Raw genomic sequence first — 55,620 nt, 5'->3', positions numbered from 1 at the left:
GCGTTCGGCGCCGCCCTGCTGGACACCCAGCGCGCGGAGCGGCCGCTGGGCCCGCTGGTCAACTCCGCGGGCCCCGGGCTGGGCCTCTCCCTCGGCGCGGTGGGCGCGGGCCTGGCCGTGCAGTTCGTGCCGGAGCCCACCGACTGGGTGTTCGGGGTGCTCACCGTGCTCTGCCTGGCCGCCGCGGCCTGGGTGCTGCTGCTGCCCGAGACCTCGCCCCGGCGGCCGGGGCTGGCGGCCTCCCTGGTGCCGAGCGTGCACGTGCCCGCGCCGCAGCGGCGAGCGTTCCTGCTGGTGCTGCCGTGCCTGATCGCCACCTGGTCGCTGGGTGGGCTCTACGCCTCCCTCAGCCCGTCGCTGGCCGCCACCGTCTTCGGGGTCACCGACCACGTCACCGGCGCGCTGCCGATCCTGGCGCTGAACGGCACCGGGGTGATCGGGTCGCTGACCATGCGGTCGATGGCCCCCACCCGGGGGATGACCGTGGGCGCCCTGGTGTTCGCCACCGGCGTCGCCGGCACGATCGCCGCCCTGTGGACCGGGTCGCTGGCCCTCTTCTTCGCAGCCGCGGTGGTCTCCGGGTTCGGGTTCGGCGGCGCCTTCCTCGGGGCGATGGCCACGGTGACCGCCGGCGTCGACCCGGGCCAGCGGGCGGCGCTGATCTCGGCGGTCTTCACCGTCAGCTACCTGGCGTTCAGCCTGCCGGCGATCGCCGCCGGGACCGTCGCGAACTCCGTGGGCCTGGAGGCCACCGCCGAGGTCTACGGCGCGGTGGTCATCGTCCTCGCGCTGACCGCGATCGCCGGGCTCGCGCTGCACCGCCGTCGGCCCGCGATCACGCCGGCATCGGTGGGGCAGCCGCGGCCGGAACCGGTCCACGACAGATGACGGTTGTCCCGGCCGGCGCCCGTCCGTAACTTTCGGCGCGTGCCTGCCACGACCGCGATCAGCCTCGGATCGGTGAACGTCGAGGCCACCTCACCGCGGGCACTGGCGGGCTTCTGGGCGGAGCTGCTCGGTGGCACCGTGGTCGGCGACCACGAGGGCCGGGTGTTCGTGTCCGCCCGGGAGCCCGACGGTTTCGCCATGTTCTTCCGGCCGCGCTCCGGCCCCCGGCCCGAGCGGCCGGGGCAGCACCTCGACCTCACCGTGCCGTGGGGGTGCCGCGAGGAGGAGGTCGCCCGGGCGGTCGCGCTGGGCGCCACCCACCAGTGGGACGTGCTCGACGAGGTGCCCTGGGTGCAGTGGTCGACGCTGGCCGACCCGGAGGGCAACCCGTTCTGCCTCGCCGAGCACCCGCCGTCCCGCCTGACGACGCCCGGCTGACTCCCCCCCTCCTCGCTTTCCGCGCGGAAAGCGAGGGAGTCCGCCCCGCTTTCTGCGCGGAAAGCGAGGAGGGGTCAGTCGGCTCCGGCGCGGCCGACGGCGGCGCAGAACCGGTCGTGGTCGGCGCGGGCCTCCCCCAGCGGCTCGAGCACCTCCGCGTCGGCCACCTCGGCCACCCGGTCGAGCAGCCGGCGGCGCGCCTGCCGGCCCCGCCGTCGCGCCCCGGCGCGCACCAGCGGGCGGGCCACCAGCGCGAGCAGCAGCCCCGCCAGCAGCCCGCCGGCCAGGAGCAGCGTGGGCAGCGGGATGCCCTCCACCCGGGGCAGCGGCACCACGTCGTCCAGCTGCAGCAGCCCCAGCCCGACGAGGCCGAGCAGCCACAGCGCCCCGGCCAGCGCGACCAGCGCGAGCACCCACTGGAGCCCGCCGACGGCCCGCTGCCACAGCGGGGTGCGCTGCGGCCCCAGGTCGGTGCCGGCCACGGCCCGGTCCAGCCGGTCGGCCAGCCGCTCCTGGGACACCTCCGCGGTACGCCGGAGCTCGTCGCGCCACGCCTGCGGCAGCCCGTGGCCGGCCTCGTCGCGGGCCCGGCGCAGCGCCGCACCGAGCGCCGCCTGCTGCACCGCTCCGGCCGGGGGCAGGGACGTGCGGGCGGCCTCGGAGCCCAGGTGCAGCCGGCGCAGCGGGTCGCTGCGGAGCTTCGACGTCCAGCGCAGCACCGGCCAGCCGGTGTGCTCGGCGCCGCGGCGGCGGGCCGACTGCTCGACCGCCGTGGCCACCGCGGGCACGCCGGCGGCATCGGCCAGCGCTCCGACCAGCCCCTCCCGCTCGCTCCGGTCCCGGCTGCGGTCGGGTCCGGCGTCGGGCGCGCAGTGCGCGGCGAGCCCGGCGGCGGCACTCCGGGCGTCGGCGGCCAGCCGGTCGGTCGCGGCCCGGCGGGCGCCGACCCGGCGGGCCAGCTCCGCGCGCAGCTCGGGCAGCCCGGCGCCGGTGCGGGCGGCGGTGGCCAGCAGCGGCGTGCCGGCCAGCCCCTCGGCGCCCAGCAGGCGGCGCAGGTCGGCCAGGCAGGCACGGGCGGCGGCCTCGTCCAGCCGGTCGACCTGGTTGAGGACGACGACGAGCACCCCGGCGTGCCCGGCCAGCGGCGCCAGGTAGCGGGAGTGGACGGCGGCGTCGGCGTACTTCTGCGGGTCGAGCACCCAGACCAGCACGTCGACCAGCTGCACCAGCCGGTCGACCTCCAGCCGGTGCTCCACCCGGATGCTGTCGTGGTCGGGCAGGTCGAGCAGCACCAGCCCGTCCAGTGCGGGGTCCCCCTGGTCGACGCGGTGCCGGCGGGGTACCTCCAGCCAGTCGAGCAGCCGGTCGGCGCCGTCGGCGCCCCAGACGCTGCCGTGCGCGATGCCGGTGGTCGGCCGCCGCACGCCCGGGGTGCTCACCTCGCTGCCGCTCAGCGCGTTGAACAGCGTGGACTTGCCGCTGCCGGTGGCCCCGGCCAGCGCGACGACGGTGGCGTCGCCGAGCGCCTCTCGCGCCCCGGCCTTGGCCAGCAGCGACCGCGCGGCGCCGACCTCGGGCACCTCCAGCCGGCCCTCGGCCACCTCGACCGCCTCGCGCAGCGCGCCCAACCGGTCGGCGAGCGAGGTCTCCCGCCGCCTCACGCGGCTGCCCCGCGGGCGGCCGCGAGCGCGGCGACGGCGGCGCGCAGCCGGTCGGCGGCCCCGGGCGCGGGGGCGGCGTCGGCCAGCAGCTCGTCGAAGCGGGCCTGCTCCTCGCGCAGCAGCACGTCGGCGCGGGCGTCGAGGTCGGCCCGCGCGCGGGCGGCGAGCTCCCGGACGGCGGCGTCGCCGAACACCGCCTCCAGCACCCGCTGGCCCAGCGCGGTCGTACCCCCGGCGACGACCACCTCGGCGCCGGAGAGCCCGGCGGTGGAGGCGAAGACCGCGACCATCACCACCGCGCCGGCGCCGTTCACCCCCCAGGACAGCAGCCGGGCCCGGGAGCGCTTGCCGGCGCCCTCCGTCCGCACCAGCTCCAGCACGGTGCCCTGCCAGTCGCGGACGGCGTCGGCCGCCGCACCGGTGAAGTGCGGCGAGACGCCCTCCAGCTCGGCCTCCCGCCCGGCGAGCAGATCCGGCCCGCCGGGCAGCGACCGCCAGCTGGTGACCGTGCGCTCGGCGGCGGCGTCGGCCTCCGCGCGCAGCAGCAGCTCCACGCCGGACTCCAGCGCACCCTGCAGCGAGTCGGCCGGGGTGGGCCGGCCGGTCAGCGAGGCGGTGAGCCGGTCGCGCAACCGGCCGACCTGACCCTGCAGCGAGCGCATCCACTCCCCGGTGCCGACGAACTCCTGCCAGCGGGAGAGCACCTCCCCGCGCAGCAGGCTGCCGTTGCCCACGCCCTCGTCGACCGCGGCCCGGGCCCGGGCGTAGCTGGCGTCGGCGGCGGTGACCAGCGCCTCCGCGGCGGTGGCCTGCTCGACCACCCCCGCCTCGACGGCGGTGACACGCTCGTCCAGGCTGGCCAGCGCCCCGGCGAGGGTCTGCCGGACGACGGCGGCGCGCTGCTCGGCGTCGGCGGCGAGGCCGTGCAGCCACGCGCGCAGCGGGCCGACCTGCTCCTCGGGCAGGAACCCCTCGGTCAGCGGCCGCTCCTCCACGACGAACAGCCGGGCTGCGCCCAGCCCGCCGCGCTCGAGCATCCCGGCGAGGTCACCGGCCACCTCGGTGGCCGCCTCCGGGGGCACCCGGTCCAGGACGACGGCCAGCGCGGTGCCCCGCTCCTGGGCGGTGCGCAGCAGGTCCCAGGGGACGGCGTCGGCGTAGCGGGCCGCCGTGGTCACGAACACCCACAGGTCGGCGGCGGCGAGCAGTTGCCCGGCCAGGTCGCGGTTGGCCTCCACCACCGAGTCGACGTCGGGGGCGTCGACCAGCGCCAGCCCGGCCGGCAGCCCGTCGTGGGTGACCAGCTGCAGCCCGCCCGGACCGGCCGCACCCCCGGTGGTGCGGGCCAGCCCGGGCAGCACCCGGTCACCGGCGAACGCCGCCCGGTCGGCGGGGGCGCAGACCAGCACGGGCGCCCGGGTGGTGGGGCGCAGCACGCCCGGCGCGGTGACGTGCGCCCGCAGCAGGCTGTTGACCAGGGTCGACTTCCCGGCGCCGGTGGAGCCGCCGACGACGGTGAGCAGCGGGGCGTCCAGGTCGCGCAGCCGGGGCAGCAGGTAGTCGTCGACCTGGTGCACGACGTCGGCGGCGGTGCGGGCCGCGGCGTCCCGCCCGGGGGTGGCCAGCCCGAGCGGCGCGGCGGCGACCTCGTCGCGCAGCGCCTGGAGCGCGTCGGTCAGCGGAGGGCTCGTCACCGCCCGTTCCTAGCCCGCCGGGGCACTGGTCACTCCTCCGCCTCCTGCACCGTGCGGCTGGTCCCTCTGCAGGGGCCCGTGCCGAGCCTGCGAGGTGCGGGGGGCAGAGGGGTCCTTCCATCGTTGCCCTTCGGGTCGGCCAGCACCGTCCAGCTGGCGTCGTCGTCGGGTTGGCCGACGTCGACGCGGCAGGCACCGAGGGCCAGCAGCCGGTCCTGCTCCGCGGCGGTCGTGGCCCCGTCGGCCCGCAGGTCCAGGTGCAGCCGGTTCTCGACCGTCGTGGCCTCCGGCAGACGTCGATCTGCCCCCGTCACCACCGATGCTCGGTTCCGCCACCACGTCGGCGTCGACTGATCCCGCCGTCCCGCTCAGCCGGGCGTGCACCGCTCCCGCAGCACGGGCACACCCGGCCCGGTCAGGTCGTCGCAGAAGGTCGCGCGACCGGCCATCGTCATGGTCAGCGCCAGGGTCGTGCCCGTGACCGACGGCCCGTCCCCGGCGGTGAACGGGCCGTCGGTGGCCGCCAGACGCAGGCCCCGGGCCGCGGTCCGGCTGTTCACGGCGAAGTCCCGGGAGGCGTAGAAGCGCGCCACCGCGGTGACCACCGGCACCGGCGGAGCGGCGGTCAGGCCGAGCGGGCGGCGGATGTCCTGGGCGTGCACGACCACCTCGCCGAGCCAGGCGGCGGTGTGCCCGGTCGGGGCGGTGGTGCTGGGAACGACCGCCCGGAAGCGCGCCAGGGTGGCGGCGGGGTCGGCGCCTCGCTGCTCGGCCATCCGGCGGTCGTTGTGCCGGTCGGCGTCGAACCGTGCGGCGAGCATGCTGGCCAGCCAGCGGCCGCGTCCGGTGCTGGCCGCGGCGGTCAGGTGGGCGAGCACCTGCTCGATGGTCCAGCGCCCGCACAGGGAGGGCCGGGCCCACTGCGCCGGCGTCAGCTCGGTCAGGTCCGCTGCCAGGGCGGCGCGTTCTGCGTGGGCGGCTGCCCACAGGTCCTCGGTGGTGAGCGTGGCGTCGGGCACGGGGTCCTTCCTGTCGCATCGGTCGCTGCCGGAGGGAGGACCCGACCTGCCCGCGGAAGTCATCGGTCCGGTCGGCGGGAGGCAGCAGCTGGTGCTCGGCGACGGCGAACGGTGGTGCCGGTCAGCCCAGCCGCAGCCAGTGGTCCGCGGCCGGCGGTGACTCGGTCAGCTCCGGCATGGCTGCGGCCGCGGTGAACACCGAGCGGACCCAGTGGGTGCACTCCCAGTTCCACGCCCACAGCGTCGTCGTCCCGACGTCCGGACTGCTGACAGGGACGTACAGGGCGCTGAGCAGGCCGGCGAAGCTGAGGTGGACCCCGTCGTGGTCGGCGGCGAGAGCGCTCCAGGTCGGAGCCAGGCCGTTGTCGATGCCGGCCGCATCGCGCAGGTTGGCGTCCGAGCCGTGGTGGGTGGCCGGATCGCCGTAACGGGCGCACAGGTCGTGCCAGTCGCCGGCGGAGTGGACCTCGGCGACGCGGGCGCGCTCGGCAACCCGCAGGCGCTGCTCGGCCACGGGGTAGACCGCATCCCAGTCGCTGCACCCGCAGGCCAGTTCGGCGTGTGCGCTGGACCGGATCGGCTCGTCGGCCGGCACCGCCAGCTCGGTGGAGGTGATCAGTGCGTGCGCGGGCTTCTGTGCGTACGTCTCCCACCCGCTGAGCGGCCCGGTCGGCACGGCCACGTCGAACGGCCCGGGTCGGCGGTCCTCCCGGCCGGTCAGCAGCAGTTGCGCATCGCGCTGCAGCGGGGCGTCCCACCAGCTGTTGCGCTCGTCGGCCAGCACGTCGGCCAGCACGTCGGCGAGCAACGGTCGCGCGTCCGCCAGGACGTCGGCACGAACGGCGGCCGGTCGACGACCGCCGCTCCAGGGGTTCAGCTCGCACAGGGCAGCGCTGGCCAGCGTGCACGCCGTGGCGGGGTCGGCCAGCTGGTCGGTGCCCAGGTCGTTGCGGGCAGCCAGCACGAGGAACGCAGCGGCCAACGGGGCCCGCAGGAACTCGTCGACGCGGTGCTCCAGGGTGGCCACGGCGCCAGTCTCGACGATCGGAGGACACCAACACTGCCGGTCGACCGCGCGCCCGCTCGGCTCTTCCGCCGCTGCGAGCTGAGCGCGAAGCGCTTCCCTGCGACCGTCGACACCAGACCACCGACGTCGACTGATGGCCGGGCGGGGGCACGGCAGCAGCGTCAGGTCGGCGAAACCACCCCGCAGCGAGCCGTCCCCGGGACGCATCGCGACCTGGTCAGAGGCAGCCCAACGCTCCCGGGACCTCGCGCGGGGTCGCGACGACCGCGGCCGCGCCGGCGGCCTCCAACTCGCCCGGCGGTGCCGGGCCCCAGCCGGCGCCGATGCAGGGCAGCCCGTGCGCCCGCGCCCCCAGCACGTCGTGCAACCGGTCGCCCACCAGCACCGGGCGCTCGCCGTCCGGGTGCGCGGCGAGGGCGGCGGCCACCACCTGCTCCTTGTGCCGCACCCGCCCGTCCAGCGTCGCGCCGTGCACGCTCGCGAACCGCGGCAGCAGCCCGGTGTGCTCCAGGATCCGGACGGCGAACGGCTCGGGCTTGCTGGTCGCCACCGCCAGCCGAGCACCGCCGTCGGTCAGCTCGGCCAGCAGATCGGCGATGCCCGGGTACACCGGGGCCTGCAGGATCGCGCCGGCCGTGTAGTGCGCCCGGTAAGCGGCCACCGCCCGGTCGACGTCGTCCCCGGTGATCCCGAACGCGGCGGCGAAGCCCTCCCAGAGCGGTGGCCCGACCATCGACCGCAGCTGCGCCTCGGTGGGCGCGGGCAGCCCCAGCTCCGCGGCGGCCACCCGGATCGAGGCCCAGATGCCGGGCGTGGAGTCGACCAGCGTGCCGTCGAGGTCGAACAGCACCAACCTCACCGCAGCCACGCGAGCGCCTCCTCCACCGTCGCCACCGTCTCGACGCCGGGCGGCAGCGGCGGACGGCGGATCAGCACCACCGGGATGCCGAGCTCGCGGGCGGCGACCAGCTTGGCCTCGGTGAGGTGCCCGCCGGAGTCCTTGGTGACGACGACGTCGACCGCGTGGTCGCGCATCAGCACCAGCTCGTCGGCGACGCTGAACGGCCCGCGGTCCAGCAGCAGCGTCGCCCCGGCGGGCAGCGGTTCGTCGGGCGGGTCGACCGAGCGGACCAGCACCCGCCCGGGCAGCCCGGCGAAGACCCCCACGCCCTGCCGGCCGGTGGTCAGGAAGACGCTGCGGTAGCCGGCGACCGCCTCGGCGGCCTGGGTCGATGTGTCGACAAATCGCCAGGTGTCCCCCGGGCCCGGCGTCCAGCCGGGGCGCTGCAAGCGCAGCAGCGGGGTGCCCTGCCGGGCCGCCGCGGCCGCGGCGTTGGCGGTGATCCGCGCGGCGAACGGGTGGGTGGCGTCGACGACGGCGCGCGGCGCGTGCTCGGCCAGCCACGCGGCCAGCCCGTCGGGGCCGCCGAACCCGCCGATCCGAACCGGCCCCTCGGGCAGCACCGGGTCGGCGACCCGCCCGGCCAGGCTGCTCAGGACGTCGACCCCCCGGGCGAGCAGCGCCGCCGCCAGCCGCCGCGCCTCGCCGGTGCCGCCCAACACCAGCACCTGACCGGTCACGCCGTCCCCCCGTCGCCGAGTGTCGAGCAGTCGACGCCTGCCCCGCGGGCGAGGCGTCGGCAGGTCGGCACTCGGTGGCGGTGCACCATGTGCCCGTGAGCAGGGACGGTGCCAGCGGGCTGCGGCACGGCTGGACGACGGGTGCCTGCGCGACCGCGGCCACCACCGCCGCCTACACCGCGCTGCTCACCGGCGAGTTCCCCGACCCGGTGCAGATCGACCTGCCCAACGACCGGCACCCGGCGTTCGCGCTGGCCCGCGAGTCCCTGGCGCCCGGCAGCGCCTGGGCGGCCGTGGTGAAGGACGCCGGCGACGACCCCGACGTCACCCACGGCGCCCTGGTGTCGGCGCGGGTCACCGCCGGCGAGCCGGGCAGCGGGGTGCTCTTCCGCGCCGGGGAGGGCGTGGGCACGGTGACCAAGCCCGGCCTGCCGCTGGCCGTGGGCGAACCGGCGATCAACCCGATGCCCCGGCAGTTCATCCGCGAGCACGTGGCCGCGGTGGCGCGCGAGCACGGCGGCACCGGCGACGTCGTCGTCGAGGTGTCGATCGAGAACGGCGCGGAGCTGGCGCGGCGGACCTGGAACCCGCGGCTGGGGATCCTCGGCGGGCTGTCGGTGCTGGGCACCACCGGCGTCGTCGTCCCCTACTCCTGCTCGTCCTGGATCGACTCGATCCGCCGCGGCATCGACGTCGCCCGCGCCGCCGGCCGGGAGCACGTGGCCGGGTGCACCGGGTCGACCAGCGAGCGGGTCGCGCAGGAGCTGTACGGCCTGCCGGACGACGCGCTGCTGGACATGGGCGACTTCGCCGGGGCGGTGCTGAAGTACCTGCGCCGCCACCCGGTGCCCCGGCTGACGATCAGCGGCGGCATCGGCAAGCTCGCCAAGCTGGCCGAGGGGCACCTGGACCTGCACTCGGCCCGCTCGCAGGTGTCGTTCACCGCGCTGGCCCAGCTCGTGGCCGACGCCGGGGCCGCGCCGGAGCTGGTCGAGGGCGTGCGCGCGGCGAACACCGCGCTGGACGCGCTGCGGCAGTGCCAGGCCGCCGGGCTGCCGCTGGGCGACCTGGTCGCCGCCGGCGCCCGCCGGACGGCGGAGGGCGTGCTGCTCGGCGCGCCGGTCGAGGTCGACGTCGTGGTGATCGACCGGGCCGGCGTGATCGTGGGGCGCGGCTAACGGCATCGCGTCGTCGAGTAGAGGTGGCTGTCGGGGAACTCGCCGGCGGCGAGCACCCGGCCGACGATCACGACGGCGGTGCGCCGCACCCCGGCGTCGGCGACCTGCTGCGCGATGTCGGCGAGCGTGCCGCGCAGGGTGAGCTCGTCGTCCCGGCTGGCCTTCGCCACCACCGCGACCGGGCAGTCCGCGCCGTAGTGGGCGGCCAGCTCGGGGGCGAGCTCGTCGATGCGCTGCACGGCCAGGTGCAGCACCAGCGTCGCGCCGGTCGCGGCGTAGGCGGCCAGCTCCTCCCCCGGCGGCATCGGCGTCGAGCGGGCCGATGTCCGGGTGAGGACGACGGTCTGCGCCACCCCCGGCACGGTCAGCTCCCGCTTCAGGCTGGCCGCCGCCGCCGCGAACGCCGGCACGCCCGGGACGACGTCGTAGGGCACCCCGGCGGCGTCCAGCCGGCGCATCTGCTCGGCCATCGCGCTGTAGACGGAGGGGTCGCCGGAGTGCAGCCGGGCGACGTCGAGCCCCGCCTCGTGCGCGGCGACCAGCTCGGCGGTGATCGCGTCGAGATCCAGGTCGGCGGTGTCGACCAGCCGGGCACCCTCGGGGGCGGTGTCCAACAGCTCGCGCGGCACCAGCGCGCCGGCGTACAGGCACACCGGGCTGGCCGCGATGATCCGGGCCGCCCGCACGGTGATCAGGTCCGCGGCGCCGGGCCCTGCGCCGATGAAGTGCACGGTCACGCGGCCACCCCCTCGAGCCACGCTTTCCGCGCGGAAAGCGAGGTCCGCAGGTGCGCTTTCGGCGCGGAGAGCGAGGTCATCGGGTCACGCTCCAGATCGTCACGGGCAGGGCAGGGCGGAGGGCGGTGAAGCCGCCGACCGGCTGGGCGTGGGCCACCGACAGCCGGGTCAGCTCCCCACCGACCCGGGCCCGCCACTGGGCCACCAGCGCCTCGCTCTCCAGGGTCACCGCGTTCACCACCAGCCGGCCGCCCGGCCGCAGCGCCGCCCAGCAGTCGTCCAGCACGCCGGGCACGGTGGCCCCGCCGCCGACGAAGACGGCATCGGGGTCCGGCAGCCCGGCCAGCGCCTCCGGTGCCCGGCCGCGCACCACCTGCAGGCCGGGGACACCGAGCCGCACCGCGTTCCGCCCGACGCGGTCGGCCCGGGCGGGCTCGGCCTCCACGGCGACGGCCCGGCAGGTCGGGTGCACGCGCATCCACTCGATGCCGATCGACCCGGCGCCGGCCCCGACGTCCCACAGCAGCTGGCCGGGCAGCGGGGCCAGCCGCGCCAGCGTGACCGCCCGGACGTCGCGCTTGGTCAGCTGCCCGTCGGACTCGTAGGCGTCGTCGGGCAGGCCCGGCACGGTCGGCAGCGGCACGGTGCCCGGGTCGACGGCCACCTCGACGGCGGTGAGCACCAGCGGGTCGGTCTCCGGGTGCGGCCACCCGGCGGCGGTGCCGGTGAACCGCCGCTCGGCGGGGCCGCCGAGCTGGGCGAGGGCCGTGAGCCGGCTGGCGCCGTACCCCGCCCCGGCGAGCAGGGCGGCGAGGTCCGCCGGCGTCCGGGTGTCCGAGCCCAGCACCAGCAGCCGCCGTCCGGGAGTCGCGTGCGGGAGGACCGCCGAGACCGGGCGGCCGACGACGGTCACGACGGTGGTCTCCTCCACCGCCCAGCCCAGCCGGGCGCAGGCCAGGGTCACCGACGACGGGTGCGGCACCACGTCGACGGCGCCGGCGCCGAACAGCCGGACCAGCGAGGTGCCGACGCCGGAGAGCATCGGGTCACCGCTGGCCAGCACGACGACCCGGCGCCCCGGGTGCGCGCGCGGCAGCCCGGCCAGCGCGGGCGTCATCGGCGAGGGCCAGGGCACCCGGTCGGCGACGACGTCCGGGGGCACCAGTTCCAGCTGCCGGGCGCTGCCGCGCAGCACCTGGGCGTCCGCGATCGCGCGCTGCGCGGCGGGTGAGAGGCCGTCCCAGCCGTCCGCGCCGATCCCGACCACGGTGACGGTCCAGCTCACGGGGCCTCCTCACCCGCCCCGCCTTCCACGCTCTTCGCGCGCTCCCCCCCGTGCTGCAGTGCGTGGAAAGGGTGCGAAGAGCGTGGAAGGCGCGGTTCGGAGCCGTCCGGCGACGGTCGTCACGCGGGGAGCTCGCCCTCCGGGCCCGCGGCCTCGGCCAGCAGCCGCTCGCGCAGCTCCTCGGGCAGCAGGTCGACGTAGACGGTGCCGTTGAGGTGGTCGACCTCGTGCTGCAGGCAGCGCGCGGCCATCCCGGTCGCCTCGATCGAGACGGGGTCGCCGTGCACGTCGACGCCGTCCACCCGCGCCCGGAAGGCCCGCGGCAGGTCGGCGTACGGGCCGGGCACCGACAGGCAGCCCTCCGGGGTGGTCTCCGTCGCCGGCTCGTCGCCGACCGGGCCCAGGATCGTCAGCTCCGGGTTGACCACGTAACCGACGACGTCCTCCTCGTCGGCGTCCGGGCAGTCGATGACGAACACCCGCGCGTCGACGCCGATCTGGTTGGCCGCCAGCCCCACGCCGTCAGCGGCCTGCATGCTGGCGAACATGTCCAGCACCAGGTGCCGCAGCGCCCGGTCGAAGACGGTGACCGGGGCGCAGGGACGGTGCAGCACGGGGTTGCTGCCGTAGGTGACGATCGGCCGGGCGACGCCGTCGTAACGGCCGGGCAGGCGCATGACCGTCGATCCTAGGGAATGCCCCGGTTCCCTACAGTGGCCGCGATGTCCAGCCCCTCCGCCCTCCGCCGCGCGACCGCCGCGGGGCTGGCGCTGGGCGCCGCGGCCGATCTGCTGCTCGCCGACCCGCGCCGCCTCCACCCCGTCGCCGGCTTCGGCCGCGCGGCAGGCGCGCTGGAGCGCCGGATCTGGCGCGACGGCCGGGCCACGGGCATCACCTACACCGCCGCGTGCGTCGGGACGGCGACGGCGCTGGGCGCCGCCCTGGCCCGGGGCACCGCCGCCTCCCCGGCCGCCCGGACGGCGGTGACCGCACTGGCCACCTGGGCGGTGCTCGGCGGCACCTCGCTGGACCGGGCAGCGGCCACGATGGCGGGCCACCTCGACGCCGGTGACCTGGCCGCGGCGCGCGGGCACCTGCCCACCCTGGCCGGCCGGGACCCGAGCGCGCTGGGCGAGGCGGAGCTGGTCCGGGCCACGGTGGAGTCGGTCGCGGAGAACACCTCCGACGCCGCCGTCGCGCCGCTGTTCTGGGGCGCGGTGGCCGGGCTGCCGGGGCTGCTCGGCTACCGCGCGGCCAACACCCTGGACGCGATGGTCGGGTACCGGTCGGCCCGGTACGAGCGCTTCGGCTGGGCGTCGGCCCGGCTGGACGACGTCCTCAACTGGGTGCCGGCCCGGCTCACCGCTGCCCTGACGGTGGCGGCCGCGCCGCTCACCGGCGGGTCGGCCGCCGGCGCGTGGCGCGCCTGGCGCCGGGACAGCGCCGCCCACCCCAGCCCGAACGCCGGGCGCTGCGAGGCCGCCCTGGCCGGGGCCCTGGGCCTGCGGCTGGGCGGGCGCAACGTGTACGGCAGCCGGGTCGAGGAGCGACCGCCGCTCGGCGACGGTCAGCCGCCGGTCCGCCCGGACATCCGCCGCGCGGCGCGCCTGTCCCGGACGGTGTGGCTGACCGCCGCGAGCCTGGCCGTCACCGCCCGGCTCCGCCGTGACACCAGCCGGCTCCGCCGTGACACCAGCCGGCTCCGCCGTGACACCAGCCGGCTCCGCCGGGGACCGCGCGCCTGACGCGGTTGCGCCGGGTGCCGGGGCAGCACGCCCCGCGGCTCCGGCGGCACCGGGAAACCGGCCGGGTCGACGTTCGGGTGGCTGGCCGGCGGGTCGGCGGGCCCGAGGCCGCCGCGCAGCGTGACCAGCAGGGTGTGCCCGGCCAGCACACCCAGCGCCAGGAACAGGACGATCAGGACGGTCAGTCCGCCAGCAGGGCTCATGGGCTGACAGTGGCACCCTCCGGGCTGGTGGAAAGCGGTCCAATCCGGCATGGTGGCGCCATGCCACCCGGGGTCGTCGAGCAGTCCACTCCGGCGCAGGAGTTGGCCACCCTGGTCGGGGCGGTCACCACCCTGCCGACGCCCCGGTACGCCGGGCTGGCCCGGCGGATCCGGGAACTGGTCGACGCGGGCCGGCTCGCACCCGGGACTCGGCTGCCCGCCGAACGCGACCTGGCCACCGCGCTGGCCACCAGCCGGGTCACCGTCGCCTCGGCCTACCGGGTGCTGCGCGAGGAGGGCTGGGCGCGGACCCGGCACGGCTCGGGCACCGTCCTGGAGCCACCCGGCGGCGCCCCGGCCGGCGACTGGCTGCCCACCGACGCTCCCGGGCACATCGACCTCGCCCACGCCGCGCCCGCCGCGACCTCCCAGCTCGAGCCCGCCTACCGGGCGGCGCTGGAGCAGCTGCCCGCGCTCACAACCGGGCACGGCTACGCCCCCGGCGGGCTGCCCGAGCTGCGGACGGCGATCGCCGAGCGGTTCACCGAGCGCGGGCTGCCCACCGACCCGGAGCAGATCGTGGTCACCGCCGGGGTGGGCGACGCCGCCGCCGTCGTCGCCGAGGCGCTGCTGGAGCCCGGCGACCGGGTGCTGGTCGAGCACCCCAGCTACCCCGGTGCGCTGCGGGTCGTCGAGGGCGCCGGCGCCCGGCTGGTGCCGGTGGCGGTGGATGCGGAGCACCCCGACGCGCTGGTCGAGGCCGCGCACCTGGCGGTCCGGCAGAGCGGTCCGCGGCTGGCCTACCTGATGCCGGACTTCACCAACCCCACGGGCGCGCGGATGTCGGCGGCCGGGCGGCGCCGGCTGGCCGCCACGCTCTGGCAGCAGGGAGTGCTCACCGTCGTCGACGAGGTGTGCGCCGAGCTGTACCTGGACGACGGCCCGCTGCCGCCGTACGCCGCCGGGCTGCCCGACGCCGCCACGGTCACCCTCGGCGGACTGGCCAAGGCGGTGTGGGGCGGGCTGCGGATCGGCTGGTTGCGCACCGACGCCGCGCTGGCCGCCCGGCTGGCCGGGGTGCTCGCCCGCCGGCAGCTCTCCGTGGGCCTGCTCGACCAACTGGCCGCCACCGTGCTGGTGCGCGACCTGGACGCCGTGCTCGCCGAGCGCCGCGAGCAGCTGCGCGCCCAGCGGGCCGCACTGCTGACCGCCCTCGCCGAGCAGCTGCCGGAGTGGCGGGTGCACCCACCGGGCGGCGGGCTGTCGGTGTGGTGCGCCCTGCCGCCGGGGCTCAGCTCCGCCGCGCTGGCGGCCGCCGCCGCACCGCGGGGGGTGCTGCTGGCCGAGGGGCGGGTCTTCGGCACCGGCCATGCCTTCGACGACCACCTCCGGCTCCCCTTCACCCGGCCGGCCGAGCAGCTGCGCACCGCCGTCGACGTACTGGCCGGGCTCGCCGGTGAGCTGCGCAGTGAGCGCGGCCGGACGCCGGCGCCGCGCACCGTCGTCTGACGTCCGCCGCCGGACCGTCGCGGCACCATCACGCCTGGTCACGACGGCACCGGGGTGCTGGACCACGCCGCCCCGGGTCCCCGTGCGCGGAACGCCTCAGCTCGGTAACTTCCCAGCGTGGTCGCCCACCGGGGCGATGGGCGCTCCCCCGTCGAGAGCACGGCGTGCGGAGGGTCCCACCGGCAGGACCCAGGTGCACTGTCGAGATCGGTCGAGTCGATGCCCTCCTCCACCACGACCGCCACCCACAGCACGATCCCCGCTGCCCGCTCGGTCGGGGAGCACCTCCGCGCCTCCACCGGCCGGCTGACCGGGCGCTTCCGCGGCGACCTGGTCACCGGGCAGTGGTCGTGCTCGCCCGAGCTCGTCGCCCTGCAGGGGCTGGACCCGGCCGCCGTCGCGCCGTCGGCCCAGCTGCTGCTCTCGCAGGTGCACCCCGACGACCACCCGGCCGTCCGGACGGCGCTGGGCGTCGCCAGCACCACGGGCGCCCCGTTCACCCGTGAGCACCGGCTGGTCCGTCCCGACGGGCAGGTGCGCTGCGTCCTGCTGGTCTGCGAGCCGGAGACCGACGGGTCGGGCAGGGTCGTCGCGCTCGCCGGCCTGCTCGTCGACCTGACCGAGGAGCGCGCCCGCCCGCCGGCCGCGGCCCCCGCCGACCAGGTGCACCGGCTGGAGACCGAGGTCGAGCAGCTGCGCACCGCCATGGCCAGCCGGGCGGCCATCGAGCAGGCCAAGGGCATCCTGATGCTGCTGATGCGCTGCGGCGACCAGGTCGCCTTCGACCTGCTCGCGCACATCTCCAGCCACACCCACCGGAAGGTGCGCGACGTCGCGGCGTCGATCATCGACTCGGCCAGCGGCCGCCGCCCCCTGCCCGCCGACGTCCGCGAGATCCTGCACGACGCCTGCCCGCCCGACCGCAGCGTCTGACCCGGCAGCCGTTCCGTCGGCCCCCGCTCGTCCCGCCCCGGCGCCCGTCGGAGAAGATGCCGGGACCGCCCGGCACCGGAGCCCGGTCCGGGTGCGGGACGAGCGAGGGGAGGCCGGCGCGTGTTCTACCTGTTCGCCCGGTTCGTGCTGCGGCCGCTGTTCCTCGTGGCCTTCCGGCCCACCGTCGTCGGCCGGGAGAACGTGCCGGCCACCGGGCCCGTCATCCTGGCCAGCAACCACCTCTCGTTCATCGACAGCATCGTCATCCCGCTGATGGCCCCCCGCCGGGTCGGCTACCTGGCCAAGGCCGAGTACTGGCGCGGTTCGGGCATCGGGGGCTGGCTGACCCGGACGCTGTTCACCGCGCTGGGCGCGCTCCCGGTGGAGCGCGAGGCCTCCCGGGCGGCGCAGGCCGCGCTGGACACCGCGATGGGGGTGCTCCGCGCCGGCGGCGCCTTCGGCATCTACCCCGAGGGCACCCGGTCCCGGGACGGCCGGCTGGCGCGGGGCAAGACCGGCGTGGCCTGGCTGGCGCTCACCGCCGACTGCCCGGTGGTCCCGGTCGCCGTGCACGGCACCGACCGGGTGCAGCCGATCGACGCGCGCTGGCCGCGCCCGCACCGGATCCGGGTCACCTTCGGCGAGCCGCTGACCTTCCCCGAGCACCGCGGCATGGCGGGCAAGGCGAAGGCCCGCCGCGAGGTCACCGACCGGGTGATGGAGGCGATCGCCGAGCTCTCCGGCCAGGAGAAGGCCGGCTGGGGCACCACGCCGACCGCCGCATGACCCCCGGCCGCCGCACGCCCTCCCGCCGTGTTGATCATCGGCATCCGGTCACGCCCCACCGGCGTGTCGGCGACCGTTCGCCGATGATCAACGGGGGGCGCAGGTGAGCGGCGCACTGCTCGTCGCCGGCACCACCTCCGACGCCGGCAAGTCCGTGGTCACCGCCGGGATCTGCCGCTGGCTGGTGCGCCAGGGCGTGTCGGTCGCACCGTTCAAGGCGCAGAACATGAGCAACAACTCCATGGTCACCGCCGACGGCGCGGAGATCGGCCGGGCGCAGGTGATGCAGGCCGCGGCCGCCCGGGTCGAGCCGGAGGCGGCGATGAACCCGGTGCTGCTCAAGCCGGGCGGGGAGAACGCCAGCCAGGTCGTCGTCCTGGGCAAGCCGGTCGCCGACGTCACGGCGCTGTCCTACCGGCCGATGAAGGCCGCCCTGCTCGAGCAGGCGCTGGCCTGCCTGGCCGACCTCCGGTCCCGGTTCGACGTGGTGGTCTGCGAGGGCGCCGGCTCCCCCACCGAGATCAACCTGCGCGCCGACGACATCGCCAACATGGGCCTGGCCACCGCCGCGCAGCTGCCGGTCGTGGTGGTCGGCGACATCGACCGCGGCGGCGTGTTCGCCGCGCTGTACGGCACCGTCGCCCTGATGCCACCGGCCGACCAGCGGCTGGTCGCCGGTTTCCTGGTCAACAAGTTCCGCGGCGACGCCCGGCTGCTCGCCCCCGGCCTGGACCAGCTGCGCGACCTCACCGGCCGGCCGGCCCTGGGGGTGCTCCCCTGGCGCAGCGGGCTGGAGATGGACGTCGAGGACTCCCTGGGCGTCGACGCCGTCCGAGCCCCCGCCGGCCCGCCGCACGGGGAGGACGTGCTGCGGGTGTCGGTCGCCCGGCTGCCCCGGCTGTCCAACTTCACCGACCTGGACGCGCTCGCCACCGAGCCCGGCGTGCTGCTGCGCTGGGCCACCCGTCCCGAGGAGCTCGCCGACGCCGACCTGGTGGTGCTGCCCGGGACCCGGTCCACCGTCGCCGACCTGCGCTGGCTGCGCGAGACCGGCCTCGCCGACGCCGTCTCCCGGCGGGCCGCCGAGGGCCGGCCGGTGCTCGGCATCTGCGGCGGCCACCAGATGCTCGCCCGGACCATCACCGACGAGGTCGAGTCCCGGGCCGGCGTCGTGCCCGGGCTCGGGCTGCTGCCCACCGAGGTGCGCTTCGCGCGGGAGAAGACCCTGGCCCGCCCGGTGGGCTCGGCGCTCGGCCAGCCCGTGCGGGGGTACGAGATCCATCACGGCGTGGTCACCGTGGACGGCACCGCCGAGCCGTTCCTGGACGGCGCCCGGGCCGGGGCGGTGTTCGGGACGACGTGGCACGGCGCGCTGGAGAACGACGGGTTCCGCCGGGCGTTCCTCACCGAGGTCGCCGGGCTCGCCGGTCGCCGGTTCACCGCGGCGGCGGACACCGACTTCGCCGCCGTCCGCGAGGCCCGGCTGGACGCGCTGGGCGACCTGATCGCCGACCACGCGGACACCGACGCGCTGTGGCGCCTGCTCGAGTCCGGCCCACCGGCCGACCTGCCGGTGCTGCCGTCCGGTCCCGGCCCGCGCTGACCGCTCCGTCGGCCGTCGTGAGCAGCGCGCGGACGTCGTCCGGCCAGGGCACCGGCCGGCCGGCGGTGGTCACCACGTAGGTCGACCGGACGGTGCAGCACGTGCGCCCGGCCACCCGGACGGTGAACCGCAGCGTCACGCTCGTGGTGCCCAGCCGCTCCAGGTCGGCGTCGACGGCCACCACGTCGCCGTGCCGGGCCGGGGCCGTCCACTCCAGGGAGCTGGCCCGCACGTAGTACTCGACGCCGGCCGCGTTCAGCGCCGCCCAGTCGACCCCGGCGGCCCGCCACCACGCGCCCAGCGCCTCGTCGGCCCAGGTCAGGTAGTGGCCGTTGAAGACGACGCCCTGCCGGTCGCACTCGACGAAGCGGACGGGGGCACTCCACACCTCGGGCACGGGCGGCCACGCTACCGACCGACGGCGACCGCCCGACCGTTACCGTCGGGACGTGGACAGCAGCCTCGCCGGGACCGCGCGCTCCGACCAGGAGGTGCTCGCCGGCTACCGCCCGCCCAGCCAGCTGGTGCTGGACAAGGAGATCGACCGGGTCGACCGGCACTGCGCCGCGTTCATCGGGCTCTCCCCCTTCGCCACGCTCTCCACCGCCGGTGCCGACGGCTGGCCGGAGATCAGCCCGCGCGGCGGCGACCCGGGCTTCGTGCACGTGCTCGACGAGCACCGCCTCGCGCTGCCCGACCGCACCGGCAACAACCGCGTCGACAGTCTGCGCAACCTGGCGGAGAACCCGCGGGCCGCGCTGCTGTTCTTCGTGCCCGGCGCGGAGGAGACGCTCAAGGTGTTCGGCACGACGTCGCTCGTCGGCCCGGACGACCTGGGCGTCGACCTGACCGAGTTCGGCCGGCCGCCCCGCTCGGTGCTGGTGCTGCAGGTGCAGCGGGTCTACTTCCAGTGCGGCAAGGCGGTCATGCGCTCGGGGCTGTGGGACCCGAGCACGCACGTCGACCGGTCGACGATGACGCCGTTCGGCGAGGTGCTGCGGGAGCACTGCCGGCTGGACACCCCGCTGCCCGACGACGCGACGATCCGCGCGGAGCTCGCCCAGGAGCTGTAGTCCCGGTCGACGGCGCGCCGCCCGGGGTCAGCCGGCGAGCTCCTCCCGCTCGGCTCTGCGGGCGGCGACCGCCCGCTGGGCGAGCAGCCGGATCCGGTCGGCACGGGCCCGGCGCTCGGGCCGGTAGCGCGCGTCCTCGACCAGCTGCCACGCGGCCAGGGCGCTGGCCCGGACCGTGGACGGGCCGGCGACGCTCACCGGCTGCACCGGCTGGGCTGTGCTCATCGCATGCCCCTCTCTCCCCCACTCGCGGCCGTGGTCACCGGCGTCGTCCTGTAGTGGCCCACCGTTGGTCGTCCCAACCACGATGTGACCCGTCTGCTGCCGGACAGGCACCGTTCGTCGGGAGAATCACAGCTGTGGAGTTCGGGCGGAACGACCGACGCGGCGGTTTCGCTTCGCGACCGGCGTGTCCCTGATCGGCACGCCGCGTGGCCGGTCGCCTACGGTCCGGGCATGGCGACGGGATGGCGCGGAGTGCTGGGCCGGCTGACGGCGGCGGTGCGGACGGCGGGTCCCCCTCGGGCGGCACGGCCGGTCACCCGCCGCGCGGCCACCGACCACGACGGGCCGGTCGAGCTGGACTACCGGCCACGGGACGACGGTCGCCCCGATCCCGGGGAGATCGTCTGGGCGTGGGTCCCGTTCGAGGAGGCCGACGGCCGCGGCAAGGATCGACCGGTGCTGGTGGTCGGCCGGGACGGCGAGGCGCTGCTGGGCCTGATGCTCACCAGCAGGGACCACGACCGGGACGCCACGGACGAGGCCCGGCACGGCCGGCACTGGGTCGACATCGGCAGCGGCCCCTGGGACCGGCGGGGCCGACCCAGCGAGGTGCGCGTCGACCGCGTGCTGCGCCTGGCCGCCGGCGACGTCCGGCGGGAGGGGGCCACCCTGGACCGGGCCCGCTTCGACCAGGTCGCCGCCGAGGTCCGCCGCCGGCTCGGCCGCTGACCGTCAGTCGGCCGAGGGCTCGCTCTCGTGCACGGGGACGCGTGGCCGCAGGTGGTAGACGCCGGCGCCCCCGGGCAGGCTCTGCAGGTCGTACCGGTGCACCACCTTCGGCCCGCCGTGCAGGTGGACGTGGGTGACGGTGGGCAGGGGGTCGCCGTGGCGCGCCTCGCGCACCTCCACCCGGCCGTCGAGCGGACCGCCGACGAACAGCAGCACGGCACCCCCGTCCTCGGGGGTGCCGGTCGCGGTCGTGTCGTCCTCGGACAGAGCGGTCTCCCTCGCTCGGTGCCTGCGCCCGCCGGTGGGCGGCCCCGACCAGGGTAGGCACGGACCGGCGACCCGTCCCGCAGCGCCGGGGTCAACCGCCGGCGATCGGCCGTGATCCGTGCCGCGCCCAGACCTCGTGGCCGGCCGCCGAGGCCGCCGCGACCAGCGGCACGAAGAGCAGCGCGCCCGCGATCCCCCACAGCAGCCCGCCGGCCGTCACGGCGATGAGGACCACCGCGGCGTTGATCGGCAGCCGGCTCTTCATCACGTACGGCTCGACCACGTCGTTGCCCAGCTGCTGGACGACCACGACCAGCACGAGCACGAGCGCGGCGGTGCCCAGCCCCGACGCGCCGTAGGCCACCACGACGGCCAGCGCGCCGGCGACGAAGGCCCCGATGGTGGGCACGTAGGACCCGACGAACTGCAGCACGGCCAGGGTGAGCGCCAGCGGGACGCCGAGCAGCAGCAGCCCGAGCCCGATGCCGACCGCGTCGAACAGGGCCACGACCGTCAGCCCGCGCACGTAGGCGCCCACCGTCCCCCACGCCGCCCGGCCACCGGCGTCGACGTCCTCCCGGAGCCGGCCGCCGAACTTGCCGAGCAGCCACTGCCACATGCCCGGGCCGCTGGTGAGGAACAGGAACGCCAGCGCCAGGGTGAGGAAGGCGCCCAGGAGGGCCTCCAGGAGGGTCTGGGCCGGCCCGACCAGCGCGCCCACGCCGGCGTCGCCCTGCCCGCCACCGCCCAGGAGCTCACCGAGTGAGGGCACCGAGACGCCGAACCGGTCCGACAGCTCGGTGGAGAGCCGGTCCAGGGCGTCGCGCAGCTGGGGCAGCTGGGCGACGATCCGGGCGGCCAGGCCGAGCCCGACGCCGGCCAGCACCGCCAGGAGCAGCAGCACGGCCAGACCGGCGGACACCCACCGCGGCACGCCCCGGCCGCTCGCCCAGCGCACCGCCGGCGCCGCGACTCCCGCGATCAGCAGCCCCGTGAGCACGGCGACGAGCACCAGGGTGAGCTGCCCGGCCAGCCCGGCCAGCAGCCACCCGAGGACCACCAGCACGAGCACCCGGCCGCCGACGGCGGCGGAGCGCACCAGCCAGTCGGGAGCTGCCTGGGCAGCGGCGTCGGTTCGCGGTTCGTCGGCTGCCATGCCCAGGAGATGCCACGTCAGCGCGGCCTGACACATGGTCACCGCGGAACGCGCGACCGGGCCGTCAGGCCGGCGACTGCCCCCGCCGGAGCCAGCGGGCCAGCAACGGGGCGGTGAAGAGCATCACGAACAGGCGCAGCACCTGGACGGCGAGCACGAACGTCGCATCCGCCCCGCTGCCGCTGGCGGTGGCCAGCACCGCGTAGAGCCCGCCCGGGGTGGTCGCCAGGTAGCCCTCGAGCCGGCTGACCCCGGCCGTCGCCGACAGCAGCAGGCCCAGCCCGGCGCAGGCGACGATGACGCCGACGATCAGCGCGATCGCCAGCGGCAGCGCCCGGCCGACCACCCGCAGGCTCGACCGGGTGAGCCCGAGGCCCACCTGCAGCCCGATCGCCAGGAAGGCGGTCGACTCCACCGGCCCGGGCACCCCGGCGCCCTGGGCGACGCCGGTCAGGTCCAGCGCGGCGGCGACGAGCAGCGGCCCGAGCAGCGCGCCGACCGGGATGCGGGCCACGCGGCCGAGCACCAGCCCGGCCGCTGCGCAGAACGCGGTGAACAGCAGCCCCGCGGCCCAGCCCGGGCCGTCGTCGACCGTCGTCCCGCCGGTGGCCGTGCCGCCCGCGGCATCGGCGCCGTAGACCGTGGTCGCCACCACCGGCATGGCCACCACGATCACCAGCACCCGCAGGTACTGCAGCACCCCGACCAGCTGGGCATCGGCACCGAGGTCGCGGGCCATCGCGGTGATCCCGGAGGCCCCGCCGGCGACCATCGCGAAGGCGCCGGTCACCGCGCTGATGCCGCGCTGGAGGCGCATCAGCTGCCCGGCCGCCAGGCTGACCAGCAGGGTCGCCACGGTGATCGAGAGCACCGGCAGCCAGTGGTCGGCGACGACCCGGAGGGTCTCCGGCTGCACCAGCGCCCCGGCCGAGACCCCGATCAGCGCCTGCGCCCCGGTCAGCGCCGGTCGCGGCAGCACCAGCTGCGTGCGGCCGATCAGCGCCCGACCCAGGCCCGCGGCCAGCCCGCCGAACAACGCCGGGGACGGGACGGAGAGCCGGTCCATGACCAGCGCCAGCAGCACCGCGGCGAGCAGGACCACCACCCAGTCGGCCAGCAGCCGCCGTCGTCCCCGCTCCACGCCGTGCACTCTGCCGCAGCGGCCGACGCGGCCTAGAGCCCCGCGATGCGGCGGAGCTCGGCGACGTGCGCGTCGAACGCGGCCCGCCCCGCCTTGGTCAGCGCCAGGCTGGTGCGCTGCCGGGAGGCGATCGTCGCCTTCCGCACCTGCACGTACCCGGCCTCCTCCAGCTGCTTGACGTGCTTGGAGAGCACCGAGTCGCTGACCCCCACGGCGTCGCGGACGGCGGCGAACTCCATCGTGTCGACGGCGGCCAGCAGCCCGCAGACCTGCAGCCGGGGCGGGGCGTGGACGACCGCGTCGAACCGCGGCTCGACAACGGTCACCGACCCGCTCGCAGCCCGGCGACGTAGATCCGGGTCACCCACCGGCTGAGCAGCCCCGCCGACGCCCCCAGGAACGCGGCCACCACGACCATGGCACCACGCAGGTCGAGCAGGAACTCGGCCGCGGCACCGACGCAGTACAGCCCCAGGAAGCCGATCGCCCACCAGCGCGTGGCCCGTTGGACGCGCTCCTGGACCGGCCCCACCTTCCGGGCGTCCCACCAGACCCCGGTGATCCGCCGGTACGCCGCCATCAGCCCCGCGCACCCGGCGAGGAAGACCACCAGCGCCCCGGCGATCACCCAGGTGCTCCGGGACGAGTAGCTGCCGAAGAAGCCGAAGAGGAGCAAGCCCAGGGCGACGTCGTACCACCACGGCTGCATCAGGCGGTCGGCCACCGCGGCCCGGTCGGACTGCAGCGCGGCGAGCTGCGCGGCCGCCTGGTCACGGGTGGCCACCGACCCGTCCCCGTCGAGCGGACCGCCGGTCACCGCCGGCCCCGCAGCTCGGCGGCGTAGGCCCGGCTCCAGCGCCGGCCGAAGAGGGTGACCGCGACGCCGAGGACGGCGCCGGCCACGACCATCGCCCAGCGCTGGCCGTACCCCTCGGCGAGCACCAGGGCCCCGAGCAGCACGGGCAGGTAGATCGCGCACCACAGCACCATGGACCGGCCGTCGATGTTCACCCAGACGCCGGTGATCCGCTTGTACGCGGACACCATCGCGCCGAGTCCGCCGAGGAAGACGACCAGCGCCGGGAACGTGACCCAGGGCGAGTCGAACGCGTAGGAGGACAGGAAGCCGAACAGCAGCAGCCCGAGCGACGCGTCGTACCACCACGGAGGCACGACGCGGTCGGCCAGCGCGGCGCGGTCGGCCTGCAGCGCAGCGAGCTGGGCGACCGCTGCCTCGCGGTCGATCCCGTTGCTTTCCATACCGGAAAGAGTGGCGTATCACTTTCCAGTTCGTCAAGAGACACGCCCCTGTCCCCACCCGGGGTGCGCGTGGTCGAATGGCGCGCCAACTGCGACGGCAGTGGAGGAAGCCCGGTGCGACTCCGGCGCGGTCCCGCCACTGTGACCCGGTCCCGACCGGGGAGTCAGGAACTCCCGCCGTCGCTTCCTGCCACCTCCGGGCGTGGACACCCGGGGAGAGGACCCGTGGTCTGCTCATGACCTATCCCTTCGGCGCCGTCGTCGGCATGGACGACATGCGGCTGGCGCTGCTGCTCAACGCCGTCTCCCCCGCCGTCGGCGGTGTGCTGGTGCGCGGCGAGAAGGGCACGGCGAAGTCGACGACGGTGCGCGCCCTGGCCGCCGTCCTGCCCCCGGTCGACGTCGTGGCCGGCTGCCGCTTCGCCTGCGACCCCACCGCCCCCGACCCCGAGTGCCCCGACGGCCCGCACTCCGCCGACGACCGCGCCCTCACCCGGCCGGCCAGGCTGGTCGAGCTGCCGGTCGGCGCCTCGGAGGACCGGCTGGTCGGCTCGCTGGACCTGGAGCGGGCGCTCACCGAGGGCGTGAAGTCCTTCGAGCCCGGGCTGCTGGCCGGCGCGCACCGCGGCGTCCTGTACGTCGACGAGGTCAACCTGCTGCACGACCACCTGGTCGACCTGCTGCTGGACGCCGCCGCGCTGGGGCGGGCCTACGTCGAGCGCGAGGGCGTCTCGGTGCGGCACGCCGCCCGCTTCCTGCTGGTCGGCACCATGAACCCGGAGGAGGGCGAGCTCCGCCCGCAGCTGCTCGACCGGTTCGGGCTCACCGTCGAGGTGGCCGCCCCGCGGGACGCCGACCTGCGCGCCGAGGTGGTCCGCCGGCGGTTCGGCTACGACGCCGACCCGACCGCCTTCGCCGCCGCCTGGGCCGACGAGGAGTCCGCGCTGGCCCGGCAGATCGCCGAGGCCCGCGCCCGGCTGCCCCGCGTCGTCCTCTCCGACGCCGCGCTGCGCCAGGTCACCAGCGTCTGCGCCGCCTTCGACGTCGACGGCCTGCGCGCCGACCTGGTCACCGCCCGCGCGGCGATCGCGCACGCGGCGTGGTGCGGCCGCGAGGAGGTCACCGAGGACGACGTCCGGGTCGCCGCCCGGCTCGCCCTCCCCCACCGCCGCCGGCGCAACCCCTTCGACGCGCCCGGCCTGGACGACGAGACCCTCGACCGGGCGCTGGCGGACTCCCGCCCCGAGGACTCCCCGCCGGACGACGACCCGACCGACCCCACCGACGGCCCGGACGGCGGTGACAGCCCTCCCCCAGGCGACGCTCCCCCCGACCGCCGAAACGGCCACTCTGGCGGTTCCGAGGGTGAGTCGGCGCCGGCTTCGGCGGGCGGCGGGGCCACGGACGAGCAGCCGCCGACGACGGCGCCGCGGGGTGAGGGCGGCGGGCGCACCGGCGCCGCCCCCGCGCCGGAGCAGGCCGCCGTGGCGCCGTCGGACCCGTTCCGCACCCGCCGGCTGGAGGTGCCCGGCATCGGCGCGGGTGCGGCCGGCCGGCGGTCCCGGGCCCGCAGCGAGCGCGGCCGGGTCGTGGGCTCGAAGCGACCCGAGGGCAGCGTCACCAGGCTGCACCTGGTCGACACCGTGCTCGCCGCCGCCCCGCACCAGGTGGCGCGCGGGCGCAGCGGCACCGGCCTGCGGGTCGAGCGCGCCGACCTGCGCCAGGCCACGCTCGAGGGCCGCGAGGGCAACCTGGTCCTCTTCGTCGTCGACGCCAGCGGCTCGATGGGCGCCCGCTCGCGGATGGCCGCGGTGAAGGGCGCCGTGCTCTCGCTGCTGATGGACGCCTACCAGCGCCGGGACAAGGTCGGGCTGATCACCTTCCGCGGCGGCGAGGCCGAGCTGGCCCTGCCACCCACCTGGTCGGTGGAGGCCGCCGCCGCCCGGCTGACCGGCCTGCCCACCGGCGGGCGCACCCCGCTCGCGGCCGGGCTGCTCAAGGCGCACGACACGCTGCGGCTGGAGCGGGTGCGCGACCCGCAGCGCCGCCCCCTGCTCGTCGTCGTCACCGATGGCCGGGCCACCGGCGCCCGCGGCGGTGACCACCTCGGCGACGCCCGCCGGGCCGCCGGGCTGCTCGCGGCGGCGGACGTCGCGAGCGTCGTCGTCGACTGCGAGTCGGGGCCGGTGCGGCTCGGGCTGGCGGCGTCCCTCGGGACGGCGCTCGGCGCGGAGACCCTGCAGCTCGACGAGCTCGGCGCCGACGACCTCGCGGGCACCGTGCGGGAGAGGCGGGCAGCCTGATGCCGCAGGGACAGGTCGCGGTCGTACCGCAGGACGGACTGAGCACCCGGCAGCGACGCAACCGGCCGCTGCTGGCGGTGCACACCGGCGAGATGAAGGGCAAGTCCACCGCCGCCTTCGGGATGGCGATGCGGGCCTGGAACCAGGGCTGGTCGATCGCGGTCTACCAGTTCGTCAAGAGCGCCAAGTGGAAGGTCGGCGAGGAGAACGCGCTGACCGCCCTGGGCCGGCTGCACGAGACCACCGGCGAGGGCGGCCCGGTCGTCTGGCACAAGATGGGCTCGGGCTGGTCGTGGTCGCGCAAGCAGGGCGCGGAGACCGACCACGCCGCCGACGCCGCCGAGGGCTGGGCGCAGATCAAGCGCGACCTGGCCGCCGAGGCGCACCGGTTCTACGTGCTCGACGAGTTCACCTACCCGCTGAAGTGGGGGTGGGTGGACGTCGCGGACGTCGTGGACACCCTGACCAACCGGCCGGGCAGCCAGCACGTCGTCATCACCGGGCGCGACGCCCCGCCGGCGCTGATCGAGGCCGCCGACCTGGTCGTGGAGATGACCAAGGTCAAGCACCCGATGGACGCCGGCCAGAAGGGCCAACGGGGGATCGAGTGGTGACCCGCCCGACCCCCTGCCGAGTTGATCATCGGCGAACGGTCGCTCCGATCGGCGCGTCGAGCGACCACCTGCCGATGATCAACGCGGGGGCGGCCGCATGAGCACCCACCGCATCCCGCGGATCGTGGTCGCCGCGCCGTCGTCGAACGCCGGCAAGACCTCGCTGACCACCGGCCTGATCGCCGCGCTGACCGCCCGCGGGCTCACCGTGAGCCCGCACAAGGTGGGGCCGGACTACATCGACCCGGGCTACCACGGGCTGGCCGCCGGCCGCCCGGGCCGCAACCTCGATCCCTGGCTGGTCGGCGACGAGCGGATCACCCCGCTGTTCCTGCACGGCTCCCGCGGCGCCGACGTCGCGGTGGTCGAGGGCGTCATGGGCCTGTTCGACGGCGCCGCGCACGCCAGCGTGGAGCCCGGCTACGGGTCGACGGCGCAGCTGGCCACCCACCTGCGGGCGCCGGTGGTGCTCGTCGTCGACGCCGCCTCGCAGGCCCGCAGCGTCGCGGCGCTGGTGCACGGGTTCGCCACCTTCGACCCGACGGTGCGCATCGGCGGCGTGGTGCTCAACCGGGTGGGCACCGACCGGCACGAGGCGATCCTGCGCGAGGCGCTGGGCGCGGCCGGGGTGCCGGTGCTGGGTGCGGTCCGCCGGATCGAGGACCTGGCCACCCCCTCCCGCCACCTCGGCCTGGTTCCCGCCGCCGAGCGGTCGGCCGAGGCGGTGCGCACCGTGCGCGCGCTGGGCGCGGTGGTCGAGTCGTCGGTCGACCTGGACGCCGTCCTGCGGCTGGCCCGCACCGCACCGGACCTGCCCGGCGATCCCTGGGACCCGGCGGCGGAGGTCACCCGGATCGAGGGCCGGCCGGTGGTCGCCGTCGCCGGCGGCCCGGCCTTCACCTTCGGCTACGCCGAGACCGCCGAGCTGCTCACCGCCGCCGGCGCCGAGGTGGTGACGGTCGACCCGTTGCGGGACGACGCGCTCCCCGCCGGCACCCGGGCGCTGGTGGTCGGCGGCGGCTTCCCCGAGGTGCACGCATCCGCGCTGAGCGCGAACGTCGGCCTGCGGACGGCGATCGCCGACCTCGCCGCGCGCGGCGGCCCCATCGCCGCCGAGTGCGCCGGGCTGCTGTACCTCTCGCAGGAACTGGACGGCGAGCCGATGTGCGGCGTGCTGCCCACGACGACGGCGATGCACCCGCGGCTGACCCTGGGCTACCGGGCGGCGGTCGCGCTGACCGACAGCGTGCTGGCCCCGGCCGGCACCCGGGTGCGCGGGCACGAGTTCCACCGGACCACCGCCGGTCCGGGCGCGGGGCCGACCCCCGCCTGGCAGTGGAGCGCCGACGGCCCGGAGGGCTTCGTCAGCGGCAACGTGCACGCCAGCTACCTGCACCTGAACTGGGCCGGATCACCCGGGATGGCCACCCGCTTCGTCGCCGCCGCCGCGCGGCTTCCCCAGGAGGTCGGCCATGCACATCGCTGAGGGGTTCCTGCCCGCGCCGCACGCCGTCGGCTGGACGATCGTCGCGGCCCCGTTCGTGGTGCACGGCGCCCGCGCGGTGGTGAAGGAGGTCCGCGAGCACCCGGAGTCCACGCTGCTGCTGGGCGCGGCCGGTGCGTTCACCTTCGTGCTGAGCGCGATCAAGCTGCCCTCGTTCAACGGCAGCTCGAGCCACCCCACGGGCACCGGGCTGGGCGCGGTCCTGTTCCGGCCGCCGGTGATGGCGCTGCTCGGCACGGTGGTGCTGCTGTTCCAGGCGCTGCTGCTCGCCCACGGCGGGCTCACCACGCTGGGCGCCAACGCGTTCTCGATGGCGGTGGTCGGCCCGTGGGTCGGCTACGGGGCCTACCGGCTGGTGCGCCGCTGCGGCGGCGGGCTGCTGCCCGGGGTGTTCGCCGCGATGGCGCTGGCCGACCTGGCCACCTACGTGACGACGTCGCTGCAGCTGGCGCTGGCCTTCCCGGACGCGGAGAGCGGGCTGGCCGGCGCGGCGCTGAAGTACCTGGGCGTCTTCGCGCTGACCCAGGTGCCGCTGGCGGTCGGCGAGGGGCTGCTCGGCGTCCTGCTGTTCCGGGTGCTCACCGTCAACGCCCGGCCCGAGCTCGAGCGCCTCGGCGTCCTCCGCCCCGAACCCGAGCCCGACCCCGACCCCGCTTTCCGCGCGGAAAGCGAGCCGTCGGGCCTCGCTTTCGGCGCGGAAAGCGGGGAGTCGCCGGAGCGGGAGGGGCAGCGATGAGGCGGCACCTGGTCACCGCGCTGCTCGTGCTGGCCGTCGTCGCGCTGTTCGCCACCCCGCTGCTGCTGGACCGCGACAGCGAGTACGCCGGCACCGACAGCCAGGCCACCGAGCTGGTGCAGGAGTCCGACCCGGGCTACGAGCCGTGGTTCGAGTCGGTCTTCTCCCCCAGCTCGTCGGAGATCGAGTCGGGCCTGTTCGCGCTGCAGGCCGCGCTGGGCGGCGGCGTGCTCGGGTACGTGCTCGGCCGGCTGCGCGGCCGGCGGACGGCGCACCGGGCAGCGGAGAGCCCCACCGCAGGGCCGTGACCGGGCTCGCGATCGACGACGCGGCCTGGGCCAGCACCTGGCGGCGGCGCTCCCCGGCCGACAAGCTGCTGCTGTCCGGTGGGCTCGTGCTCAGCGCGCTGGTGCTGCCGGCCTGGCCGGGCAGCGTGCTGGTCGGGCTGGCCGCCGTCGTCCTGGCGCTCGGGCCGGCCCGGGTGCCGGCGCGGACGTTCGGCCGGGCCATCCGGCTGCCGCTGGCGTTCATCACCATCGGCGCGCTGACCGCGGTGGTGCAGGTCGGCGACGGCGGGCTCGGCTGGGCTCCGGACGCCGCCGAGCGGGCCGGCGGGCTGGCCGGGCACGCGCTGGCCGGCAGCGCCGCCGTGCTGCTGCTGGCGACGACGACGCCGATGTCGGACCTGCTGCCCGCGCTGCAGCGGCTGCGGGTGCCGGCGGCCGTGGTGGAGGTCGCCTCGGTCACCTACCGCCTGCTGTTCGTGCTGCTGACCAGCCTGACCACCATCCGGGAGGCGCAGACCGCGCGGATGGGCCACTCCTCGGTGCGCCGCTCCTACCGCTCCAGCGGGGTGCTCGCCGCCGCGGTGCTGACCCGCTCCTGGGACCGGGCCCGGCGGCTGCAGGACGGGCTGGCCGGCCGGGGCATGGAGACCGGCCTGCGGGTGCTGCCCGAGACGCTGCCGGGGTCGCGCCCGTTCGAGGCGCTCACCGTCGCCGGGCTGGCCGCGCTGGTCACCGTCGGGGGGCTCGCATGAGTCACCTGACCCTGGCCGCGGTCGGGCTCACCGTCGGCTACGACCGCCGCCGGCCGGTGCTCGACGGCGCCTCGCTGACCGTGCCGGCGGGCCGGCGGCTGGCGGTGCTGGGCGCCAACGGCTCGGGGAAGACGACGCTGTTGCGCTGCCTGTCCGGCGCGCTGGAGCCCGCCCGGGGCCGGGTCACGCTGGACGGCGCCGAGCTGCACCACACCCGGAAGGGGCTGCGCGCACACCGGCAGGCGGTGCAGCTGGTGCTGCAGGACCCCGACGACCAGCTGTTCAGCGCCTCCGTCGCGCAGGACGTCTCCTTCGGCCCGGTCAACCTGGGCCTGGCCGAGGACGAGGTGCGCGCCCGGGTCGCCGAGGCGCTGGAGCTGCTGGCGGTCACCCACCTGGCCGACCGCCCCACCCACCAGCTGTCCTACGGCGAGCGCAAGCGGGTGGCGATGGCCGGGGCGGTGGCGATGCGCCCCTGCGTGCTGCTGCTCGACGAGCCGACCGCCGGGCTGGACCCGACCGCGGTCGGTGAGGCGCTGGCCGCGCTGGCCCGGCTGCAGGAGGCCGACTCGACGGTGGCGCTGAGCACCCACGACGTCGACCTGGCGCTGCGCTGGGCCGACGAGGTCGCCGTCGTCGTCGACGGCCGGGTGGTGCAGGGGACGCCGGAGACCGTGCTGGGCGACGACGCCCTGCTTGACCGCGCCCGACTGGACCGCCCCTGGGCACTGACCGTGGGCGCCCGGCTGCGCGAGCTCGGGCTGCTGCCCGAGGGCGCCCTCCCGCGCGACGCCGACGCCCTGCTCGCCGCGCTGCCCGACTCCCCCGGGGTCCGGACGTGATCACCGTCGGGGTCGGCGCCGTCTCCGGGGTGACGGCCGAGGAGGTGTTGACCGCGGTCGACGCCGTGCTCCCCGCGGACGCCGGCCCGGTCGGCCTCGCCACGCTGGACGCGCGGGCCGGGGGAGCCCGGGCTCCGCGAGGCCGCCGCCCGCCGGGGCTGGCCGCTGACCGGGCACCCCGCACCGGCGCTGGCCGCGATACCCGTGCCGGCGCCCTCGGCGCGGGTCGCGGCCGCGGTGGGCACCGGCTCGGTCGCCGAGGCCGCGGCGCTGCTCGGTGGCGGCCGGCTCGTCGTCGGCAAGACCGTGGTCGGCCGGGTCACGGTGGCGGTCGCCGCCCCTGCCCCTCCTCGCCAACATGGCCATTTCGGCGGGGACGGCGGCGAGGACGGCGGCGGGGACGTCGATCTGCGGCACCACGGTGACGCCGAGGTCGCCCCCGGGCTGGTCGACCTCGCGGTGAACGTGCGGGCCGACGCCCCGCCGGCCTGGCTGCGGGCGGTGCTGCACGAGGCGCTGGACGACAGCGCCGGCTACCCCGACCCCGGCCCGGCGCGCGCCGCCGTCGCCGCCGCGCACGGACGCGACCCGGCGGAGGTGCTGCTCACCGCCGGCGCGGCCGAGACCTTCACGCTGCTGGCCCGGGCGCTCACCCCGCGGCGGGCCGTCGTCGTGCACCCCTCGTTCACCGAGCCCGAGGCGGCGCTGCGGGCCGCCGGCCACCCGGTCGACCGGCTGCTGTTGCCCGCCCCGGAGTACCGGCTGGACCCCGCGGCCGTGCCGGAGGACGCCGACCTGGTGGTGCTCGGCAACCCGACCAACCCGACCTCGGTGCTGCACCCCGCCGCGGCGGTGGCCGCGCTGGCCCGGCCCGGCCGGGTGCTGGTGGTCGACGAGGCGTTCGCCGACTCGGTGCCCGGCGAGCCGGCGTCCCTGGCGCACCGCACCGATCTGCCCGGCGTCCTCGTGGTGCGCAGCCTGACCAAGACCTGGGGGCTCGCCGGGCTGCGGGTCGGCTACGCCCTCGGCCCGGCCGGCCTGGTCGCCGCGCTCGCCGCGCAGCAGCCGCACTGGCCGGTCTCCACCCCGGCGCTGGCCGCGCTCGTCGCCTGCACGACCGACCGCGCCCGGGCCGAGGCCGCGGCGGTGGCCGACCAGCTCACCGTGCACCGGCGAGAGCTGCTGGCCGCCCTCCCGGCCGGCGTTGAGGTCGTCGGCGACCCCGCCTCGGCCTTCGTGCTGCTGCGCGTGCCCGACGGCGCCCGGGTCCGGAACCTGCTCCGCAAGGAGGGCTGGGCGGTGCGCCGCGGGGACACCTTCCCGGGGCTGACCGGCGACCACCTGCGGGTCGCGGTGCGCGACCCGGGGACCTCCCGTGCGTTCGGCCGGGCGCTGGCTGCGATCCTGGAGCGGGTCACCGCCGACGTCGCCGCTGATCTGCCACCCCGCCCGGCCGCCCTGGCAGAGGAGACCGATGACCGCGCCTGACCCCGCCCCGGCCGCCGTCTACCCGGTCGGGCTACGCCTGGCCGGACGCCGTGTCGTGGTGGTCGGCGGCGGGCAGGTGGCCCACCGCCGGGTGGCCGGGCTGCTCGAGGCACGCGCCCGGGTCACCGTGGTGAGCCCCGAGGTCACCCCGGCGCTGGAGGCGCTGGTCGCCCCCGGGTCGGTGACCTGGCACCCCCGCCGGTACGTGCGCGGTGACCTGGACGGCGCCTGGTACGCCGTCGCCGCGACCGACGACCCGGAGGTCAACGCCGCGATCGCCGCGGAGGCCGAGCGCGCCCGGGTGTTCTGCGCCCGCGCCGACGACCGGTCGGGCTCCAGCGCCTGGACCCCCGCCGTCGGCCGGCAGGGCGACCTGGTGGTCGGCGTGCACGGCGGCGGCGACCCGCAGCGGGCCATCGGGGTGCGCGACGCGGTGCTCTCCGGGCTGATCGACGGCTCGATCTCCGACCGCGCCGCCCGCCCCACCGAGGGGGCCGCCGGCAGCGTGGTGCTGGTCGGCGGAGGGCCCGGCGACCCGGGGCTGGTCACCGTTCGCGGCCGGCACGCGGTGGCGACCGCCGACGTCGTCGTCGCCGACCACCTCGCCCCGCAGGGCCTGCTCGCCTCGCTGCCCGCCGAGGTCGAGGTGATCGACGCCTCCAAGCTGCCGCGCGGGCGGTCCATGGCCCAGGAGCAGATCAACCAGTTCCTGGTCGACCGGGCGCTGGCCGGCAAGCGGGTGGTGCGCCTCAAGGGCGGTGACCCGTTCGTCTTCGGCCGGGGCTGGGAGGAGCTGGAGGCCTGCGCGGCCGCCGGCGTGCCGGTGGAGGTCGTCCCCGGGGTGACCAGCGCGATCGCCGTCCCGGGGCTGGCCGGGGTGCCGGTCACCCACCGCGGGATGACCCACGAGTTCGTCGTCGTCTCCGGGCACGTGCCGCCCGGGCACCCGGCGTCGCTGGTCGACTGGACGGCGCTGGGCCGGCTGCGCGGCACGCTGGTCGTGCTGATGGGCGTGGACACCGCACCGCAGATCGCCGCGACGCTGGTCGAGCACGGCCGCGACCCGCAGACGCCGGTCGCCGTGGTCGCCGACGGGGCGACCCCGAGCCAGCGGACGGTGCGCACCACCCTCGCCGGCCTGGGCGAGGCGATCGCGGAGGCCGGCATCCGACCGCCAGCGGTCTGGGTGGTCGGCGACGTCGTCGGCCTCGGCGCGCCGCCGGCCTGACCCGGGCCCCCGCCACGCGGCGTGTCCGCGCGTGCGCGCACAAAGCACTAGTACTGCCGATGTAGCACTCCTACTATGACCGCACCCAGCGGCCGAAGGAGTGGTGCACGTGCACGCCGTCCCCTCGACACCCCCGCCTCCCGAGCCCGTCGTCCGGGTCCGCGACCTGCAGATGAGCTACGGACCACGGCCGGTCCTCACCGGCGTCGACTTCGACGTCCACCCCGGCGAGGTGGTCTGCCTGCTCGGCCCGAACGGCGCCGGCAAGACCACCACCATCGAGGTCCTGGAGGGCTTCCGGCTGCCCTCGAGCGGCACCGTCGAGGTGCTCGGCACCGACCCGGCCACCGGCGACGACGCCTGGCGGGCCCGGATCGGGGTGGTGCTGCAGTCCTGGCGCGACCACCCCCGCTGGACGCCCCGCCGGCTGCTGTCCTACCTCGGCGGCTACTACGCCCCCTACGCGACGCCGGAGCACCCGCGCCCCTACGACGTCGAGTGGCTGCTCACCACGGTCGGCCTCACCGACGGCGCCGACCGGAAGATCGCCACCCTCTCCGGCGGGCAGCGCCGCCGCCTCGACGTCGCCGTCGGCATCATCGGCCGGCCGGAGCTGCTGTTCCTGGACGAGCCGACCGCCGGGTTCGACCCGGAGGCCCGGCGGGACTTCCACGACCTGGTGCACCGGCTCTCCGACCTCGAGGGCACCAGCATCCTGCTCACCACCCACGACCTCAGCGAGGCCGAACGGCTGGCCGACCGGATCCTGATCCTCACCGAGGGACGGATCGTCGCCGACGGCAGCCCGGACGCCCTCGCCCGGCAGGTGGCCGGGCAGGCCGAGGTGCGCTGGACCTGCGACGGCGAGGTGTTCGTGCACGCCACCGAGGAACCGGTGCCCTTCGTCCGGAAACTGCTCACCCAGCACGGCGACGAGCTCACCGACCTGGAGGTGCGCCGGGCCGACCTGGAGGACACCTACCTGGCGATGGTGCACCGGTCCGAGTCGGCCCCCCGCTCCCCCGAGCTGGTGGAGGTGACCCGGTGAACGCCACCCGGCACGCGATCGGGCTGGGGCTGCACCGCGGCTGGACGGAGTTCGTCCAGGGATTGCGCAGCCCGCAGGACCAGGGCTTCTACCTGTTCATGGGCGGCATCACGCTCGGCTGGCTGTGGATCAACCGGGACAACGAGCTGGACGGCACGGGCCTGCTCTACCCGTCGTTCGCGCTGCCCAGCATCCTCGGCGGGCTGCTCGTCTTCAGCGTGGTCATCGGCCCGGCGTACGCGCTGGCCATGGAGCGGGAGGACGGCACTCTGCTGCGGCACAAGGCGCTGCCGGCCGGCATGCCGGGCTACGTCACCGGACAGCTGACGCTGCAGACCCTCACGCTGGTGCCGACCCTGCTGGTGCTGCTCGTGCCCAGCCTGCTGCTCTTCGACGACCTGATGCACCGGGGCGCGGCCGGTTGGGCCGTCACCGTCGGGCTGATCGTGGTCGCCCTGCTCGCGATCCTGCCCTGGGGCATGGTCATCGGGTCGGTGGTGCCCAGTGTCCAGAAGGTGGGCACCTGGGGGATGCTCCCGGTCCTCCTACTGCTGGGGATCTCCGGGATCTTCGTGCCGATCCAGGCGCTGTGGGGCTGGGTGCAGGCCGTCGCCCAGGTCTTCCCGGTCTACTGGCTCGGCCACGGGCTGCGCTGGGCGTTCCTGCCCGACGCGGCGGCCGTCGCCGAGCTCGGCGACGTCTGGCGGCCCGGGGTGGCCCTCCTCGTGCTGGCCGCGTGGGCCGTGGTGGGCTGTCTGCTCGCACCGCGGGTGCTGCGCCGGATGGCCCGGCGGCAGTCGGGCTCGCAGGTGCAGGCCGCGCGGGAGGCGGCGCTGCAGTGGGTCAGGTGACCGAGGGTGTGCACAACCGGATCTCGCTGCTGCGCGCCGAGCAGGGGGTGACGCGGCGGGAGCTGGCCGACGCACTCGGGGTGCACTACCAGACCGTCGGCTACCTGGAGCGCGGCGAGTACAGCCCCAGCCTGGCCCTGGCGCTGCGGATCGCCGAGTTCTTCCGGGTCCCGGTCGAGGCGGTCTTCTCCCTCGCCCCGTTCCCCCGGGTCACCGACCTGCACCGCGCCGACCCGGGCGAGGCGTCCAGCGCCTGAGGTGGTGCCAGCGGTACCCGGGAGGTCGTGCCAGCGGGATCGAGCTCGCCGGCCGGGACGGCGAGGGTCGAGGGCGTCCGTCGCCCACCCGCGCCAGGGAGTACCCGTGACCGGAACCGCCCGCCCGTCCACCGCCCGCCACGCCGGCGTCGTCGCCGCCGGCACCGCGCTCAGCGGTCTGCTCGCCGTCGGCCTGCTCGCCCCACCCGCCCTGGCCGGCGCGCCCCGGCACACCCCGCACGCCGCCCTCGAGCACGAACTCGACGCCCTGGTCGCCGAGGACGGGTACCCCGGTGCCCTGGCGGCGGTGAGCGACGCCCGCGGCCGGGTGCGCGACCTGACCGCCGGCGTCGGCGACGTCTCGACGGGGGCACCGGTCCCGGTGGACGGGCAGGTGCGGGTCGGCAGCAACACCAAGACGTTCACCGCCGTCGTCGTCCTGCAACTGGTCGGCGAGGGGGCGATCGCCCTGGACGAGCCGATCGAGACCTACCTGCCGGGGCTGGTCCGCGGGGAGGGCCTCGACGGGCGGGAGATCACCGTCCGCCAGCTGCTGCAGCACACCAGCGGCATCTCCGACTACGCCCGCCAGCTCGTGCCGGGGTGGGCGGCGAGCGACTTCCACCGCTTCTACGAGCCGCACGAGCTGGTCACGCTCGGACTGGAGGAGCCGGCGCTGTTCCCGCCCGGCACCGACTTCACCTACAGCAACACCAACTACGTGCTGGCCGGGCTCCTCGTGCAGCAGGTGACCGGCCGCCCGGTCGGGGAGGAGATCACCCGCCGCGTCATCGAGCCGCTGCACCTGCGGGACACCTACTGGCCCGGCGAGGGCGAGCAGCGGCTGCGCGACCGCCACCCGCACAGCTACTCCCACGCCTACTCCGCCGCCGAGCCCGGTACGCCGCCGGCCGACGTCACCGTGATGGACGTGTCGATGGGCTGGGCCGCCGGTGCCCTGGTGTCCACTCCGCGCGACCTGCTGCGCTTCTCCCACGCGCTCATCAGCGGGGAGCTGCTCCGGCCGGAGCTGCTGACCGAGATGCAGCAGACCGTGCCGGCCGCCGGCACGGTGGCGCGCGGCGAGGAGGGTTACGGGCTGGGGCTGCAGACCTACACGCTCAGCTGCGGCGGCGTCGCCTGGGGCCACGGTGGCGACCTGCCCGGCACCCACACCCGCAACGCCGTCACCACCGACGGGCGGGGCGCCGTCGTCGTGATCACGGGTGACCCGACCACCGAGGAGCAGGCGATCCGGCTCGAGGAGACCATCGACACCGCGATCTGCGGCTGACCCTCAGTCCGGGGGCACGCGGTGCAGGTGGCTTCGTGGGGCACCCGGTACAGCAGGCAGCAGGACACCCGGCGGGTGAACCGGACCCCGGTGACGTCCTCGTAGCGCGGGGCGGGCAGCGGCGGCCCGATCCTGGCGGCCAGCGGGCCGGCCAGCGCGGTGGCCGCCGCGACGTCGCCGGTGGCCCGGCCCAGCGTGAGCAGCCGGTTCGCGATCGAGTCGGTGGCGATCGCCCACAGCGGCCGCTCCCGCAGCCCACCGGCCGAGGCCACCGCGGTGATCACGGCCGCGAGAGCCGGCCGCAGGTCACCGGACGGGGCACCGCCGCCGGTCGGGTCGCCGGCCGTCGCGGCGACCGGGGCGTGCCCGCTCAGCAGGTACAGCGTCGTGTCGACGAGCCGGACCGACACCGGCGCCCCGGTGACCAACCCGGCCAGGAACGGCCCGAGCAGCACGCTGGAGGCCGAGTACCACCACACGGTGGCCAGCACTCGCCGGTCGTCGGTGCCCTGCCGGGGCGCCCGGGCGGCGAGCACCTCGCGGGTCCAGTCGGGGTCGGCCAACCGGGTCGCCGGGACGGCGACCGCCGACGGCGGCGGGAGCAGTCCGAGCCCCGCTGCACCGGGCAGCCCGGCGAACCGCGTCGTCCCGGCATCCACCGCGACAGTTTCGCCCGGCCGCGTTCCAGGGCGACGTGCGGGGGCACCTGACGGAGAGGTGACCGGGGCCATAGGTTGTGCAGCAGAGACAGCGTCGCCTCAGCGGTGGGGCGACGCCCGGATCCGGAGGTGGCGCATGAGCGAGACCCAGACGAACGACGCCCAGGGCCTGTCCAGCCAGCTGCCCGAGGGCGGGTTCCCGCCCCCGGAGGCGCTCGCCGCCTCCGCCAACGCGGGGCCCGACACCTACGAGCGGGCCGCGGCCGACCGGGTCGGCTTCTGGGAGGACGCCGCCCGCCGGCTGGACTGGGCGCAGCCGTGGGAACAGGCGCTGGACTGGAGCAACCCGCCGTTCGCGAAGTGGTTCGTCGGGGGGAAGCTCAACGTCGCGGTCAACTGCGTCGACCGGCACGTGGACGCCGGGCACGGCGACCAGGTCGCCTACCACTGGGTCGGCGAGCCCGGCGACACCCGCACGCTGACCTACGCCGAGCTCAAGGACGAGGTCTGCCGCACCGCGAACGCGCTCACCGAGCTGGGCGTGACCGCCGGTGACCGGGTCGCGATCTACCTGCCGATGATCCCCGAAGCGGTGATCTCCATGCTGGCCTGCGCCCGCATCGGCGCCGTCCACATGGTCGTCTTCGGCGGCTTCTCCCCCGACGCCCTCGCCAGCCGGATCACCGACGCCGACGCCAAGGTCGTCATCACCGCCGACGGCGGCTACCGGCGGGGCGCGCCCAGCCCGCTCAAGCCGAACGTCGACGAGGCGCTGACCAAGGTCGCGTCGGACGGGTCGGGCGGCGTGCGCAGCGTGCTCGTGGTCAAGCGCACCGAGACCGACGTCGAGTGGACCGAGGGCCGCGACGTCTGGTGGCACGACCTGGTCGCCGGGCAGTCGACCGAGCACGAGGCACAGGCGTTCGACGCCGAGCACCCGCTCTACATCATGTACACCTCGGGCACGACCGCGAAGCCCAAGGGGATCCTGCACACCTCCGGCGGCTACCTGACCCAGGTCAGCTACACGCACTGGGCGACGTTCGACCTCAAGCCGGACACCGACGTCTTCTGGACCGCGGCCGACGTCGGCTGGGTCACCGGCCACAGCTACATCGTCTACGGGCCGCTGGCCAACCGGGCGACCTCGGTGATGTACGAGGGCACGCCCGAGACCCCGCACCGGGGCCGCTGGTGGGAGATCGTGCAGCAGTACGGCGTCACGATCCTGTACACCGCCCCGACCACGATCCGCACGTTCATGAAGTGGGGCGACGACGTCCCGGCCGGCTTCGACCTCTCCTCGCTCCGGCTGCTCGGCTCGGTCGGCGAGCCGATCAACCCCGAGGCGTGGCTCTGGTACCACAAGAACATCGGCGGTGGCCGCTGCCCGATCGTGGACACCTGGTGGCAGACCGAGACCGGCGGCCACATGATCACCCCGCTGCCCGGCGTCACGAAGCTGGTGCCCGGCTCCGCCCAGCACCCGTTCCCCGGCATCTCCGCCAAGGTCGTCGACGACGAGGGCAACGAGCTCGCCGACGACTCCACCGGCCTGCTGGTGCTCACCGAGCCCTGGCCGGCGATGCTGCGCACCATCTGGGGCGACGACGACCGGTACGTGGACACCTACTGGTCGCGGTTCGGCAAGAACGTCTACTTCGCCGGCGACGGCGCCAAGAAGGACGCCGACGGCAACATCTGGCTGCTCGGCCGGGTCGACGACGTGATGAACGTGTCCGGCCACCGGATCTCCACCACCGAGGTGGAGTCGGCTCTGGTCAGCCACCCGACCGTGGCCGAGGCGGCCGTCGTGGGCGCCACCGACCCGACCACCGGCCAGGGCATCGTCGCCTTCGTCATCCTGCGCGGGGACGCCGTCGACCGGGGTGACGAGCTGGTCAAGGAGCTGCGGCTGCACGTGCGCAAGGAGATCGGCCCGATCGCCAGCCCGCGGCAGATCATGGTCGTGCAGGAGCTCCCGAAGACCCGCTCGGGCAAGATCATGCGCCGCCTGCTCCGGGACGTCGCCGAGAACCGGGAGCTGGGCGACGTCACCACCCTGACCGACTCCTCGGTCATGGACCTCATCAGCGCCAAGCTGCCCTCCAGCGGCTCCGACGACTGACGAAGGAGCCCGTCCTCCTCTCCCCTCGCAGGCTCGGGGCGAGCCTCGGGACGGGGCCGGGGTCTCCCCTCGGGAGCTTGTGCTCTGCTCACCCCCGGTGAGCAGAGCACAAGCTCCCGCACCCCCTCGGTGTCCGGCTCCCGTCGGTACCTGCCTCACATCGGCGCCCTGCGTCTCGTCCGCCCCCGGGCGGACGACCGCCGTCCACAGCTGGCCCGGCCCGTGCCCGCGGGAGCCGCCGCGGCGGCACCATCGGCACCGTGCCCGAACCGCCGTCCACCGAGCCGCTGCGCCCGTCCGCCGGTGACCCTCCCGAGGACCAGCCACCGCCAGCACAGGTGGTGAGCGCGCTGCTGCGCCGCATCCGGCGTCGTGGCGACCTGTCCCAACGCGAGCTCGCCCGGCAGCTGGGGGTCAGCGTCGGCGCGATCGGCCAGGCGGAGAGCGGCCGGCGGGACGTCCCTGCCCGCCTGCTCTGCCGCGCGGCGACCCTGGTCGGCCTCCGGGTGACCCTGGCGGACCAGGCCGGTACCGAGGTGCCGGCGATGGCACTGGACACGGTGCGCGATGCCGGCGGGCGCCGCTACCCTGCCCATCTCGACACCCGGTTCGGTGACCAGGACTGGTGGCACGGCGAGCAGCGGTACGACCGGCAGCGCCCCTGGTACACCTTCGACCGGGTCCGGGAGGTCCGCGACGACCGGCGCCGGCTCAGGGGCACGCCGGACGGCCACCTGACGCCTGGCCCAGCGGACGCACCGGAGGAGCGAGCGCGCGCCCGGGCACGGGCGGCGCGCGACGCCCGGGAGGACGAGCGCCGGCGCCGGCGGGAAGCCCGGGCACGGGCCGGGCACGACACGAGCTTCGGCTGGGGTGACCCGGACTGCGGCTGCCCACCGGGGTGCGACGAGCTGCTCCTCACCGAGGACCCCACACCCGGCCGGGAGCAGGCCCACCCGCACGTCGCCGCCTGCCCGTGCCGCTGTGACATCGGGTGAACCCACGGTCGCCCCACTCCTGAGGAGTGACCCCGGCCAGCGACGATCGGCCAGATGCGGCACGATCATGCGCAGTCCGATGCGCCGGGAGTCCGCCCGGCGCCGATGAGGGAGGAGCCACCCGTGGCCCAGAGTGTGCCGACGCACCCGCAGACGGGATCGACCGCCGCCGGCGCCACCGAGCCCTCGGTCGGCACGCTGGCCAAGAGCGCGATGACCGACGTCTCCATCCTGGTCCGCTCGGAGATCGAGCTGGCCAAGGCCGAGATCGGCGCCTCCGTCAAGCGGGGCGGCGCCGGCGCCGGGGCGTTCGCCGCCGCCGGCGCGATGCTCGCCTTCGCCGGGTTCTTCTTCTTCTTCTTCCTCGCCGAGCTGCTCGCCGTCTGGCTCCCCCGCTGGGCGGCGTTCCTCATCGTCTTCGCTCTGCTGGTTCTGCTGGCCGCGGTCGTCGGGTTCGTGGGCTGGCGGCTGGTCAAGAAGATCAAGAAGCCCGAGCGCACCATCGAGACGCTGCAGGACCTGCCCGACGTGATGCGCCGCGAGGCCCCCGGCCAGCGCACGCATGACCTGCCCACGGTTCGCGACGGCCAGGTCGTCCGGCAGGACGCGCACGCCCCTCTGCGCTGACCCGGTGAGCCTGCCCGGCGAAGGGCCGCCCGACGCCACCAGCGCGCTGCTGCCCGGCCCCTGGTCGCACCGCGACGTCTCCGCCAACGGCGTCCGGCTGCACGCAGCCGAGGCCGGTGAGGGGCCGCTGGTCCTGCTGCTGCACGGCTTCCCCGAGTTCTGGTGGGCCTGGCGGTCCCAGCTGGCCGGGCTCGCGGCGGCCGGGCTGCGGGTGGTCGCCCCCGACCTGCGCGGTTACGGGGCCAGCGACAAGCCGCCCCGCGGCTACGACCTGCCCACGGCCGCAGCCGACGCGGCGGCCGTCATCCGCTCCCTCGGGGAGACCGAGGCGGTGGTCGTCGGCTCGGACTGGGGCGGGCTGGTCGGCTGGACGATGGCCGCCCTGCACCCGCGCACCGTCCGCCGGCTGGTGGTGGTCTCCGCCGCCCACCCGCGGCGGCTGCGGGCCGGCATGTCGTCCGCCCAGCAGCGCCGCGCGATGGCCTACGCCCTGCGCTTCCAGCTGCCCCGGCTGCCCGAGCAGCGCCTGACCCGCGCCGACGACGACCCGGTGGCCGAGCTGATGCGCCGCTGGTCGGGCCCCTCCTGGGTGCACACCGCCGACTTCGCCGAGGCCGTCGAGCGCTACCGCTCGGCGGCCCGCATCCCGCAGGCCGCCTACGGGGCGATGGAGTACTACCGCTGGGCCGGCCGCTCGCAGCTGCGGCCCGACGGGCTGCGGTTCGCCCGGCGGATGGCCGCGCCGATCACCGCACCGACGCTGCAGCTGCACGGGGCCCGGGACCCGCACGTCCTGCCGGCCACCGCCCGCGGGTCCGACCGCTACGTGGCCGGCGCCTACCGCTGGCGGGAACTGCCCGGGGTCGGGCACTTCCCGCACGAGGAGGCCCCGGACGAGGTCACCGCGGCGATCGCCGACTGGGCCACCTGACGGACGCCCGTCCTCCTGCCCCAGATCTGCGGTCTCGGGGCATCCCGGCGTCCATCCCCCCGAAACCGCAGTTCTCGCCGGCACGTCGTCATCCGGGGCCCGTGCTGAGCGAGGGCCGGGGGCCCGGGGGTCCTTCTATTCGCAGGAGCCGGTGCCGACCGCGGTGACCGACCGCTGCCCCTGCTCGGCCGCCGTCCGGACCTGGTCGTAGGTCAGCGCGTAGCCGGTGTCCGGGTCGTCGATGGCCGAGGCGAACACCACCCCGAGCACCGAGCCGTCGGGCGCCAGCAGCGGGCCCCCGGAGTTGCCCGCGCGCACCTGCCCGTACAGGGCGTAGACGTCGCGCTCCACGGTGCGCAGCGCGCGGAAGTCCGGCCCGCTGATCGGCCCGCGGTCGCGCACCCGCGCCGGGCCGACGTACAGGCCACCCCCGCCGGGGTAGCCCATGACGATGGCGTCGTCGCCGGTGTCGGCGGGCACTGGCGTGAACCGCAGCGGCACCTGGGGCAGCCCGGGGACGGCCAGCACCGCCACGTCGGTCTCCTCGTCGACGTAGACCGGGGTCGCCTCGTAGGTCTGGCCCTCCGCGGTGACGGTGGGACGGCTGACCCCGGCCAGCACGTGCGCGTTGGTCATCACCCGCTCGTCGGCGTAGACGAACCCCGACCCGTCGATCTGCCGGGCGCAGGAGCCGGCGATCCCCCGGATCTGCACCACGGACCCCCGCACCTGCGTGACGACCGGGCTGGCCAGCAGCGCCTGGTCCGGGGCCGGGACCTCGCGCGCCTGGGTGGGCGTGAGCGGGTCCAGGACGTCGGGCAGCCCCTGCCGGTCGATCGCGTCCCGCAGCGACTCGTAGAGCGAGCGCACCTGCTCGGGGACCGCGCGGTCGACCGACTGCACCAGGCTCGACTCACGCACCTGCGCGGCCACCCCGGGGAACGGGGAGCTGGCCAGCGGGATGGCCACCATCCACGCCACCAGCAGCACCGCCGCCGCGGAGACCACGGCCCCGGCGATCGAGTCGAGCACCTTCGCCGGCTCCCAGGTGACCCGGGTGCGCACCGCGCGCCCCACCACACCGGCCAGCAGCTGACCGAGCAGGGCACCGGCGAGGACGACGACCAGCGCGACGAACACCCGGGTGACCGAGGAACCGGCCAGCTCGTCGGCGATCGGCCCGGACAGCTGCGCGCCGATCACCGCGCCGCCGAAGAACCCGACGAACGAGGTCGCCGACACGATCAGGCCCTGCCGGAACCCGGAGAGCGCGAAGAGCATCGCCAGGACGATCAGCGCGAGATCGACCAGGCTCACGGGGCGCGCACCGTCATCGTCCCGACCTGGCCGAGCGCGATGTGGAAGCTGCACTCGAAGGGGTAGTCGCCCGGCTCGGTGACCTCGAACTCGATGGTGTCCTCCTCCCCGGGGCTGAGCACCGGGATGGCCGGCTCGATCGGCGCCGGGCCCGTGTCCGGGGTGAAGCGGAAGTTGTGGGTCAGCCGCTCGGCGACGTTGCGCACGGTCACCCGGACGGTGCCCGGCTCGACGGTGAAGGTGTCCGGCGTGAAGACGTAGTCGTCGCCGGTGGTCAGGGTGATCTCCTGGACGCCGTCGGCCGTCGTGGTCACCGTGCCGACGTCACCGCCGGCGGTGCGGGTGGCCTCCGGCAGCGCCGGCGTCCGGTTGGAACAGCCGACCAGGACGACCCCGAGCAGGGCGAGGACGACCAGCAGCACCGACGCCGGTGGGCGTGGGCTGCGCCGCGCCCGCGCGCGGGCCTGGGCTGCGCTCATGGTCCCGGGACGGTACGCGGACCGGCTGTGCGCCCGTCGCCGTCGGCCACCGTCGGCGCGGCGCGGCCGGCGACGTCCCCGGCCAGTGGGTCGTCGTCCAGCGGCCCATCGGCGGCCGGGGAAGCCGGCGCCAGGGGGACGGGGAGCGGCCGGACGTCGCGCTGGTCCCAGGGGCGGGCCAGACCCGCGGCCTCCAGGACCGCGTCGAGCAGGGCGGCGGTGAACCCCCAGACCACCATCCCGGCGACGTCGAACGCCGGGCCGACGTAGCCGCTGGGGTGGCCCACCCGGAACCGGTTGGCCGGGTCGGCCAGCTCGGCCAGCGGCACCCGGGCCACCCGGGCGACCTCGTACGGGTCCCCGACCGTCACGTCCCGCGGGTCGTCCCACCAGCCGACCACCGGGACGACGAGGTTGTCCGACGGGCCGAGGAACAGCGCCGGCAGGGTGGCCAGCACCCGGACCCCGGCCGGGTCGACGCCGGCCTCCTCGTGGGCCTCGCGCAACGCCGTGGCCACCGGGTAGTCCTCCCCCGGGTCGGCACCGCCGCCGGGGAAGGCCGGCTGGCCGGCGTGCCGGCGCAGGTGCGCGGACTTCTCGATGAGCAGCACGTCCGGCCCGCCGGGGCCCTCGCCGAACAGCAGGAGCACCGCCGAGCGGCGGGCGCTGGCCGAGCGGGCGGCGCGGGGGTCGTGCCGGTGCCACAGCGACAGCTCGCCGGCCGCCGCGACGAGACGCCGGACGTGCTCGGGGAGATCGGCCAGCTCCTCGGGTGCGGCGGTCACAGCTGCACGCCCAGGTGCTCGGCGACCAGCTCCTGGAACTCGGCCAGCGAGTGCACCTGGCCGATCTGCACGTGCGCGAGCGATCCGTCGGCGGCGAGGAACAGCGTGTGCGGCAGCCCGCGCAGGCCGAGCGCGGTGCCGATCTCGCCGTCCTCGTCGACGGCGGTGGGGAGGGTGACACCGGCGTCGTCGGCGAAGGAGGCACCGGCGGTGGCCCGGTCCTGGCTGTCGACGCCCAGCACCCGCAGCCGGTCGCCGGCGGTGTCGGCCAGCTCCTGCACGAGCGGCAGCTCCTCGCGGCAGGGACCGCACCAGCTGGCCCAGAGGTTGACCACGGTGGGGGTGCCCTGGGCCCGGCCCAGGTCGAGGCGGCCGCCGGTGAAGCACGCGAACGACAGCCCGGTCAGCTCGCCGTCCGGCGCCGGCTCGTCGGGCTGCTCGGGGCAGGCCGCCAGACCGCTCCGCACGTCGGGAGCCGACGGCTCGGGCTCGGCGGCGTCGGAGGTGCAGCCGGCCAGCAGGAGCAGGCCGGCCGTGACCGCGACGAGGCGGTGGCGGGTCACGCGGCGGCTCACTCGGTGTCCGAGGCGGCCGGGGTCTTCACGAGCTTCTCCGCGACCTGCGGGTCGACCGGGCCGATGCCGTAGGACGGGCACCACGAGGCGAGCCCGCAGGCGCCGCAGGCCGGCTTCTTGGCGTGGCACACGCGCCGCCCGTGGAAGATCACCCGGTGGGAGAAGATCGTCCACTCCTTCTTCGGGATCAGCTCGGCCACCTCTGTCTCGACCTTGACCGGGTCGTCCTCCCCCGTCCAGCCGAACCGGCGCACCAGCCGGCCGAAGTGGGTGTCGACGGTCAGCCCGGGCACCCCGAAGGCGTTGCCGAGCACCACGTTGGCGGTCTTGCGGCCGACGCCGGGCAGCGTGACCAGGTCGGCCAGCCGGGCGGGCACCTCGCCGTCGAAGCGCTCGACCAGCGCCTGCCCCAGCCCGATCACCGAGTTGGCCTTCGCGCGGAAGAACCCGGTGGGCTTCAGGATCTCCTCCAGCTCGGCGCGGTCGGCCCCGGCGTAGGCGGCGGCATCCGGGTACCGGGCGAACAGCACCGGCGTCACCTTGTTCACCGTCTTGTCCGTCGTCTGCGCGGACAGGACGGTGGCGACCAGCAGCTCCAGCGGCGTGGTGAAGTCCAGCTCGCAGTGGGCATCGGGGTGGATCAGCGCCAGCTCCCGGTTGATCCGCCGGGCCCGCCGGGTGCGGGCCAGCGGGCTCTCCTCCGGGTCGAAGGGCGGGACGCCCAGCCGCGCGGCGCGGGCCGGACGGCGGGGTGCGGCGGGCCGGGTGTAGGCCGGCGGGGTCACGGGCTCGGACACGCGACCGAGGGTAGGCGTCGGCACCGACGGCCAGCGCCCGTCATACTCGCTGGAGGTGCGCCGCCCGGCATCCGGCCGGGCACACCACCCGACCGCACGACGGACGTCGTCTTCCCACCCGGGCCTCCCCGCCCGGAGACGCCGCCGAGGAGGTGCTCGTGGTCGCCCTCATCGTCATCCTGTTCCCGCCGCTGCTGATCGCGTTCCTGCTCGTCATGGAGCGGGTCGAGGAGCCGCTGCGCCGGCCGACCTCACCGCGCGAGGTCGAGGCGTTCCTCGACACGGCGACCCCGGGCGAGGTGGGCACCCTGGCCGCCTCGGGCATCCGCCGGGCGATGAGCCGCTGGCGGGCCCGCCGCCGGCGCCGGCCGCGGACGATGACCCCACCGGCCCAGCCGGCGGTGCTGGACTTCGACAGCACCCGCGCCGAGGAGGGCCGGGATCCCGACTGAGCGGACCCCGGGTGAACGGCCGCCCGGGCCCGCGCTGATGGTTCGACCCCACTCTGAGTGGGCAGGCCGGTGACTGACCGCACGGGTGAGCCTGGCCACAGGGCCTAGACTCTGCGGGAACGCGGGTCGCCATCGCCCCCGCGAGGACGTTGCGAGAGGTGCACGTGGACGAGGTACTTGCCCAGTCCGGGCTCTTCCAGGGGCTGTCGGAGGAGGCCGCCGAACCGGTGGCCAGCGCGCTCGAGACGGTGACGCTGCCCCGTGGCCGCGTGGTCTTCAACGAGGGCGAGTCGGGCGACAGCCTCTACGTCGTGCTGTCCGGCAAGATCAAGCTCTCCCGTCGGGCGCCGGACGGCCGGGAGAACGTGCTGGCCGTCATGGGTCCGTCCGACCAGTTCGGCGAGCTGTCGGTCTTCGACCCCGGCCCGCGCACCGCCACCGCCACCGCGGTCACCGACGTGCGGCTGGCCAAGATGCCGAACACGATGCTGCGGCCGTGGATCACCGCGCACCCGGAGATCGGCGAGCAGCTGCTGCGCGTGCTGGCCCGCCGGCTGCGCCGCACCAACGACTCGGTCGCCGACCTCATCTTCACCGACGTGCCCGGCCGGGTGGCCAAGGCTCTGCTGCAGATGGCCGACCGCTTCGGCAGCCGGGAAGGCGAGGGCCTGCGGGTCAAGCACGACCTCACGCAGGAGGAGCTGGCCCAGCTGGTCGGCGCCTCCCGCGAGACGGTGAACAAGGCGCTGGCCGACTTCGTGCACCGCGGCTGGATCCAGCTGCAGGGCAAGTCCGTCGTCGTCCTCGACGAGGAACGGCTGCGCCGCCGCGCACGCTGAGCCACGGCGCGTCGGCGAGGCCCCGCTCCCCCACCGGGAGCGGGGCCTCGCTGCGTTCGGGCCCACGCGCCCGGCCCCACGTCGTCCTGCCCCACGATCAGCTGAGCTCACCGTGCGTGCTCCTGGCTCACCTCCTGAGGTGAGCCAGGAGCAATGACGATCAGGTCACCTGATCCCGGCGCACGGAGCGGTGGTCAGGTCGCGGGGCGGACCATCGGGATGCGGGTGCCGTCGGGCAGCACGGCGACGAGGCCACCGGGCCCGCGGACGAACCTCGGGCTGATCGGCACCACCGGCGCAGGCGGCGACCCGGCCAGGGCGGTGAGCGCATCGGGGAAGGCGGCCAGCTGGCCCAGGGTGTGCACGGTGGGCGGCAGCATCGGCCGGGTGCCCGCGGCGTGCTCGGCCAGCGCGGCCGCCGGGGTGGCCCAGCCCGCCTCGTCCGCCTCCCCGGAGACGTCCCGGGCCTCCTGACCGACGGGCAGCAGCGCCAGGAAGAACTTGGTGTCGTACCGGCGGCGCTCGGCCGGCGGGGTGATCCAGTGCGCGAACGGGCGCAGCAGGTCGGCGCGCACCGCCAGGCCACGGGCGGCCAGCAGCTCGGCCAGCGACAGCTCCCGGGCGACCAGCGCGCGCCGCTGGTCCTCCCAGTCGGCGCCGGAGACGTCGGGGACGACGCCGCCCCCGGGCGGGCCGGCCAGCAGCACGCCCGCCTCCTCGAAGGTCTCCCGGACGGCGGCGCACACCAGCTCCCGCGCCAGCCGCTCGTCGCACCCCCAGGTGGCCGCCCACTCCGCCGGTGGTGGCCCGACCCACGCGGTCTCGACGTCGCCGTCGCGCTCGTCGACGCCGCCACCGGGGTAGGCGGTCATCCCCCCGGCGGCGGGCATGCCCCGGGTACGGCGCAGCAGGTGCACCTCCAGGCCCCCGGCGCCGTCCCGCACCAGCAGCACGGTCGCCGCCTGCCGAACCGGCGCCGGCGCGCTCACCGCAGCTCGACGGTGAGTTCCACCTCGACCGGGGCGTTCATCGGCAGCTCGGCGACGCCGACGGCGCTGCGGGCGTGCTGCCCGGCGTCCCCGAAGACCCGGCCGAGGAACTCGCTGGCGCCGTTGACCACCCGCGGCTGGGCGCTGAAGCCCTCCGCGCTGGCCACGTAGCCGACCACGCGCACGATCCGCGCGACGGCGTCCAGGCCGACCAGGTCGTCGACGGCGGCCAGCGCGTTGAGGGCGCACACCTTGGCGTCGGCCGCGGCGTCCTCGACGTCGACCGAGCCGCCCACCTTGCCGGTGCGGCGCAGCCCGCCGTCGACGAAGGGCAGCTGCCCGGAGGTGAAGACCAGCTGACCGGTGCGGATCGCCGGGACGTAGGCGGCCACCGGGGCCGCCACCGGGGGCAGCCGGACACCGAGCTCGGCCAGCCGGGCGTGCCAGCTCTGCGGGGTGCTCACGCCGGCCTCAGCTCGTCGGGCGCTTGAGGTAGGCCACCAGCTGGTCACCGCCGCCGGGCCCCTGCAGGACGGTGACCAGCTCCCAGCCGTCGACGCCCCACGAGTCGAGGATCGCCTTCGTGTTGTGGATCAGCAGCGGGATCGTGGCGTACTCCCAGGTACGGCGGGCTTCGCTCATGCCGCGACGCTAGCGCAGGGCCACCGGCGACGGGATGGAACGGCCCCGCTGCAGGGGCCCGGCGTGAGCCTGCGAGCGCTGGGGGGCAGGGGGGTCCTTCGACTCGTACGCTGATCCGGTGACGCCCGACCCCCGCTCCGTGCGCTGCCACGTCGTGACCGGGAAGGGCGGCACCGGGAAGACGACGGTGGCCGCCGCGCTCGCGCTGGCACTGGCCGCCGACGGGCACCGCGTGCTGCTGGTCGAGACCGAGGGCCGGCAGGGCATCGCCCAGCTCTTCGACACCCCGCCGCTGCCCTACGAGGAGCGCCGGGTCGCCGTCGCGCGCGGCGGGGGCGAGGTGAAGGCGCTGGCCATCGACGTCGAGGCGGCCTTCCTGGAGTACCTCGACATGTTCTACAACCTCAAACGGGCCGGTTACGCGCTGCGCAAGATGGGCGCCATCGACTTCGCCACCGCCATCGCCCCGGGCCTGCGCGACGTGCTGCTCACCGGGAAGATCAAGGAGGCGGTCACCCGCCGCGAGCACGGCCGGCCGGTGTACGACGCCGTCGTCGTCGACGCCCCGCCGACGGGACGGATCACCCGCTTCCTCAACGTCACCAACGAGGTCGCCGGGCTGGCGCGGTCGGGCCCGATCAAGACCCAGAGCGACGGGGTGATGGCGGTGTTCCGGTCGCCGCAGACCGCCGTCCACCTGGTCACGCTGCTGGAGGACATGCCGGTGCAGGAGACCGCCGACGCGATCGGGGAGCTGCGCGAGGCGGGGCTGCCGGTCGGGTCGGTGATCATCAACATGGCCAGCGAGCCGCTGCTGCCGCCCGAGGCGCTGGCCCGGGCGGCCGACGGCGGGCTGAGCGCGGCCGACCTCGCGCCGGCGCTGGCCGCGGCCGACCTCCCCGGCGGTGAGCGGCTGGCCGAGGGGCTGGTCGCCGAGGCGGTGGAGCACGCCCGCCGCTGGACGGCGCAGGACGCGCTCCGGGACGACGTCGCGGCGCTGGGCCGGCCGACGGTCGAGCTCCCGCTGTCGGTGGGGCCGATCGACCTGGGCTGCCTGTTCGAGCTGGCCGAGCGCCTCCAGGGGCACCTCACGGCGGAGGCGGCCGCGTGAGCGCCCCGCAGCACCGCGCGCCGGCGATGGACCTTGCCGGGCTGGTCCGCGACCGGGCCACCCGGATCGTGGTCTGCTGCGGCTCCGGCGGCGTGGGCAAGACGACGACGTCGGCGGCGCTGGCCCTGGCGGCGGCGGAGGCCGGCCGGCAGGTCGTCGTCCTCACCATCGACCCGGCCCGCCGGCTGGCCCAGTCGCTCGGCCTGGTCGAGCTGGACAACGAGCCCCGCAGGGTCGAGGTGCCGGGCGCCTCGGGCGAGCTGAACGCGATGATGCTGGACATGAAGCGGACGTTCGACGACGTCGTCTCCGCGCACTCCACGCCCGAGCGGGCGCAGGTGATCTTCGACAACCCCTTCTACCAGGCGCTGTCCTCCTCCTTCGCCGGCACGCAGGAGTACATGGCGATGGAGAAGCTGGGCCAGCTGCGGGCCAGCGACCGCTGGGACCTGGTAATCGTCGACACCCCGCCGTCCCGCTCGGCGCTGGACTTCCTGGACGCCCCGAACCGGATGAGCCGGTTCCTCGACGGCACGATGATCCGGCTGCTCACCGCGCCGGCCCGGGCCGGCGGGCGGGCCGGGGTCCGGCTGTTCGGCGCGGGCTTCAACCTGTTCAGCCGGATCATCAGCAAGATCCTGGGCGGGCAGCTGCTCAACGACATCTCCGCGTTCGTCTCCGCGCTGGACACGATGTTCGGCGGCTTCCGGGAGCGGGCCACCGCCACCTACGAGCTGCTGCGCCAGCCGGGCACGGCGTTCGTCGTCGTCGCCGCCCCGGAGCCCGACGCCCTCCGGGAGGCCTCCTACTTCGTCGACCGGCTCTCGACCGAGGGGATGCCGCTGGCCGGGCTGGTGCTCAACCGCACCCACCCGCCGGCGACCACCGGGTTGTCGGCCACCCGCGCCGAGGCCGCGGCCGAGGCGGTCGCCGAGGCGGGCGGCCCGGACGCCGGGCTGGCGGCCGGGGCGCTGCGGGTGCACGCCGAGCGGATGGCGCAGGCCGCCCGGGAGCAGCGGCTGGCCGACCGGTTCACCAGCGCGCACCCCGAGGTGCCGGTGCGCACCGTCCCGGCCGCGGCCGGCGACGTGCACGACCTGGACGGGCTGCGCACGATGGCGGCCGCGCTGCTGGCCGACGAGGACGACACCGGCACCGGCACCCCGCGCAGCCGGGTGCTGCCGGTCCGCCGCCCGGCGGCCTGACCCGCCGTTCACGCTCCGGAGCGAACGACAGGCGTACGCCACCCGAACGTGTCCCGCTGACCACCCGAGTCGCTGGCCCCACCCCTCACCCTCCGTTACGGTCCGCCGCGACCTGTCAGCCGGAGGAGTGAGGCAGCCGCATGACCACAGCCCCAGGGGTCGACGTCCCCGACCCCGACCAGCCGCGGCCGGCGACCACCGGGATCGGCCTCCTCGGCACCGGACCCGCCGTCGCCGCCGTCCCCGCTGCCGCCCACCTGCCCGTGGAGATCCCGGTGGACACCACGGGGCTCTCCGCCGACGACAAGGCCCGCACGAAGATCATCACCGCCGCGATCCGGCAGCGGTCGCAGGAGCTGCGGCGCGACCACCCGGTGCTGCGGCACCAGGACGCGCTCGGGCTGGCCGCCTTCGCCGTCGCCGTCGCCGGTTTCGTCGGCTCCGGCGCGCTCTACCTGACCGGCGTGCTGCCCTGGTACGCCACCCTGCTGCTGTCCGCGGCCTTCGCCGCGGTCGGGCACGAGGTCGAGCACGACCTGATCCACGCCCTCTACTTCCGCCGCCGCAAGGCCGTGCGGTACGCGCTGCTGTTCGGCGTCTGGGCGATCCGCCCGTACACGATCAACCCGGTCTACCGCATCCGGCTGCACCTGCGGCACCACGCGTACTCCGGCCTGCCCGACGACATCGAGGAGGTGTCGATCACCAACGGGAAGCCGTGGGGCCCCGTGCGGCTGTACAGCCTGCTCGACCCCTACGTGCCGGCGCTGATCCGGATCGTCACCACCCGGCCGGCCGACGCCGAGGACGCGCTGTGGCGGCGCACCATCCTCAAGGCCAGCATCGGGCTGACCCCGGTGGCGATCACCATCTGGTACGGCTTCCTCGCGCTGCACGTGGCCGCCTGGGCCGGCGCCGCCGTCCCGGCCGGGCTGCTGCACGCGCTGACCGTGCTGACCGTCGTCTGGGTCGGCCCCAACGTCTGGCGGGGCTTCTGCCTGCACTTCATCAGCAGCAACATGCACTACCAGGGCGACGTCGAGCAGGGGAATGTGCTGCAGCAGACCCAGGTGTTCGACAAGTGGTACCTGGCGCCGTTCCAGGTGTTCTGCCTGAACTTCGGCAGCACCCACCCGATCCACCACTTCTACGTGGCCGACCCCTTCTACGTGCGGCAGCTGATGGAGCGGGACATCCACCCGGTGCTCGCCGCCAACGGCGTCCGGTTCAACGACATGGGCACCTTCGCCCGGGCCAACCGCTACCACCCCGCCTGAGCCCCGCCGGCCCACCCCGGCGACGCGCCCGGACGACGACGCGCGGCCGCCACGCTCGGCGTCCGCGCGTCGCCGGTCGAGGCCCCCACGGGCACGCCGCCGACAGGTACCTTGGCCTGCGATGTCCGAGTCTGCGAACCCCCGTCTGGGCGCCCTGGTCAAGCTGGCCGCGACCGTCGTCGTCGCCGGTGCCCTGGTCGCCGCCCTGCTGCTGCCCTGGGTGGGTGGGCCCGGCCTGGTCGCCCGCAACTCGGCGAGCCTGCTCGACGCCCTGCCGGTCGAGCTCACCGACAAGACGCCGAACGGCAACACCACGGTGCTCGCCGCCGACGACTCGGTGATCACCCAGTTCTACGACCACAACCGGACGCCGGTCGAGCCCGACCAGATCTCCGACGTGATGAAGCAGGCGATCGTCGACATCGAGGACTCGCGCTTCTACGACCACCGCGGCCTGGACGTCGAGGGCACCACCCGGGCGCTGCTGAAGAACATCGCCGCCGGTGAGGTCCTCGAGGGTGGTTCGACGCTCACCCAGCAGCTGGTGAAGCAGACCCTGGTCGAGACGGCGGAGACCCAGGAGGAGCGGGACGCCGCCCTCGACGAGACGGTGGGCCGCAAGCTGCGCGAGGCGCGGCTGGCCCTCGCCCTGGAGGAGGAGTACTCCAAGGACGAGATCCTCACCCGCTACCTGAACATCGCCTACTTCGGGCGCGGGGCGTACGGCATCCAGGCCGCGGCGCAGAAGTACTTCAGCATGGACGCCGTCGACCTGCAGCTGCCGCAGGCCGCGGTGCTCGCCGGCCTGGTGCAGACCCCCCGGAACAACCCGATCGACTACCCGGAGCTCGCCCAGCAGCGCCGCGACCAGGTGCTCGCCCGGATGCACCAGCTCGGCCACATCAGCGACGAGGAGCTCGCCGAGATCCAGGCCTCCCCGATCCCGGTCGCCGAGGGCGGCAGCCCGCCCAACGGCTGCCCCGCCGCCAACATCGGCGGGTTCTTCTGCGACTACCTCTACGGCTACCTCACCGGCACGCTCGGGCTGTCGCCGAGCGACATCGACAACGGCGGCTGGACGATCCGGACGACGCTGCGGCCGGACATGCAGATCGCCGGTGACCAGGCGGTGCTCAACTACGTGCCGATGGGCGACCCCCTCGCCGCCGTCTACACCGCCGTCGAGCCGGGCACCGGCCACGTGCTGGCGATGAGCGCGAACCGCAAGTACGGCTGCGACCGCGCCGCCGACGCCGCCTGCGAGTCGGTCAACCTCAACGTCGCGGCCAGCAAGGGGGCGGGCTCGACGTACAAGGTGTTCACCGCCGCCGCCGCCCTCGACGCCGGCTACGGGATCAACTACCGGCTCACCACCAGCGACCCGTACTACTCCCGGGTGTTCAAGAAGAACGGCGGCACCACCCGCGGCGAGGCCTACGGCCCGATCGAGAACGTCGGCACGCTGCCCACCAACCTGACCATGCACGACGCGCTGGCCCGCTCCTCCAACACCTACTTCGTGGCGATGGAGGACACCCTGGGCAGCGTCCGCGGCCCGGTGACGATGGCCCAGCGGATGGGGCTGAACCTGCCGGAGCAGCAGGCGCAGACCATCATCGAGGGCGAGATGGCCTCGTTCACCCTCGGCCCGTTCGAGACCAGCCCCCTCTACCTGGCCAGCGCGTACTCGACGCTCGGGGCCGAGGGCACCCAGTGCGACCCGACGCCGGTGGTGGAGATCCTCGACCGCAACGGCGAGCCGCTCACCGACGACGAGGGCCGGCCGGTCGTGCGGGAGGACAACTGCACCTCCGAGGCGATCCCGCCGGCCGTGGCGAACACCCTGGCCGACGCGCTCACCGCCGACGTGCAGAGCCGCATCGGCACCGGCACCGCGGCCAACGTCCCCGGCCACGACATCGCCGGCAAGACCGGCACCTCGCAGGACCGCGACTCGGCGGTGTTCGTCGGTTTCATGCGTGACTACGCGGCCAGCGTGATGATCTACAACCCCAAGGAGAAGCAGGACGCCGGCAGCTACGGCGGTGGCCGGCCGGCGCGGATCTGGCACGACGCCATGCAGCCGATCCTCGACCAGGGGCCGACCCGGGAGCTCCCGCCGGCAGACCCCGCCGTCGCTGCCGGGACCAAGGGCAGCGGCATGGTCCCGGCGCCCCCGCGGACCCAGCGGACGCAGTCCGACGACCGCGGTACCAGCACCCAGCGCCGGGCACCGGCGTCCAGCTCCAGCGCACCTCCGGCGCCGTCGTCCGAGCCGGCTCCCCCGGCCGACCCGCCGCCGGCCGACCCGCCGCCGGCCGACCCGCCCGCGGAGACCGGCGGGGAACCGACCGACTGAACGACCGGCGGGGGGGGGGGGGGGGGGGGGGGGGGGGGGGGGGGGGGGGGGGGGGGGGGGGGGGGGGGGGGGGGGGGGGGGGGGGGGGGGGGGGGGGCGGGGGGGGGG

The 55,620-nt window shown here is 76.0% G+C and carries 58 protein-coding genes, 2 pseudogenes and 1 riboswitch (1 of these 61 only partly in view); of the genes and pseudogenes, 33 read left to right on the top strand and 27 right to left on the bottom strand.

Going from position 1 to position 55,620, the window contains the following annotated elements:
- Nucleotides 1-888, top strand: partial view of an MFS transporter gene (locus ACI79A_RS04330; protein WP_457080296.1) — the 3' portion only. Its footprint begins 351 nt before the window's first position; 888 of the gene's 1,239 nt are visible here — the last part of the coding sequence; its start codon lies beyond the left edge, outside the window; it ends in the stop codon at nt 886-888.
- 39 nt (nt 889-927) lie between these two features.
- Nucleotides 928-1,326, top strand: a complete 399-nt coding sequence (locus tag ACI79A_RS04325; RefSeq protein ID WP_457080294.1) for a VOC family protein — start codon at nt 928-930, stop codon at nt 1,324-1,326.
- A gap of 74 nt (nt 1,327-1,400) precedes the next feature.
- Here the strand turns inward: ACI79A_RS04325 and ACI79A_RS04320 are convergent, their stop codons facing one another.
- From ACI79A_RS04320 to ACI79A_RS04290, 7 genes are all read right to left on the bottom strand, one after another.
- A complete protein-coding gene (locus ACI79A_RS04320; protein ID WP_457080292.1) occupies nt 1,401-2,987 on the bottom strand; it encodes a GTPase in 1,587 nt (528 codons plus the stop codon).
- Entirely contained in the window at nt 2,984-4,681 is a 1,698-nt protein-coding gene (locus ACI79A_RS04315; RefSeq protein WP_457080290.1) for an ABC transporter, read from the bottom strand. The genes ACI79A_RS04320 and ACI79A_RS04315 overlap by 4 nt, the downstream gene beginning before the upstream one ends.
- A 29-nt stretch (nt 4,682-4,710) precedes the next feature.
- On the bottom strand, nt 4,711-4,995 hold the full coding sequence (locus tag ACI79A_RS04310) for a VOC family protein (protein WP_457080288.1): 285 nt from the start codon (nt 4,993-4,995) through the stop codon (nt 4,711-4,713).
- Nucleotides 4,996-5,049: 54 nt separating this feature from the next.
- Nucleotides 5,050-5,700: a maleylpyruvate isomerase family mycothiol-dependent enzyme gene (locus tag ACI79A_RS04305; protein WP_457080286.1), complete on the bottom strand. Its 651-nt coding sequence runs from the start codon at nt 5,698-5,700 to the stop codon at nt 5,050-5,052.
- Nucleotides 5,701-5,821: 121 nt separating this feature from the next.
- Entirely contained in the window at nt 5,822-6,727 is a 906-nt protein-coding gene (locus ACI79A_RS04300; protein ID WP_457080284.1) for a hypothetical protein, read from the bottom strand.
- A 217-nt stretch (nt 6,728-6,944) separates the two neighbouring features.
- A complete protein-coding gene (locus ACI79A_RS04295; protein ID WP_457080282.1) occupies nt 6,945-7,595 on the bottom strand; it encodes an HAD hydrolase-like protein in 651 nt (216 codons plus the stop codon).
- Entirely contained in the window at nt 7,583-8,308 is a 726-nt protein-coding gene (locus tag ACI79A_RS04290) for a cobalt-precorrin-6A reductase (protein WP_457080280.1), read from the bottom strand. The genes ACI79A_RS04295 and ACI79A_RS04290 overlap by 13 nt, the downstream gene beginning before the upstream one ends.
- A gap of 95 nt (nt 8,309-8,403) precedes the next feature.
- Here ACI79A_RS04290 and ACI79A_RS04285 point away from each other — a divergent pair, with 95 nt between their 5' ends.
- Entirely contained in the window at nt 8,404-9,486 is a 1,083-nt protein-coding gene (locus ACI79A_RS04285; protein WP_457080278.1) for a cobalt-precorrin-5B (C(1))-methyltransferase, read from the top strand.
- Here ACI79A_RS04285 and cobM read toward each other — a convergent pair.
- The 3 genes from cobM to def all read right to left on the bottom strand — a co-directional run bounded on the left by cobM (nt 9,483) and on the right by def (nt 12,185).
- Nucleotides 9,483-10,223, bottom strand: coding sequence for a precorrin-4 C(11)-methyltransferase (gene cobM, locus ACI79A_RS04280; protein WP_457080276.1), 741 nt, complete (start codon nt 10,221-10,223; stop codon nt 9,483-9,485). The two genes, ACI79A_RS04285 and cobM, sit on opposite strands and share 4 nt — an antisense overlap.
- A 76-nt stretch (nt 10,224-10,299) precedes the next feature.
- Complete coding sequence (gene cbiE, locus ACI79A_RS04275; RefSeq protein WP_457080274.1) at nt 10,300-11,508, bottom strand: precorrin-6y C5,15-methyltransferase (decarboxylating) subunit CbiE; 1,209 nt, start codon at nt 11,506-11,508, stop codon at nt 10,300-10,302.
- Between the two features lie 119 nt (nt 11,509-11,627).
- Nucleotides 11,628-12,185 carry a peptide deformylase gene (def, locus tag ACI79A_RS04270; protein ID WP_457080272.1) on the bottom strand — a complete coding sequence of 186 codons (558 nt, stop codon included), beginning with the start codon at nt 12,183-12,185 and terminating at the stop codon, nt 11,628-11,630.
- A gap of 45 nt (nt 12,186-12,230) precedes the next feature.
- Here def and ACI79A_RS04265 point away from each other — a divergent pair, with 45 nt between their 5' ends.
- The 5 genes from ACI79A_RS04265 to ACI79A_RS04245 all read left to right on the top strand — a co-directional run bounded on the left by ACI79A_RS04265 (nt 12,231) and on the right by ACI79A_RS04245 (nt 18,287).
- Nucleotides 12,231-13,253 (top strand): cobalamin biosynthesis protein, encoded by a 1,023-nt coding sequence (locus ACI79A_RS04265; RefSeq protein ID WP_457080270.1) that lies wholly within the window; start codon nt 12,231-12,233, stop codon nt 13,251-13,253.
- A gap of 263 nt (nt 13,254-13,516) precedes the next feature.
- Nucleotides 13,517-14,965: a MocR-like transcription factor YczR gene (yczR, locus tag ACI79A_RS04260; RefSeq protein ID WP_457080268.1), complete on the top strand. Its 1,449-nt coding sequence runs from the start codon at nt 13,517-13,519 to the stop codon at nt 14,963-14,965.
- Between the two features lie 219 nt (nt 14,966-15,184).
- Nucleotides 15,185-15,898 carry a PAS and ANTAR domain-containing protein gene (locus tag ACI79A_RS04255; RefSeq protein ID WP_457080266.1) on the top strand — a complete coding sequence of 238 codons (714 nt, stop codon included), beginning with the start codon at nt 15,185-15,187 and terminating at the stop codon, nt 15,896-15,898.
- A 120-nt stretch (nt 15,899-16,018) separates the two neighbouring features.
- Nucleotides 16,019-16,684, top strand: a complete 666-nt coding sequence (locus ACI79A_RS04250) for a lysophospholipid acyltransferase family protein (RefSeq protein WP_457080264.1) — start codon at nt 16,019-16,021, stop codon at nt 16,682-16,684.
- A gap of 103 nt (nt 16,685-16,787) precedes the next feature.
- Nucleotides 16,788-18,287 carry a cobyric acid synthase gene (locus ACI79A_RS04245; protein ID WP_457080262.1) on the top strand — a complete coding sequence of 500 codons (1,500 nt, stop codon included), beginning with the start codon at nt 16,788-16,790 and terminating at the stop codon, nt 18,285-18,287.
- A 37-nt stretch (nt 18,288-18,324) separates the two neighbouring features.
- Here the strand turns inward: ACI79A_RS04245 and ACI79A_RS04240 are convergent.
- Nucleotides 18,325-18,675, bottom strand: a pseudogene (locus ACI79A_RS04240) (acyl-CoA thioesterase); the annotation flags it as partial.
- Between the two features lie 61 nt (nt 18,676-18,736).
- Here ACI79A_RS04240 and ACI79A_RS04235 point away from each other — a divergent pair.
- The gene (locus ACI79A_RS04235) at nt 18,737-19,360 is read left to right on the top strand and encodes an MSMEG_1061 family FMN-dependent PPOX-type flavoprotein (protein WP_457080260.1); all 624 of its coding nucleotides are present in this window, start codon (nt 18,737-18,739) and stop codon (nt 19,358-19,360) included.
- A 27-nt stretch (nt 19,361-19,387) separates the two neighbouring features.
- Here the strand turns inward: ACI79A_RS04235 and ACI79A_RS04230 are convergent, their stop codons facing one another.
- Complete coding sequence (locus tag ACI79A_RS04230) at nt 19,388-19,585, bottom strand: hypothetical protein (RefSeq protein ID WP_457080258.1); 198 nt, start codon at nt 19,583-19,585, stop codon at nt 19,388-19,390.
- 231 nt (nt 19,586-19,816) lie between these two features.
- Here ACI79A_RS04230 and ACI79A_RS04225 point away from each other — a divergent pair, with 231 nt between their 5' ends.
- Complete coding sequence (locus ACI79A_RS04225) at nt 19,817-20,314, top strand: type II toxin-antitoxin system PemK/MazF family toxin (RefSeq protein WP_457080256.1); 498 nt, start codon at nt 19,817-19,819, stop codon at nt 20,312-20,314.
- A 3-nt stretch (nt 20,315-20,317) separates the two neighbouring features.
- On the opposite strand, the gene ACI79A_RS04220 is transcribed toward ACI79A_RS04225, so the two are convergent.
- The 6 genes from ACI79A_RS04220 to ACI79A_RS04195 form a co-directional block, all read right to left on the bottom strand.
- Nucleotides 20,318-20,530: a hypothetical protein gene (locus ACI79A_RS04220; RefSeq protein ID WP_457080254.1), complete on the bottom strand. Its 213-nt coding sequence runs from the start codon at nt 20,528-20,530 to the stop codon at nt 20,318-20,320.
- A 142-nt stretch (nt 20,531-20,672) separates the two neighbouring features.
- Nucleotides 20,673-21,737, bottom strand: a complete 1,065-nt coding sequence (locus ACI79A_RS04215) for an AI-2E family transporter (RefSeq protein WP_457080252.1) — start codon at nt 21,735-21,737, stop codon at nt 20,673-20,675.
- A gap of 64 nt (nt 21,738-21,801) precedes the next feature.
- Nucleotides 21,802-22,878, bottom strand: coding sequence for an AbrB family transcriptional regulator (locus ACI79A_RS04210; RefSeq protein WP_457080250.1), 1,077 nt, complete (start codon nt 22,876-22,878; stop codon nt 21,802-21,804).
- Between the two features lie 32 nt (nt 22,879-22,910).
- Nucleotides 22,911-23,204, bottom strand: coding sequence for a transcriptional regulator (locus tag ACI79A_RS04205; protein ID WP_457080248.1), 294 nt, complete (start codon nt 23,202-23,204; stop codon nt 22,911-22,913).
- Nucleotides 23,201-23,695: a hypothetical protein gene (locus ACI79A_RS04200; protein ID WP_457080246.1), complete on the bottom strand. Its 495-nt coding sequence runs from the start codon at nt 23,693-23,695 to the stop codon at nt 23,201-23,203. The genes ACI79A_RS04205 and ACI79A_RS04200 overlap by 4 nt, the downstream gene beginning before the upstream one ends.
- Nucleotides 23,692-24,138: a hypothetical protein gene (locus ACI79A_RS04195; protein ID WP_457080244.1), complete on the bottom strand. Its 447-nt coding sequence runs from the start codon at nt 24,136-24,138 to the stop codon at nt 23,692-23,694. The genes ACI79A_RS04200 and ACI79A_RS04195 overlap by 4 nt, the downstream gene beginning before the upstream one ends.
- Before the next feature lie 103 nt (nt 24,139-24,241).
- A riboswitch (cobalamin riboswitch) is annotated at nt 24,242-24,312 on the top strand.
- A 62-nt stretch (nt 24,313-24,374) separates the two neighbouring features.
- Between ACI79A_RS04195 and ACI79A_RS04190 the strand changes: the two genes are divergently transcribed.
- The 13 genes from ACI79A_RS04190 to ACI79A_RS04130 all read left to right on the top strand — a co-directional run bounded on the left by ACI79A_RS04190 (nt 24,375) and on the right by ACI79A_RS04130 (nt 37,342).
- The gene (locus ACI79A_RS04190; protein ID WP_457080242.1) at nt 24,375-26,441 is read left to right on the top strand and encodes a putative cobaltochelatase; all 2,067 of its coding nucleotides are present in this window, start codon (nt 24,375-24,377) and stop codon (nt 26,439-26,441) included.
- Complete coding sequence (gene cobO / locus ACI79A_RS04185; RefSeq protein WP_457080240.1) at nt 26,441-27,055, top strand: cob(I)yrinic acid a,c-diamide adenosyltransferase; 615 nt, start codon at nt 26,441-26,443, stop codon at nt 27,053-27,055. The genes ACI79A_RS04190 and cobO overlap by 1 nt, the downstream gene beginning before the upstream one ends.
- A 97-nt stretch (nt 27,056-27,152) precedes the next feature.
- On the top strand, nt 27,153-28,541 hold the full coding sequence (locus tag ACI79A_RS04180; protein WP_457080238.1) for a cobyrinate a,c-diamide synthase: 1,389 nt from the start codon (nt 27,153-27,155) through the stop codon (nt 28,539-28,541).
- Nucleotides 28,528-29,295 (top strand): energy-coupling factor ABC transporter permease, encoded by a 768-nt coding sequence (locus ACI79A_RS04175; protein WP_457080236.1) that lies wholly within the window; start codon nt 28,528-28,530, stop codon nt 29,293-29,295. Before ACI79A_RS04180 ends, ACI79A_RS04175 begins: the two co-directional genes overlap by 14 nt.
- On the top strand, nt 29,292-29,603 hold the full coding sequence (locus ACI79A_RS04170) for an energy-coupling factor ABC transporter substrate-binding protein (RefSeq protein WP_457080234.1): 312 nt from the start codon (nt 29,292-29,294) through the stop codon (nt 29,601-29,603). Before ACI79A_RS04175 ends, ACI79A_RS04170 begins: the two co-directional genes overlap by 4 nt.
- The gene (gene cbiQ / locus ACI79A_RS04165; RefSeq protein ID WP_457080232.1) at nt 29,600-30,334 is read left to right on the top strand and encodes a cobalt ECF transporter T component CbiQ; all 735 of its coding nucleotides are present in this window, start codon (nt 29,600-29,602) and stop codon (nt 30,332-30,334) included. The genes ACI79A_RS04170 and cbiQ overlap by 4 nt, the downstream gene beginning before the upstream one ends.
- Nucleotides 30,331-31,176: an energy-coupling factor ABC transporter ATP-binding protein gene (locus ACI79A_RS04160; RefSeq protein ID WP_457080230.1), complete on the top strand. Its 846-nt coding sequence runs from the start codon at nt 30,331-30,333 to the stop codon at nt 31,174-31,176. The genes cbiQ and ACI79A_RS04160 overlap by 4 nt, the downstream gene beginning before the upstream one ends.
- Before the next feature lie 165 nt (nt 31,177-31,341).
- A complete protein-coding gene (gene cobC, locus ACI79A_RS04155; protein ID WP_457080548.1) occupies nt 31,342-32,664 on the top strand; it encodes an Rv2231c family pyridoxal phosphate-dependent protein CobC in 1,323 nt (440 codons plus the stop codon).
- The gene (cobA, locus tag ACI79A_RS04150; RefSeq protein WP_457080228.1) at nt 32,651-33,892 is read left to right on the top strand and encodes a uroporphyrinogen-III C-methyltransferase; all 1,242 of its coding nucleotides are present in this window, start codon (nt 32,651-32,653) and stop codon (nt 33,890-33,892) included. Before cobC ends, cobA begins: the two co-directional genes overlap by 14 nt.
- A gap of 109 nt (nt 33,893-34,001) precedes the next feature.
- Nucleotides 34,002-34,940, top strand: a complete 939-nt coding sequence (locus ACI79A_RS04145; RefSeq protein ID WP_457080226.1) for an ABC transporter ATP-binding protein — start codon at nt 34,002-34,004, stop codon at nt 34,938-34,940.
- Nucleotides 34,937-35,791, top strand: coding sequence for an ABC transporter permease (locus ACI79A_RS04140; protein WP_457080223.1), 855 nt, complete (start codon nt 34,937-34,939; stop codon nt 35,789-35,791). The genes ACI79A_RS04145 and ACI79A_RS04140 overlap by 4 nt, the downstream gene beginning before the upstream one ends.
- Nucleotides 35,788-36,048, top strand: a complete 261-nt coding sequence (locus tag ACI79A_RS04135; RefSeq protein ID WP_457080221.1) for a helix-turn-helix transcriptional regulator — start codon at nt 35,788-35,790, stop codon at nt 36,046-36,048. Before ACI79A_RS04140 ends, ACI79A_RS04135 begins: the two co-directional genes overlap by 4 nt.
- A gap of 106 nt (nt 36,049-36,154) precedes the next feature.
- Nucleotides 36,155-37,342 (top strand): serine hydrolase domain-containing protein, encoded by a 1,188-nt coding sequence (locus ACI79A_RS04130; RefSeq protein ID WP_457080219.1) that lies wholly within the window; start codon nt 36,155-36,157, stop codon nt 37,340-37,342.
- An 11-nt stretch (nt 37,343-37,353) separates the two neighbouring features.
- On the opposite strand, the pseudogene ACI79A_RS04125 reads toward ACI79A_RS04130, so the two are convergent.
- Nucleotides 37,354-38,073, bottom strand: a pseudogene (locus ACI79A_RS04125) ((2Fe-2S)-binding protein); the annotation flags it as partial.
- Nucleotides 38,074-38,137: 64 nt separating this feature from the next.
- On the opposite strand from ACI79A_RS04125, the gene acs reads away from it, so the two are divergent.
- The 4 genes from acs (at nt 38,138) to ACI79A_RS04105 (ending at nt 42,685) form a co-directional block, all read left to right on the top strand.
- The gene (acs, locus tag ACI79A_RS04120) at nt 38,138-40,129 is read left to right on the top strand and encodes an acetate--CoA ligase (RefSeq protein WP_457080217.1); all 1,992 of its coding nucleotides are present in this window, start codon (nt 38,138-38,140) and stop codon (nt 40,127-40,129) included.
- A 260-nt stretch (nt 40,130-40,389) separates the two neighbouring features.
- Complete coding sequence (locus ACI79A_RS04115; RefSeq protein ID WP_457080215.1) at nt 40,390-41,127, top strand: helix-turn-helix domain-containing protein; 738 nt, start codon at nt 40,390-40,392, stop codon at nt 41,125-41,127.
- A 123-nt stretch (nt 41,128-41,250) separates the two neighbouring features.
- A complete protein-coding gene (locus ACI79A_RS04110) occupies nt 41,251-41,754 on the top strand; it encodes a phage holin family protein (protein WP_457080213.1) in 504 nt (167 codons plus the stop codon).
- A gap of 4 nt (nt 41,755-41,758) precedes the next feature.
- Entirely contained in the window at nt 41,759-42,685 is a 927-nt protein-coding gene (locus tag ACI79A_RS04105; RefSeq protein WP_457080210.1) for an alpha/beta fold hydrolase, read from the top strand.
- 135 nt (nt 42,686-42,820) lie between these two features.
- On the opposite strand, the gene ACI79A_RS04100 is transcribed toward ACI79A_RS04105, so the two are convergent.
- Genes ACI79A_RS04100 through nth form a run of 5 tightly spaced genes read right to left on the bottom strand, consistent with a single transcriptional unit; the run spans nt 42,821 to nt 46,638 of the window.
- Nucleotides 42,821-44,002 (bottom strand): MarP family serine protease, encoded by a 1,182-nt coding sequence (locus tag ACI79A_RS04100; RefSeq protein WP_457080208.1) that lies wholly within the window; start codon nt 44,000-44,002, stop codon nt 42,821-42,823.
- Complete coding sequence (locus tag ACI79A_RS04095) at nt 43,999-44,481, bottom strand: plastocyanin/azurin family copper-binding protein (protein WP_457080206.1); 483 nt, start codon at nt 44,479-44,481, stop codon at nt 43,999-44,001. Before ACI79A_RS04095 ends, ACI79A_RS04100 begins: the two co-directional genes overlap by 4 nt.
- Nucleotides 44,478-45,266: an NUDIX hydrolase gene (locus tag ACI79A_RS04090; RefSeq protein ID WP_457080204.1), complete on the bottom strand. Its 789-nt coding sequence runs from the start codon at nt 45,264-45,266 to the stop codon at nt 44,478-44,480. Before ACI79A_RS04090 ends, ACI79A_RS04095 begins: the two co-directional genes overlap by 4 nt.
- Nucleotides 45,263-45,829, bottom strand: coding sequence for a TlpA family protein disulfide reductase (locus tag ACI79A_RS04085; protein ID WP_457080202.1), 567 nt, complete (start codon nt 45,827-45,829; stop codon nt 45,263-45,265). Before ACI79A_RS04085 ends, ACI79A_RS04090 begins: the two co-directional genes overlap by 4 nt.
- 8 nt (nt 45,830-45,837) lie before the next feature.
- Entirely contained in the window at nt 45,838-46,638 is an 801-nt protein-coding gene (nth, locus tag ACI79A_RS04080) for an endonuclease III (protein WP_457080200.1), read from the bottom strand.
- 158 nt (nt 46,639-46,796) lie between these two features.
- Between nth and ACI79A_RS04075 the strand changes: the two genes are divergently transcribed.
- Both ACI79A_RS04075 and ACI79A_RS04070 read left to right on the top strand, forming a co-directional pair.
- On the top strand, nt 46,797-47,090 hold the full coding sequence (locus ACI79A_RS04075; protein ID WP_457080198.1) for a hypothetical protein: 294 nt from the start codon (nt 46,797-46,799) through the stop codon (nt 47,088-47,090).
- 164 nt (nt 47,091-47,254) lie between these two features.
- Entirely contained in the window at nt 47,255-47,929 is a 675-nt protein-coding gene (locus ACI79A_RS04070; protein WP_457080196.1) for a Crp/Fnr family transcriptional regulator, read from the top strand.
- 194 nt (nt 47,930-48,123) lie between these two features.
- Here ACI79A_RS04070 and ACI79A_RS04065 read toward each other — a convergent pair whose 3' ends face one another.
- From ACI79A_RS04065 to ACI79A_RS04055, 3 genes are read right to left on the bottom strand one after another with little or no spacing between them, the layout of a single operon-like run.
- A complete protein-coding gene (locus ACI79A_RS04065) occupies nt 48,124-48,918 on the bottom strand; it encodes an NUDIX hydrolase (protein ID WP_457080194.1) in 795 nt (264 codons plus the stop codon).
- Nucleotides 48,915-49,382 carry a RidA family protein gene (locus tag ACI79A_RS04060; RefSeq protein WP_457073570.1) on the bottom strand — a complete coding sequence of 156 codons (468 nt, stop codon included), beginning with the start codon at nt 49,380-49,382 and terminating at the stop codon, nt 48,915-48,917. Before ACI79A_RS04060 ends, ACI79A_RS04065 begins: the two co-directional genes overlap by 4 nt.
- A 7-nt stretch (nt 49,383-49,389) precedes the next feature.
- Nucleotides 49,390-49,560: a hypothetical protein gene (locus tag ACI79A_RS04055; protein WP_166521355.1), complete on the bottom strand. Its 171-nt coding sequence runs from the start codon at nt 49,558-49,560 to the stop codon at nt 49,390-49,392.
- A 118-nt stretch (nt 49,561-49,678) separates the two neighbouring features.
- On the opposite strand from ACI79A_RS04055, the gene ACI79A_RS04050 reads away from it, so the two are divergent.
- The 4 genes from ACI79A_RS04050 to ACI79A_RS04035 all read left to right on the top strand — a co-directional run bounded on the left by ACI79A_RS04050 (nt 49,679) and on the right by ACI79A_RS04035 (nt 55,512).
- The gene (locus ACI79A_RS04050; protein ID WP_457080192.1) at nt 49,679-50,671 is read left to right on the top strand and encodes an ArsA-related P-loop ATPase; all 993 of its coding nucleotides are present in this window, start codon (nt 49,679-49,681) and stop codon (nt 50,669-50,671) included.
- Nucleotides 50,668-51,876 carry an ArsA family ATPase gene (locus ACI79A_RS04045; RefSeq protein WP_457080191.1) on the top strand — a complete coding sequence of 403 codons (1,209 nt, stop codon included), beginning with the start codon at nt 50,668-50,670 and terminating at the stop codon, nt 51,874-51,876. The genes ACI79A_RS04050 and ACI79A_RS04045 overlap by 4 nt, the downstream gene beginning before the upstream one ends.
- A gap of 140 nt (nt 51,877-52,016) precedes the next feature.
- Entirely contained in the window at nt 52,017-53,153 is a 1,137-nt protein-coding gene (locus ACI79A_RS04040) for a fatty acid desaturase (protein ID WP_457080190.1), read from the top strand.
- 121 nt (nt 53,154-53,274) lie between these two features.
- On the top strand, nt 53,275-55,512 hold the full coding sequence (locus ACI79A_RS04035; RefSeq protein WP_457080189.1) for a transglycosylase domain-containing protein: 2,238 nt from the start codon (nt 53,275-53,277) through the stop codon (nt 55,510-55,512).
- Nucleotides 55,513-55,620 lie beyond the last annotated feature (108 nt).

Source organism: Modestobacter sp. SYSU DS0657 (assembly GCF_054050925.1).
This window is presented reverse-complemented; position numbering and strand designations above follow the sequence as displayed.

What these genes read in the sequence shown, in the direction of transcription:
- def (WP_457080272.1), bottom strand. Translation starts at nt 12,185, where the DNA reads ATGCGCCTGCCCGGCCGTTACGACGGCGTCGCCCGGCCGATCGTCACC.
- ACI79A_RS04265 (WP_457080270.1), top strand. Translation starts at nt 12,231, where the DNA reads ATGTCCAGCCCCTCCGCCCTCCGCCGCGCGACCGCCGCGGGGCTGGCG.
- yczR (WP_457080268.1), top strand. Translation starts at nt 13,517, where the DNA reads ATGCCACCCGGGGTCGTCGAGCAGTCCACTCCGGCGCAGGAGTTGGCC.
- ACI79A_RS04255 (WP_457080266.1), top strand. Translation starts at nt 15,185, where the DNA reads ATGCCCTCCTCCACCACGACCGCCACCCACAGCACGATCCCCGCTGCC.
- ACI79A_RS04230 (WP_457080258.1), bottom strand. Translation starts at nt 19,585, where the DNA reads ATGAGCACAGCCCAGCCGGTGCAGCCGGTGAGCGTCGCCGGCCCGTCC.
- ACI79A_RS04225 (WP_457080256.1), top strand. Translation starts at nt 19,817, where the DNA reads ATGGCGACGGGATGGCGCGGAGTGCTGGGCCGGCTGACGGCGGCGGTG.
- ACI79A_RS04215 (WP_457080252.1), bottom strand. Translation starts at nt 21,737, where the DNA reads ATGGCAGCCGACGAACCGCGAACCGACGCCGCTGCCCAGGCAGCTCCC.
- ACI79A_RS04195 (WP_457080244.1), bottom strand. Translation starts at nt 24,138, where the DNA reads ATGGAAAGCAACGGGATCGACCGCGAGGCAGCGGTCGCCCAGCTCGCT.
- ACI79A_RS04190 (WP_457080242.1), top strand. Translation starts at nt 24,375, where the DNA reads ATGACCTATCCCTTCGGCGCCGTCGTCGGCATGGACGACATGCGGCTG.
- cobO (WP_457080240.1), top strand. Translation starts at nt 26,441, where the DNA reads ATGCCGCAGGGACAGGTCGCGGTCGTACCGCAGGACGGACTGAGCACC.
- ACI79A_RS04180 (WP_457080238.1), top strand. Translation starts at nt 27,153, where the DNA reads ATGAGCACCCACCGCATCCCGCGGATCGTGGTCGCCGCGCCGTCGTCG.
- ACI79A_RS04175 (WP_457080236.1), top strand. Translation starts at nt 28,528, where the DNA reads ATGCACATCGCTGAGGGGTTCCTGCCCGCGCCGCACGCCGTCGGCTGG.
- ACI79A_RS04170 (WP_457080234.1), top strand. Translation starts at nt 29,292, where the DNA reads ATGAGGCGGCACCTGGTCACCGCGCTGCTCGTGCTGGCCGTCGTCGCG.
- ACI79A_RS04160 (WP_457080230.1), top strand. Translation starts at nt 30,331, where the DNA reads ATGAGTCACCTGACCCTGGCCGCGGTCGGGCTCACCGTCGGCTACGAC.
- cobA (WP_457080228.1), top strand. Translation starts at nt 32,651, where the DNA reads ATGACCGCGCCTGACCCCGCCCCGGCCGCCGTCTACCCGGTCGGGCTA.
- acs (WP_457080217.1), top strand. Translation starts at nt 38,138, where the DNA reads ATGAGCGAGACCCAGACGAACGACGCCCAGGGCCTGTCCAGCCAGCTG.
- ACI79A_RS04095 (WP_457080206.1), bottom strand. Translation starts at nt 44,481, where the DNA reads ATGAGCGCAGCCCAGGCCCGCGCGCGGGCGCGGCGCAGCCCACGCCCA.
- ACI79A_RS04055 (WP_166521355.1), bottom strand. Translation starts at nt 49,560, where the DNA reads ATGAGCGAAGCCCGCCGTACCTGGGAGTACGCCACGATCCCGCTGCTG.
- ACI79A_RS04040 (WP_457080190.1), top strand. Translation starts at nt 52,017, where the DNA reads ATGACCACAGCCCCAGGGGTCGACGTCCCCGACCCCGACCAGCCGCGG.
- ACI79A_RS04035 (WP_457080189.1), top strand. Translation starts at nt 53,275, where the DNA reads ATGTCCGAGTCTGCGAACCCCCGTCTGGGCGCCCTGGTCAAGCTGGCC.